Annotated in this window: 50 protein-coding genes (2 of these 50 cut by a window edge); 34 read left to right on the forward strand and 16 right to left on the reverse strand. The window is 61.2% G+C overall.

Annotation, left to right across the window (positions count from 1 at the left end; all coding sequences use genetic code 11):
* On the forward strand, nt 1–504 hold the 3' portion of the coding sequence (locus JKA62_RS13845; protein ID WP_007955123.1) for a Bax inhibitor-1/YccA family protein. Its footprint begins 168 nt before the window's first position; 504 of the gene's 672 nt are visible here — the last part of the coding sequence; the start codon falls outside the window, past its left edge; its stop codon occupies nt 502–504.
* Between the two features lie 72 nt (nt 505–576).
* On the opposite strand, the gene JKA62_RS13850 is transcribed toward JKA62_RS13845, so the two are convergent.
* Together JKA62_RS13850 and JKA62_RS13855 are read right to left on the reverse strand one after the other, a co-directional pair.
* Nucleotides 577–903 carry a YceK/YidQ family lipoprotein gene (locus JKA62_RS13850; RefSeq protein WP_064381848.1) on the reverse strand — a complete coding sequence of 109 codons (327 nt, stop codon included), beginning with the start codon at nt 901–903 and terminating at the stop codon, nt 577–579.
* Between the two features lie 39 nt (nt 904–942).
* Nucleotides 943–1,380: an Lrp/AsnC family transcriptional regulator gene (locus JKA62_RS13855; protein WP_064381847.1), complete on the reverse strand. Its 438-nt coding sequence runs from the start codon at nt 1,378–1,380 to the stop codon at nt 943–945.
* A 139-nt stretch (nt 1,381–1,519) separates the two neighbouring features.
* On the opposite strand from JKA62_RS13855, the gene JKA62_RS13860 reads away from it, so the two are divergent.
* Nucleotides 1,520–2,413: a DMT family transporter gene (locus JKA62_RS13860; RefSeq protein ID WP_041475250.1), complete on the forward strand. Its 894-nt coding sequence runs from the start codon at nt 1,520–1,522 to the stop codon at nt 2,411–2,413.
* A gap of 3 nt (nt 2,414–2,416) precedes the next feature.
* Here the strand turns inward: JKA62_RS13860 and JKA62_RS13865 are convergent, their stop codons facing one another.
* Entirely contained in the window at nt 2,417–3,457 is a 1,041-nt protein-coding gene (locus tag JKA62_RS13865) for an FUSC family protein (protein WP_181457862.1), read from the reverse strand.
* Nucleotides 3,458–3,503: 46 nt separating this feature from the next.
* The gene (locus JKA62_RS13870; protein WP_011333912.1) at nt 3,504–5,129 is read right to left on the reverse strand and encodes an NADP-dependent glyceraldehyde-3-phosphate dehydrogenase; all 1,626 of its coding nucleotides are present in this window, start codon (nt 5,127–5,129) and stop codon (nt 3,504–3,506) included.
* A gap of 275 nt (nt 5,130–5,404) precedes the next feature.
* Between JKA62_RS13870 and JKA62_RS13875 the strand changes: the two genes are divergently transcribed.
* The 13 genes from JKA62_RS13875 to JKA62_RS13935 all read left to right on the forward strand — a co-directional run bounded on the left by JKA62_RS13875 (nt 5,405) and on the right by JKA62_RS13935 (nt 18,704).
* Complete coding sequence (locus JKA62_RS13875) at nt 5,405–5,767, forward strand: c-type cytochrome (protein WP_011333913.1); 363 nt, start codon at nt 5,405–5,407, stop codon at nt 5,765–5,767.
* Between the two features lie 76 nt (nt 5,768–5,843).
* Entirely contained in the window at nt 5,844–7,172 is a 1,329-nt protein-coding gene (locus JKA62_RS13880; protein ID WP_181457863.1) for a D-arabinono-1,4-lactone oxidase, read from the forward strand.
* Nucleotides 7,172–8,455 (forward strand): DSD1 family PLP-dependent enzyme, encoded by a 1,284-nt coding sequence (locus tag JKA62_RS13885; protein ID WP_011333915.1) that lies wholly within the window; start codon nt 7,172–7,174, stop codon nt 8,453–8,455. Before JKA62_RS13880 ends, JKA62_RS13885 begins: the two co-directional genes overlap by 1 nt.
* Before the next feature lie 169 nt (nt 8,456–8,624).
* Entirely contained in the window at nt 8,625–9,236 is a 612-nt protein-coding gene (locus JKA62_RS13890) for a transposase (RefSeq protein ID WP_080511013.1), read from the forward strand.
* Between the two features lie 71 nt (nt 9,237–9,307).
* Nucleotides 9,308–10,903 carry a ShlB/FhaC/HecB family hemolysin secretion/activation protein gene (locus JKA62_RS13895; protein WP_011333917.1) on the forward strand — a complete coding sequence of 532 codons (1,596 nt, stop codon included), beginning with the start codon at nt 9,308–9,310 and terminating at the stop codon, nt 10,901–10,903.
* Nucleotides 10,904–10,917: 14 nt separating this feature from the next.
* Entirely contained in the window at nt 10,918–12,717 is a 1,800-nt protein-coding gene (locus JKA62_RS13900) for a DUF2341 domain-containing protein (protein ID WP_201818284.1), read from the forward strand.
* Nucleotides 12,718–12,728: 11 nt separating this feature from the next.
* A complete protein-coding gene (locus JKA62_RS13905; protein ID WP_007955109.1) occupies nt 12,729–13,154 on the forward strand; it encodes an ExbD/TolR family protein in 426 nt (141 codons plus the stop codon).
* Nucleotides 13,155–13,157: 3 nt separating this feature from the next.
* Complete coding sequence (locus JKA62_RS13910; protein WP_011333919.1) at nt 13,158–13,862, forward strand: energy transducer TonB family protein; 705 nt, start codon at nt 13,158–13,160, stop codon at nt 13,860–13,862.
* A 39-nt stretch (nt 13,863–13,901) separates the two neighbouring features.
* On the forward strand, nt 13,902–15,599 hold the full coding sequence (locus tag JKA62_RS13915) for a putative porin (protein ID WP_011333920.1): 1,698 nt from the start codon (nt 13,902–13,904) through the stop codon (nt 15,597–15,599).
* 17 nt (nt 15,600–15,616) lie between these two features.
* The gene (locus JKA62_RS13920; protein WP_201818287.1) at nt 15,617–16,246 is read left to right on the forward strand and encodes a DNA repair protein; all 630 of its coding nucleotides are present in this window, start codon (nt 15,617–15,619) and stop codon (nt 16,244–16,246) included.
* A 29-nt stretch (nt 16,247–16,275) separates the two neighbouring features.
* Nucleotides 16,276–16,743 carry a YbjN domain-containing protein gene (locus JKA62_RS13925; RefSeq protein WP_201818290.1) on the forward strand — a complete coding sequence of 156 codons (468 nt, stop codon included), beginning with the start codon at nt 16,276–16,278 and terminating at the stop codon, nt 16,741–16,743.
* On the forward strand, nt 16,740–17,687 hold the full coding sequence (locus JKA62_RS13930; protein ID WP_041475253.1) for a peptidylprolyl isomerase: 948 nt from the start codon (nt 16,740–16,742) through the stop codon (nt 17,685–17,687). Before JKA62_RS13925 ends, JKA62_RS13930 begins: the two co-directional genes overlap by 4 nt.
* Nucleotides 17,688–17,726: 39 nt before the next feature.
* Nucleotides 17,727–18,704, forward strand: coding sequence for a LysR family transcriptional regulator (locus JKA62_RS13935; protein WP_011333924.1), 978 nt, complete (start codon nt 17,727–17,729; stop codon nt 18,702–18,704).
* Nucleotides 18,705–18,859: 155 nt separating this feature from the next.
* Here the strand turns inward: JKA62_RS13935 and JKA62_RS13940 are convergent, their stop codons facing one another.
* Nucleotides 18,860–19,231 (reverse strand): DUF6124 family protein, encoded by a 372-nt coding sequence (locus JKA62_RS13940; RefSeq protein ID WP_039772362.1) that lies wholly within the window; start codon nt 19,229–19,231, stop codon nt 18,860–18,862.
* Nucleotides 19,232–19,618: 387 nt separating this feature from the next.
* Between JKA62_RS13940 and JKA62_RS13945 the strand changes: the two genes are divergently transcribed.
* The gene (locus tag JKA62_RS13945; RefSeq protein WP_011333925.1) at nt 19,619–20,134 is read left to right on the forward strand and encodes a GNAT family N-acetyltransferase; all 516 of its coding nucleotides are present in this window, start codon (nt 19,619–19,621) and stop codon (nt 20,132–20,134) included.
* Here the strand turns inward: JKA62_RS13945 and JKA62_RS13950 are convergent.
* Nucleotides 20,124–21,080 (reverse strand): halovibrin HvnC, encoded by a 957-nt coding sequence (locus tag JKA62_RS13950; protein WP_236676532.1) that lies wholly within the window; start codon nt 21,078–21,080, stop codon nt 20,124–20,126. The two genes, JKA62_RS13945 and JKA62_RS13950, sit on opposite strands and share 11 nt — an antisense overlap.
* Before the next feature lie 17 nt (nt 21,081–21,097).
* Entirely contained in the window at nt 21,098–21,523 is a 426-nt protein-coding gene (locus JKA62_RS13955; RefSeq protein ID WP_011333927.1) for a DUF2599 domain-containing protein, read from the reverse strand.
* Nucleotides 21,524–21,984: 461 nt separating this feature from the next.
* Between JKA62_RS13955 and JKA62_RS13960 the strand changes: the two genes are divergently transcribed.
* Nucleotides 21,985–22,476 carry a hypothetical protein gene (locus JKA62_RS13960; RefSeq protein ID WP_011333929.1) on the forward strand — a complete coding sequence of 164 codons (492 nt, stop codon included), beginning with the start codon at nt 21,985–21,987 and terminating at the stop codon, nt 22,474–22,476.
* Nucleotides 22,477–22,725: 249 nt separating this feature from the next.
* Here the strand turns inward: JKA62_RS13960 and JKA62_RS13965 are convergent, their stop codons facing one another.
* Both JKA62_RS13965 and ccoN read right to left on the reverse strand, forming a co-directional pair.
* Nucleotides 22,726–22,947 (reverse strand): hypothetical protein, encoded by a 222-nt coding sequence (locus tag JKA62_RS13965; RefSeq protein ID WP_011333930.1) that lies wholly within the window; start codon nt 22,945–22,947, stop codon nt 22,726–22,728.
* Between the two features lie 15 nt (nt 22,948–22,962).
* Entirely contained in the window at nt 22,963–24,390 is a 1,428-nt protein-coding gene (gene ccoN, locus JKA62_RS13970) for a cytochrome-c oxidase, cbb3-type subunit I (RefSeq protein ID WP_201818293.1), read from the reverse strand.
* A 329-nt stretch (nt 24,391–24,719) separates the two neighbouring features.
* Here ccoN and JKA62_RS13975 point away from each other — a divergent pair, with 329 nt between their 5' ends.
* From JKA62_RS13975 to JKA62_RS13990, 4 genes are all read left to right on the forward strand, one after another.
* The gene (locus JKA62_RS13975; protein WP_201818295.1) at nt 24,720–26,393 is read left to right on the forward strand and encodes a nitrite/sulfite reductase; all 1,674 of its coding nucleotides are present in this window, start codon (nt 24,720–24,722) and stop codon (nt 26,391–26,393) included.
* Entirely contained in the window at nt 26,390–26,869 is a 480-nt protein-coding gene (locus JKA62_RS13980; protein ID WP_201818298.1) for a DUF934 domain-containing protein, read from the forward strand. Before JKA62_RS13975 ends, JKA62_RS13980 begins: the two co-directional genes overlap by 4 nt.
* Before the next feature lie 129 nt (nt 26,870–26,998).
* The gene (locus JKA62_RS13985) at nt 26,999–27,973 is read left to right on the forward strand and encodes a hypothetical protein (RefSeq protein WP_011333934.1); all 975 of its coding nucleotides are present in this window, start codon (nt 26,999–27,001) and stop codon (nt 27,971–27,973) included.
* Nucleotides 27,974–28,129: 156 nt separating this feature from the next.
* Nucleotides 28,130–28,801: a DUF3313 domain-containing protein gene (locus JKA62_RS13990; RefSeq protein ID WP_011333935.1), complete on the forward strand. Its 672-nt coding sequence runs from the start codon at nt 28,130–28,132 to the stop codon at nt 28,799–28,801.
* A 46-nt stretch (nt 28,802–28,847) separates the two neighbouring features.
* Here JKA62_RS13990 and JKA62_RS13995 read toward each other — a convergent pair whose 3' ends face one another.
* The 3 genes from JKA62_RS13995 to JKA62_RS14005 form a co-directional block, all read right to left on the reverse strand.
* Nucleotides 28,848–29,843 (reverse strand): DUF3829 domain-containing protein, encoded by a 996-nt coding sequence (locus tag JKA62_RS13995; RefSeq protein ID WP_011333936.1) that lies wholly within the window; start codon nt 29,841–29,843, stop codon nt 28,848–28,850.
* The gene (locus tag JKA62_RS14000) at nt 29,840–31,486 is read right to left on the reverse strand and encodes a J domain-containing protein (protein ID WP_011333937.1); all 1,647 of its coding nucleotides are present in this window, start codon (nt 31,484–31,486) and stop codon (nt 29,840–29,842) included. The genes JKA62_RS13995 and JKA62_RS14000 overlap by 4 nt, the downstream gene beginning before the upstream one ends.
* Nucleotides 31,487–31,635: 149 nt before the next feature.
* Nucleotides 31,636–32,061 carry a YciI family protein gene (locus JKA62_RS14005; protein ID WP_011333938.1) on the reverse strand — a complete coding sequence of 142 codons (426 nt, stop codon included), beginning with the start codon at nt 32,059–32,061 and terminating at the stop codon, nt 31,636–31,638.
* A 272-nt stretch (nt 32,062–32,333) separates the two neighbouring features.
* Here JKA62_RS14005 and tpx point away from each other — a divergent pair, with 272 nt between their 5' ends.
* The 9 genes from tpx to JKA62_RS14050 all read left to right on the forward strand — a co-directional run bounded on the left by tpx (nt 32,334) and on the right by JKA62_RS14050 (nt 46,372).
* The gene (gene tpx, locus JKA62_RS14010; RefSeq protein ID WP_011333939.1) at nt 32,334–32,834 is read left to right on the forward strand and encodes a thiol peroxidase; all 501 of its coding nucleotides are present in this window, start codon (nt 32,334–32,336) and stop codon (nt 32,832–32,834) included.
* Nucleotides 32,835–33,009: 175 nt separating this feature from the next.
* Nucleotides 33,010–34,317 (forward strand): MdtA/MuxA family multidrug efflux RND transporter periplasmic adaptor subunit, encoded by a 1,308-nt coding sequence (locus JKA62_RS14015; protein ID WP_011333940.1) that lies wholly within the window; start codon nt 33,010–33,012, stop codon nt 34,315–34,317.
* Nucleotides 34,314–37,418 (forward strand): MdtB/MuxB family multidrug efflux RND transporter permease subunit, encoded by a 3,105-nt coding sequence (locus JKA62_RS14020; RefSeq protein ID WP_201818300.1) that lies wholly within the window; start codon nt 34,314–34,316, stop codon nt 37,416–37,418. The genes JKA62_RS14015 and JKA62_RS14020 overlap by 4 nt, the downstream gene beginning before the upstream one ends.
* Nucleotides 37,415–40,522 (forward strand): efflux RND transporter permease subunit, encoded by a 3,108-nt coding sequence (locus JKA62_RS14025; protein ID WP_201818301.1) that lies wholly within the window; start codon nt 37,415–37,417, stop codon nt 40,520–40,522. The genes JKA62_RS14020 and JKA62_RS14025 overlap by 4 nt, the downstream gene beginning before the upstream one ends.
* Entirely contained in the window at nt 40,519–41,988 is a 1,470-nt protein-coding gene (locus tag JKA62_RS14030) for an efflux transporter outer membrane subunit (protein WP_011333943.1), read from the forward strand. The genes JKA62_RS14025 and JKA62_RS14030 overlap by 4 nt, the downstream gene beginning before the upstream one ends.
* Before the next feature lie 189 nt (nt 41,989–42,177).
* Entirely contained in the window at nt 42,178–44,259 is a 2,082-nt protein-coding gene (locus JKA62_RS14035) for a putative bifunctional diguanylate cyclase/phosphodiesterase (RefSeq protein ID WP_201818302.1), read from the forward strand.
* An 85-nt stretch (nt 44,260–44,344) separates the two neighbouring features.
* Complete coding sequence (locus JKA62_RS14040) at nt 44,345–45,091, forward strand: SDR family oxidoreductase (protein WP_007955033.1); 747 nt, start codon at nt 44,345–44,347, stop codon at nt 45,089–45,091.
* 154 nt (nt 45,092–45,245) lie between these two features.
* The gene (locus tag JKA62_RS14045; protein ID WP_201818303.1) at nt 45,246–45,707 is read left to right on the forward strand and encodes a kelch repeat-containing protein; all 462 of its coding nucleotides are present in this window, start codon (nt 45,246–45,248) and stop codon (nt 45,705–45,707) included.
* Nucleotides 45,708–45,739: 32 nt separating this feature from the next.
* The gene (locus JKA62_RS14050; protein WP_201818304.1) at nt 45,740–46,372 is read left to right on the forward strand and encodes a Kelch repeat-containing protein; all 633 of its coding nucleotides are present in this window, start codon (nt 45,740–45,742) and stop codon (nt 46,370–46,372) included.
* Nucleotides 46,373–46,380: 8 nt separating this feature from the next.
* Here the strand turns inward: JKA62_RS14050 and mapR are convergent, their stop codons facing one another.
* The 3 genes from mapR to JKA62_RS14065 all read right to left on the reverse strand — a co-directional run bounded on the left by mapR (nt 46,381) and on the right by JKA62_RS14065 (nt 49,887).
* A complete protein-coding gene (mapR, locus tag JKA62_RS14055; protein WP_039772397.1) occupies nt 46,381–47,790 on the reverse strand; it encodes a GntR family transcriptional regulator MpaR in 1,410 nt (469 codons plus the stop codon).
* A gap of 222 nt (nt 47,791–48,012) precedes the next feature.
* Entirely contained in the window at nt 48,013–49,443 is a 1,431-nt protein-coding gene (gene ccoG / locus JKA62_RS14060; protein ID WP_041475256.1) for a cytochrome c oxidase accessory protein CcoG, read from the reverse strand.
* 195 nt (nt 49,444–49,638) lie between these two features.
* The gene (locus JKA62_RS14065; RefSeq protein ID WP_011333950.1) at nt 49,639–49,887 is read right to left on the reverse strand and encodes a DUF3203 family protein; all 249 of its coding nucleotides are present in this window, start codon (nt 49,885–49,887) and stop codon (nt 49,639–49,641) included.
* Between the two features lie 122 nt (nt 49,888–50,009).
* On the opposite strand from JKA62_RS14065, the gene JKA62_RS14070 reads away from it, so the two are divergent.
* Nucleotides 50,010–50,546 carry an MgtC/SapB family protein gene (locus JKA62_RS14070; RefSeq protein WP_041475257.1) on the forward strand — a complete coding sequence of 179 codons (537 nt, stop codon included), beginning with the start codon at nt 50,010–50,012 and terminating at the stop codon, nt 50,544–50,546.
* Here the strand turns inward: JKA62_RS14070 and JKA62_RS14075 are convergent, their stop codons facing one another.
* Nucleotides 50,547–50,705 (reverse strand): hypothetical protein, encoded by a 159-nt coding sequence (locus JKA62_RS14075; RefSeq protein WP_007952133.1) that lies wholly within the window; start codon nt 50,703–50,705, stop codon nt 50,547–50,549. It lies immediately after the preceding gene.
* Nucleotides 50,706–50,923: 218 nt separating this feature from the next.
* On the opposite strand from JKA62_RS14075, the gene JKA62_RS14080 reads away from it, so the two are divergent.
* The 3 genes from JKA62_RS14080 to glgB form a co-directional block, all read left to right on the forward strand.
* Nucleotides 50,924–52,918 (forward strand): alpha-1,4-glucan--maltose-1-phosphate maltosyltransferase, encoded by a 1,995-nt coding sequence (locus JKA62_RS14080; RefSeq protein WP_201818305.1) that lies wholly within the window; start codon nt 50,924–50,926, stop codon nt 52,916–52,918.
* 81 nt (nt 52,919–52,999) lie between these two features.
* Nucleotides 53,000–56,341, forward strand: a complete 3,342-nt coding sequence (gene treS / locus JKA62_RS14085; protein ID WP_011333954.1) for a maltose alpha-D-glucosyltransferase — start codon at nt 53,000–53,002, stop codon at nt 56,339–56,341.
* Between the two features lie 2 nt (nt 56,342–56,343).
* A protein-coding gene (gene glgB / locus JKA62_RS14090; protein WP_201818308.1) for a 1,4-alpha-glucan branching protein GlgB crosses the window boundary here: on the forward strand, nt 56,344–57,671 show its 5' portion. 904 nt of this gene lie beyond the right edge of the window; 1,328 of the gene's 2,232 nt are visible here — the first part of the coding sequence; the start codon lies at nt 56,344–56,346; its stop codon lies off the right edge, out of view.

Raw genomic sequence — 57,671 nt, forward strand, 5'->3', positions numbered from 1 at the left:
GTACTGATCGGTTTTTACGGGCTGTTCTTCCTCACCAACAAGCTTCGTGACTCTGCCTGGGGCCTGGTGTCGGCGTTTGCCCTGACCGGTTTCATGGGTTTCCTCCTCGGCCCGATCCTCAACCGTTACCTGGGCATGCAGGGCGGCGCTGAAGTGGTCAGCTCCGCGTTTGCGATGACTGCACTGGTGTTCGGTGGTCTGTCGGCCTACGTGCTGATCACCCGTAAGGACATGAGCTTCCTCGGTGGCTTCATCACCGCCGGTTTCTTCGTCCTGCTGGGCGCGACGCTGGCAAGCATGTTCTTCCAGATCAGCGGCCTGCAACTGGCGATCAGCGCAGGTTTCGTGCTGTTCTCGTCGGTCTGCATCCTGTTCCAGACCAGCGCCATCATCCACGGCGGCGAGCGCAACTACATCATGGCGACCATCAGCCTGTATGTATCGATCTACAACCTGTTCGTCAGCCTGTTGCAGATCTTCGGCATCATGAGCCGCGACGACTGATCGCTTTACCGCTACAAACAAGAAACCCGCGAAAGCGGGTTTTTTGTTGCCTGCGATAAAGAGAGCAGACGATCAATTGATCTCGATGCTGCCATCAGCCTGTTGCTTGTAGATCGTGTAGGGCAGCAGCAACGTATCGAGCACTCCCGACACGGCCGCATCGACCAGCAGACCCGGTGTCGCGTTCTTGTAGTTGAACGCATCGACGTCATCCGGCTTTTCGGCGTGCAGCATGCAGAAGTCGTACGTCACGCCACTGTAGATGCGCGGTACAGCGCCGCAGTAGGATTTTTTAGCCTTCAACTGGTCGGTGGAAAACTTATCGCTGAACGCCACGGTCTGCACCGTCCCGCACCCGGCCAGCATCAACACAGCCAGCATCATTGCCTGAATTTTCATACCGCCAATCCTTCGCCGGAAAAAATCAATCTACGCCGCTCAGGCCATTGGCGGCAACCGCCGTTTTACCGGGGTCTTCTTGACGATCGCCGTATTGGTTTCCGCCAGCGTATTCAGCCGGTCGAGCAAGGTGTCAAGTTGCTCCATCGAACGCACATGCAGGCGGGCGATAAAGCAGTCCTCGCCGGTGACCTTGTCGCACTCGGTAAACTCGGGAATCGACAGAATCTGCCGCTCGACTTCCTGCAATTGCCCCGGCAATGGCCGCACTCGGACGATGGCCTGCAACTGGTAGCCGAAGCATTTCGGGTCAATTTCAACGGTGTAACCCTTGAGCACACCGCGTTCCTCCAGCCGCCGCAGGCGCTCGGCCACGCTCGGCGATGACAACCCGCTGATTTGCGCCAGGGCCTTGAGCGAGCGCCGCGAATCCTCCATCAGGGCTCCGATCAGGATCTGGTCGATATCGTCGGTCATACAAGAAACTCCCGCATTAGGCGAATGGCACAAACTACCCTTGATAAAAAAGGCAGAAACCGAGTTTAGCCTGCTTTTTCCGCTGGAGAGGCCCCGATCTCGCTTGGCATACTTTTGCCACACATTAAGGAGATAGATGATGGACAAAACAATCCGTCGCGGCTCATTCGAAATGACCGCTGCCATGCTGATATCCGGGACGATCGGCTGGTTCGTACTGGTGTCCGGGCAACCGGTGATGGACGTGGTGTTCTGGCGCTGCGTGTTCGGCGCCGGGACCTTGTTGCTGATCTGCGCTGCGTTCGGCTTTCTGCGCCCAGGCATCTTGACCCGCACCACATTCTTGCTGGCGGTGCTCAGCGGGGTGGCAATCGTCGGCAACTGGGTGCTGCTGTTCGCCTCCTACTCAAGGGCCTCGATTGCCATCGGCACGGCGGTGTACAACGTGCAGCCGTTCATGCTGGTGGGTTTGGCGGCGCTGTTTCTCGGCGAGAGGATCACCCTGCAGAAGATGTTCTGGCTGGCGATTTCTTTCATGGGAATGCTGGCCATCGTCAGTGCCCACGGCGGGCAGGGCGAGGGTGGCAATGATTACCTGATGGGGATTGCGCTGGCGCTGGGGGCGGCGTTTCTGTACGCCATCGCCGCGTTGATCATCAAGCGCCTGACCGGCACGCCGCCGCATCTGATTGCGCTGATCCAGGTCTGCACCGGCGTGCTGTTGCTCGCGCCATTCGCCCATTTTTCAGCGATGCCCGAGGCACCGAGTGCCTGGGCCAGTTTAGTGACACTGGGCATCGTCCACACCGGTCTGATGTACGTGTTGCTCTACGGCGCGATCCAGAAACTGCCGACCGCATTGACCGGCGCGCTGTCATTCATCTACCCGATCGCGGCGATTTTCGTTGACTGGTTTGCCTTCGGTCATCAACTGCAAACCCTGCAATGGATTGGCGTGGCGGCGATTCTATTGGCCGCTGCGGGCATGCAACAGGGTTGGGGATTGAAGGCGCGGCGCCTGGCCGCGCAGTAAACCTCAGATGTTCCAGCGCGGTGCGGTCTTCGCCAGGCGCTGACGCATTTCGCCGATGTTGGCCGCCAGTTGCCGGGTCAACAAACGGTAGCCATCCAGCGGGCTGTAGACAGGCGTATCGAGGCTGGCGTCCGGCAATTCCACCGGGCGCCCCAGCCTCTGGGCCGCACCAGTTTTCAACGCTCGGGCCATGCCGATCAATTGCACGCGAATATGCCGGTGCTCGGCCTTGAGCGCCGCTTGCAGGTGCGTCATGGCGTCGGGGTCGTTGGCATCCGGGCGAATGTTGCCGAGGATTTCCAGGGTGCTGATGCACATACGCAGGTTGCGCTGAATGGCGTCCAGTTCGGTCATCGAGACTTTGACTTCCTTGGACACCGACGGCATCAGCGAGCGCAGTTGCACCATCACCGCGTTCAGCCGGCTCATCAACTTCAAGTGTTCGTCGGCCGTCACCGGTTGGCCGCCGATGATCCGCCCGTACACCGTGGCGCAGTCACGCAGCGCGTCGGCCAGGTTGTAGCGCCACGAGTACACCGCGTACAGCGGCAGAGCGAAGGAAAAGGCCAGGGCCAGGGCGATACCGATCAGGATATCGACCCCGCGCCACAGCCCGTCGGTGATCGGGTTGTCGCCATGCCCGGCGACAATGAACACGGTAATGGCCGAGAGCAGGGCGGTGTAGCCGCCCTTGCCGATGGCGTGATACGAGAAAAATCCGCAGACCACTGCCATCGCAAAATAGGTCAGCCACGGCATGCCCAGCCACGCCTGTTGCGCCACGATCAACAAACCGACGCCGGCACCGATCAAGGTGCCGGTGGCACGCTCGGCGGCTTTCTTGCCGATGTTGCCGTGGTGCTGCAGGCCGCCAATCACCACCAGCATGGTCACCGACGCCCATTCGCCGTGGGGCAGATTGATGCCGGTGGTCAGCAGGATTGTCGCCAGCAACCCCAACGCGACCCGCACCGCGTGAATCGTTCGAGCATGGCGATAACGTCGATACGGGTCGAGCAACGGCCGCAGGATCCGCCGCAACAGCGGCGGCCAGCGGTGGGGGCTGAAAGTGCTCAGCGCTGATTCCTCCTCAGAAGATGTAGTCGGTGGCGATGAAGTTCGAATCCCGTCCGCGAATGATTTCGCTGATCAGATCCTTGTTGGGTTCCTGGAACTTGGTCGCCACCAGGGTGCGGATCGAAAACACCCGCAGTGCATCGTGTACCGACAGCGTGCCTTCGGCGGAGTTCTTGCGACCGTTGAACGGGTAGGTGTCCGGGCCGCGCTGGCACTGGGCGTTGAGGTTGATCCGCCCGACCTGGTTGGCGAAGGTGTCGACCAGTCGGCCGACGGCCACCGGGTTGGTGCCGAAGATGCTCAGTTGCTGGCCGAAGTCCGATTCCAGCACGTAGTCGATCACGGTATCGAGGTGACGGTACGGCACAATCGGCACCACCGGCCCGAACTGCTCTTCCTGATAAACGCGCATCTGCGGCGTCACCGGGTACAGCACCGCCGGATAGAAGAACGATTCCCGCGACTCGCCACCATTCGGATTGACCACCTGGGCGCCTTTGCTCTGCGCGTCGGCCACCAGCCCATGCAGATAATCGACCTTGCCTGACTCTGGCAGCGGCGTCAGCGAAACCCCGCTGTCCCACGGCATGCCCGGTTTGAGGCTGGCCAGTTTGGCGTTGAATTTCTCGATGAAGCTGTCCACCACATCTTCATGCACGAACAGAATCTTCAACGCGGTGCAGCGCTGGCCGTTGAACGACAGCGAGCCGGTGACCGCTTCGCTGACCGCATTGTCCAGATCGACTTCCGGCAGGACGATGCCGGGGTTCTTCGCATCCAGGCCCAATGCTGCGCGCAAGCGGTGTGGTTTCGGGTGCAGTTTCTTCAGGTCGCTGGCGGCCTTGTTGGTGCCGATGAAGGCGAAGATGTCGATCTTGCCGCTGGCCATCAGCGCACTGACGGTCTCGCGGCCGCTGCCGTAGATGACGTTGATCACGCCGGTGGGGAAGCTGTCGCGGAAGGCTTCAAGCAAAGGACGGATCAGCAGTACGCCGAGCTTGGCCGGTTTGAATACCACGGTGTTACCCATGATCAGCGCCGGAATCAGCGTGGTGAAGGTTTCGTTCAGCGGATAGTTGTAAGGCCCCATGCACAGCGCCACCCCGAGCGGAACGCGGCGGATCTGGCCGAGGGTGTCCTGTTCCAGCTCGAAACGGCTGGAGCGGCGGTCGAGTTCTTTCAGCGCATTGATGGTGTCGACGATGTAGTCGCAGGTGCGGTCGAACTCTTTTTCCGAGTCCTTGAGGTTCTTGCCGATCTCCCACATCAGCAGTTTCACCACGGCGTCGCGTTGCTGGCGCATGCGCCCGAGGAAAGCTTCGACGTGTTGGATGCGTTCGGCCACGCGCAGGGTTGGCCACAGGCCCTGGCCTCGATCGTAAGCGCGCACGGCCGCATCCAAAGCGGTGAGGGCGGTGTCGGCGTCCAGCAGCGGTGTGCTGCCGAGGATCACTTGTTCGTCGCCGTTATCGCCGTGCAGATAGACCGGGCTGCGCACGGTGGCGAGCGGGCCGTCCCAGCGGCGCAACTGGCCATCGACCAGGTATTCGCGTTGCTCGACCTGACCGTCGAGGCGGTATTTTTCCGGGATGTCGCTGACAGAAGGGAACAGGTTGCCAAGGATGTTTGCTGTGGTCATGTCGCTACCCCGCGTCATTGAAAAAGTCTGTAACGGTTATACGCCTGAATGCGCCGAAATTTAAACCCGCAAATGTCACGCGAATGTCACCCAAAGGCGCAGGGCAGAGGGGATGACACCGCGGCTCCCACAGGTTTTCAGGAATACCCGATTCTTCAGGGAACCCGACTGGCCCCGGATGCCCCCCTCACTGTCCCGCAATGCCCTCAACCCGCCGCCGTTGCTGCCTTAAGGTGGGATCACAACAATAAGCGGCACCTCACGCGAGGATCTTTATGCGGGCATCCCGATTCACCTGGCTGCTGATGCTGGCCGTTGCACTGGCCGGTTGCGGCGAAGACGCCAAACCCCCGACCTCATCCGGCATCGCCCCTGGTGCCATGCCCTCCGACCCGGCGCTGGCGCAGATCTACGCCAACAGCTGCCAGCTCTGCCACGCCAACCCCGCCGCCAATGCGCCGCTGACCGGCGACCGCAAGGCCTGGGAACCGCGCATCCAGCAGGGCGCCGACACGCTGCTCGACCACGCCATCAATGGCTACAACGGCATGCCGCCGATGGGCCAGTGCGTCGAGTGCTCGGAAGAACAATTCCTTCAGCTGATCGGCTTCATGGCCGATCAGCCGCTCCCAAAATAAGGATCCTGGCATGCCGATAGATCTGACACGCCGGCAGTTATTGCAACGGGCAAGCATCGTCGGCGCGTTCAGCGCGCTGGCCTGCAATCCGGCGCTGGGCCAGTTGATGCGCGCACCTCGGCTGATTCCCTGGCGCAACTGGTCGGGCGGGCAGAGTTGCCTGCCGGCGGCGCGAGTGGCACCGAAAAATCTGGATGAACTGACCGCAGTGATTCAGCAGGCACCGGGCAAGATTCGCCCGGTCGGTTCGGCGCATTCCTTCAGTGCTTTGGTGCCCACCGACGGCACGTTGCTGTCGCTGAGCTACTTCAACGGTCTGCTCGATCACGACCCGAAAACCCTGCAAGCCGAATTCGCTGCCGGCACGCCGATGTCACGCATGGGCACGCCGCTCAAGGACGTCGGCCAGGCCCTGCAGAACATGGCCGACATCGATTACCAGACCCTCGCCGGGGCCATTTCCACCTCCACCCATGGCACCGGCAAAACCTTCCAGTCCTACTCGGCCCACGTCTGCGGGATGCAACTGGTGACCGCCCGTGGCGAGGTGCTGGATTGCGACAGCCAGCGACATCCCGAAGTATTCAACGCCGCCCGGGTATCCCTCGGCGCGTTGGGCGTAGCCACCAAAATCCGCCTGCAAAACCGTCCGGCCTATCGCCTGCGGGAGCGCCAGTGGATCGCCAAAACCGAAGAACTGCTGGAAGACCTGGACAAGAACACCCGCGAAAACCAGCACTGGGAGATGCTCGTCGTCACCCATTCCGACTACGCCTTGTCGATTGCCCTCAACGAAACCACCGACCCGCCCACGCTGCCGATTCCGCCCGAAGAGGAGGGCGGCAACGAGTTCGTGACCCTGATCGAGAAGATCGACAAGTACGGCAGCGATTTCCCGAACCTGCGCAGTTCGCTGCTCAACAGCCTGCGGCATCTGGCGAGTTTCGACGACCGGGTCGGCGACTCGTTCGAGATCTACGCCAACGTGCGCACCGTGCGTTTCAACGAAATGGAATATTCGGTGCCCGCCGAACACGGCCCGGCCTGCCTGCGGGAGATTCTCAAACTGATTCGCGACAAGGACCTGCGCACCTGGTTTCCCATCGAGTACCGCTACGTCAAGGCCGACGACATTCCGCTGAGCATGTTCGAAGGCCGTGACAGCTGTTCGATCTCGGTCCACCAGCATTACCAGATGGACCACCACAACTTCTTCGCCGCCGTCGAGCCGATCTTCTGGAAGTACAACGGCCGCCCGCACTGGGGCAAATTGCACACGCTCAATGCCCGTACGTTGCAAACGCTCTATCCGCGCTGGCAGGAATTCATTCAGGTACGCCAGGCGGTGGACCCGAGCGGCAAGTTTCTCAACGGGCATCTGTCGTCGATTCTGGGGGTGAGCTGATGGCGGTCAATCGACGTAATTTCGTGCTCGGAACTTTGGGTGTTGGCGCTTTGCTGGTGGGCGTGGGTGCGTTGTTAAGGCCGGGGGATCGCGGCGGGCCTTACAGTGACTATTTTCGGGCGCTGAACAACGAACTCAAGACCAAAGGCCCGATGCGCCCGGTGTTGCTGATCGATCTGGATCGGCTGGATCACAACATCGACGTGGTGATGCGCTCGGTCAAACGCGCGGGCAAGCAGTTGCGGCTGGTAGAGAAGTCATTGCCATCGCCGGGCTTGCTCCGCTACATCGGCCAACGGGCGGGGACGCAGCGGCTGATGTCGTTCCATCAGCCGTTTCTCAATCACGATGCGGTGACGTTTCCGCAGTCCGACATTCTGCTCGGCAAACCGCTGCCGGTGCGCTCGGCCGAGATTTTCTACCAGACTCACAAAGGCCCCTTCGACCCGACGAAACAACTGCAATGGCTGATCGACAACCCCGAACGCTTGCAGCAATACCTCGCACTGGCCCAGGGATTTGGCACGCGGATGCGGATCAACATCGAGCTGGACGTCGGCCTGCATCGAGGCGGCGTCAGTGACGTGAACGTGCTCGGGCAGATGCTCGCGCTGATCGCCGCCAACCCGCAGCATCTGGCGTTCGCCGGCTTCATGGGCTACGACCCGTTCGTGGGCATGGGCGTGCCGGGGATTCTCGGTTCGCCCGAGGAACTGTTCGCCAAGGTGATGGTGATTTATCAGCGCTGCGTCGACTTCACCCGGCAGCAATATCCGGCGCTGTGGCATGACGGCTTGTGCCTGAATACGGCCGGCAGCCCGAGTTATCGCATGCATGAAAACGAACACCTGAGCAGTGAGGTGTCGGTGGGGACGGCGATGCTCAAGCCGACTCATTACGATCTGCCGTCGCTGGTCGAACATGAACCTGCCGCGTACATCGCCACGCCGGTGTTGAAAAGCACGGGTGCGGTGAACATCCCGGCGCTGGATGACAAGTCGAAACTGTTTTCGTGGTGGGACACCAACCAGCGCCAGACCTTCTTCATCTACGGTGGCAACTGGATGGCCGAATTCGAATCGCCGCCCGGATTGCAGAGCAATGGTGTTTACGGCCGTAGCTCGAATCAGGAGATGGTCAATGGCTCGAATGCCGTGGGGCTGACGGTGGAGGATCAGGTGTTCTTGCGCCCGACCCAGACCGAAGCCGTCCTTCTGCAATTCGGCGACTTGCTGGCGGTGCGTGGCGGCAAGATCGTCGATACCTGGCCGGTGTATACCTGATCTGCTGACTTCTTCAACACAACGCAAAACCTTCAGCAATTTCCGTAATGAAGCTTTTATGACAAAAGTTCGGTAGCACATCGCCAGTCCGGTCATGCCTATGTAACGCGCTTGAGGGGCCCTGAGGGGCGCTTTTCACAAGCCGAGGCGGGACGCCGGGAGTGAGGCAATGGGGACTATGGAACGCTACTCGAAAGTGGGCATGCAGGAACTCGATCAACGCCTGTCGAAGATCGTCGAAGCCGCGCGCAAGAAGCCGGTTTCGGTGTATCGCTACGGCGCGCCGTGGGTCTGGATCGTCTCGCAGGATGACTGGCAGGGCGCCTTGAAGGAGGTCTCCAGCTACATTCCGCCGGGGCATTCGCTGGTGCTGCTGCGCCCGCAGATCGATGACTTGCTCGACGCCCACCGCGATCTCCTGCACGACCTCAATGCCCAACCCGGCATGCTGATCGCCCCGCAGACGGTCATGCACATCCTGCTGCTGCAACTGCTGTATTCGGTGCCCAGCGAGCAGCAGCTCTACGAACAGCTCAATTACAACCTGCTGTTTCGCTGGTTCGTCGGCCTTGGCCTGAACCAGAAAGTCTGGAGCTTCAACGTCCTCAGTCGCGACATCGCCACGCTGCTCAACGAGCCGCGTGCGGTGCAGCTCATCCAGAAAATCATCGGTGAAGTGTTCTGCGGCGCGCTGCTGCAAATGCCCGAGTTCTCGCTGAACTTCGCGCTGCTGCACACCTGGCTGGGCAAGCACACCGGGGCCTCGCACGTCAGCAATTAACAACGCCAGTCATTGACGCACACGCAAGGCGCAAAAGCGCCAACAGGTCATCGCGAATTTCAGGGGGTAGTGTGGAGCAGATTTTCACGTCACGGCTGGCGCTGTGGGGCTGGCTGCTGGTGACGGCCGGCGCGCAGCCGGCGTTCGCCGAAGAGGCCGAGAACGCAGCGGCGCAGCGTCTGGTGGACGTCAACGAATACTTCGTGCGCGGCAACACCGTGCTCGATGCGCGGGCGATCGAAGAAGCGGTGTACCCGTTCCTCGGCCCGCAAAAAGCCTTGAGCGATATCGAAGGCGCGCGGGATGCCCTGCAAAAGGCCTATCAGGAGCGCGGTTATCAATCGGTGTTCGTCGAACTGCCGGAGCAGGCGGTGGCCGACGGCATCGTCTACCTGCAAGTCAGCGAAACCAAGGTCGGCCGGGTGCGTGTGGTTGGCGCCAAACACTATTCGCCGCTGGATATCCGCGACAACGTCCCGGCGCTGAAGGAAGGCGAGGTGCCGGACTTCGCCAAGGTCCAGGGCGAACTGGCCCAACTCAACAAGACCCCGGGCCGCCAGGTGATGCCGCTGGTGCGCGAAGGCCAGCGCCCCGGCACCATGGACGTGGACTTGCAGGTCGAAGACCAGAACCCGTGGACCGCCAGCGTCGGGCTGAACAACGACTACAGCGCCGACACCGAAAAACTGCGCACCGTCACCAGCCTCGGCTACAACAATCTTTGGCAGTTGGGGCACAGCGTCAACCTGACGTTCTTCACCGCCCCGCAAGAGACCGACAACGCCAAGGTCTGGTCCGGCTCGTACACCGCGCCATTGACCGAGCGCTGGAGCGTGCAGTTCTCCGGTTACCAGTCCGACAGCAACGTCGCCACCCTCGGCGGCAGCAACGTGCTCGGCAAGGGCCATTCCTACGGCGTAGCGGCGATCTACACGATCCCGTCCAGCGGCAACTGGTCGAACTCGCTGTCGGCCGGCATCGACTTCAAGGACTTCGACGAGCGCCTGACCCTGTCCGGTGAGAGCGACAAGGTGCCGCTCAAGTACGCGCCGTTCACCTTCGCCTACAACGGCTATCGCTACACCGAAAAGAGCCAGCTCGGCCTCGGCCTGAGCCTGGTCGCGGCCACTCGCAGCATCTTCGGCTACGGCAGTTCCGACGAAGACTTCGACTACAAACGCTACCGCGCCAACCCGAGCTTCGCCGTGCTCAAGGGCGATACCAATTTCACCTGGACCTTCGACAGCGACTGGCAGAGCGCAAGCAAAGCCGCGTTCCAGCTGGCATCGGGACCGCTGGTTTCCAACGAGCAATTCTCCGCCGGCGGCGCGACTTCGGTGCGCGGTTATCTGGCCGCCGAACGCACCGCCGATGACGGCTTCCTGCTGAGCGAAGAACTGCGCACACCGTCACTGGCCAAGTACGCCGGCACCTGGATGCAGGACTGGCGCTTCTACGCCTTCGCCGAAGGTGCGCAACTCTATCTGCGCGACGAACTGCCGGACCAGGACGCCAATTACGCCCTGGCCAGCGTCGGCCTCGGCACCCGCGCCAGCCTGAGCAAATGGCTGTCCGGCAGCCTCGACTGGGGCTACCCGCTACTCGAAGGGCCGAACACCTCGAAACAGGAATCGCGCCTGCACTTCAACCTTCAGGCCACTTTCTAACAGGAGCACTTTTCATGCAGCGCCTATTCCTTTCGTTGTTGATCTGCCTGGGCTTCGTGCTCCCGGCCACGGCTCAAGCCTGGTGGCAGGACGACTGGCATTACCGCAAACAGATCGCCGTCGACACCACGCCGCAAGGCGCCGCGATCAATCAGGCCCTGGGCCGCACCGCGCTGCTGGTGCGCCTGCACACCGGCAACTTCACCTTCGACGGCGTGAAAGAGGACGGCTCGGACCTGCGCTTCGTCGCCGCGGATGACAAGACCGTGCTCAACCATCAGATCGAAAGCTTCGACGCGCTGATGGGCATGGCGCAGATCTGGGTCGATGTGCCGAATGTCGAGGGCGGTCAGCGTCAGGACATCTGGATGTACTACGGCAACCAGAAGGCCCCGGCGACCGGCAACGGCCAACTGACGTTCGATCCGAATTACACCGCGCTCTATCACTTCGACGGCGCCACCGGTACTCCGGCCAAAGACACCACCGCTTACGGCAACACCGCGCAGAGCGCGACCGGCGCCGCGATTGACGGCGTAGTCGGGCGTGCCTTGCAGTTCAGCGGCCAGCCGCTGCTGCTACCGGCCAGTCCGTCGTTGCAGCACAACGCTGGCAGCGCGTTCACCTTCAGTGCCTGGCTGCGACTGGACCAGGCCAACGGCGAGCAACTGATCCTGGCCCGCCGCGAAGGCGCCAACAGCCTGCTGGTCGGGGTAAATCAGGGCGTGCCGTTCGTGGACATCGACGGCCAGCGCGCCGTTGCCACGCAGCCGCTGAATCCGGGCCAATGGCAGCACGTCGCACTGACCGCCGAAGGCGCAAAAGTGACGCTGTACATCAACGGTCGCGAAAGTGCGGCACTGGCTCAGGCAATGCCGGCGTTCAACTCGGTCATGGCTATTGGCGCCGATCTGCACGAAGGTCCTTTCCAACCGTTCGTGGGCGCCATCGATGAACTGCGCCTGTCGAAAGTCGCCCGTCCGGCGCCGCTGTTGCTGGCTGACGCCACCTCCCAGGGCGCTGAATCGAAACTGGTAGCCTACGGCGTTGATGAAGAACAGTCCGGCTTCGGTTTCGGCAGCCTCGGCTTCCTGCTCAACGCGGTGCCGGTGGACGCTTGGGTGATCATCGCGGTGCTGGTGCTGATGATGTTCCAGTCGTGGATCATCATGCTGCGCAAGAACCGCACCCTCAGCCGTGTCACCGCCGCCAACGAAGACTTCCGCGTGCAGTTCGCCAAGGTCGGTACTCGCCTGGAAATGTTCGCCGACGACACCCAACTCGCCCAGCGATTGCAGCACTCGTCGCTGTGGCGCCTGTATCTGGTGGCCGTGAAAGAAATCCGCACCCGCCGCGAGCAGGGCGCCGATACCTCGTCGGTTTCCGCCGCAACCATCGAAGCGATCCGCTGCTCGATGGACGGCGTGCGCACCCGTGAAAACCAGCAACTGAGCTCGAAACTCTCGACCCTGTCCAACGCCATCGCCGGCGGCCCGTACATCGGCCTGCTCGGCACGGTGCTGGGGATCATGGTGGTGTTCCTCGGCACCGCCATGGCCGGCGACGTCAACATCAACGCCATCGCGCCGGGCATGGCGGCCGCGTTGCTGGCCACGGCCATGGGTCTGTTCGTCGCGATCCCGGCGCTGTTTGGCTACAACCGCCTGATCACCCGCAACAAGGAAGTCAGCGCCGACATGCGCGTGTTCGTCGACGAGTTCATCACCCGTCTGGCGGAGATGCACGGCGAAGGCCAGTCCAGTGAAGCGGCGCATCAGCGCGGCCATCACGCCAACCAATCCGTACCGGCCTGAGGAGCACTGACATGGCGTCCGTAAATGCCTCCCACGACGATGACGAAGATGCCGCAGTGGACAGCATCAACATCACGCCTCTGGTGGACGTGCTGATGGTGGTGCTGGTGATGTTCATCCTCACCGCCACCGCGCAGGTCTCCGGGATCCAGATCAACCTGCCCAAGGCCAGCGCCGCGGTGTCGTTGTCCGAAGCCAAGACCAAGGCGATTTCGGTCAACGACGGCGGCCAGGTGTTCCTCGACGCCTATCCGGTCACGTTGCCTGAACTGGAAGAGCGCCTGCGGATCGAGAAGGCGCAGAACCCGGACTTCCCGGTGATCGTGCGCGGCGACGCCACGGTGCAGTACCAGAAAGTCATCGAAGTGCTGGATCTGCTGCGCCGGCTCGAACTGTCCCAGGTCGGTCTCGTTACCGGCAAACCGACGCAGGGCTGAGTGATGACTGCACAACTGCCAATCGAGCCTTTGCCGGTGAAGAAGTCGCCACTGCGTTACGTGAAGTGGGGCGCCGGGCTGCTGCTGGGTGCCGTCGCGGCATTCCTGTTGTGGCAGTGGGCCAACGACATGAGCGGCATCCGCCGGGAAGCGCCGAAGGTGCCGACGATCATTCCGTTGCCGCCACCGCCACCTCCGCCGCCGGAAAAACCGCCGGAGCCGGAAACCCCGGTGGAAGAAAAAATCGTCGAGCCCGAGCCGACGCCCGAGCCGCAGGAAGTGAAACCCGAGGAAGAGGCGCCGCCATCGCCGGCGGACGATCTGGCCAACCCGATGCAAATCGACGGCGACGCCCAGAGCGGCAGCGACGCGTTCAACATCGGCGCGGGCAAGGGCGGCGGCATGGCCGGATCCGGCGGTGGGCGACTGGGCAACGGCACCTATAGCCAGTTCCTCGCGTTCACTTTCCAGAAGCTGCTGCGCGAGAACCCCGATCTGCGCAACCTCGCGTTTTCGCTGCAGGCCGATGTGTGGCTGAGCAGCGTCGGCGAGATCACCCGGGTCGAGCTGATCAAGTCCAGCGGCAACCCCGAAATCGATACGCAAGTGCTCGCCGCGCTGCGCAATGCGCCGGCGTTAAGCGAACGGCCACCGGCCTCCATCACCTTGCCTGTGCGCATGTCCCTGCAAGGGCGGCGTCCGGGTTAACCGAATTCATAAAGCTGTATGAAAAGGAGTTGTGTGCAGATGATTTCCAACGTGAATCGATTGTCCCTGGCGGTCGGCATGGTCATCGCGACCCTGGTCGGTCAGGCCGCGGCAGCGCCTGCGCCCTCGGAGAACGCCACGATCAATCTGATCCGCTTGCTGGTCGAGCAGGGCATTCTGAAACAGGACAAGGCCGACGCACTGATCGCCCAGGCCCAGAACGAAGCGGCCCAGGCCAAGCAGGCTGCGGCGTCCACCGCTGTGGCCGCCGGGCCGGTCGCCGCACCGGGCGATGTGCGGGTGCAATACGTGCCGGCGGCGGTGCGCGACCAGATCCGCGATCAGGTCAAGGCTGAAGTCATGGCCACCGCCAAGCAGGAAAACTGGGCCGCGCCCAACACCTTCCCGGACTGGGCGTCGCGCATCAGCTTCGACGGCGACATCCGTCTGCGTGACGAATCACGCTACTACTCGGGCAGCAACAGCAACGAAATCGTCGACTTCGCCAAACTCAACAACAACGGCCCGTACGACGTGAACCCCAACAGCAGCACCGCGTTGCCGCCGTTGCTCAACACCCGCGAAGACCGCGAAAACCTGTTCCGCCTGCGCGCCCGCCTGGGCATGAAAGCGGAGATTTCGCCGCAATGGACCGCCGGCATCCGCATCGGCACCGGCTCGGACAACAACCCGGTGTCGACCACCCAGAACCTCGGCGGCGGTTTCTCGAAAAAGGACATCTGGCTCGATCAGGGTTACCTGACCTGGAAGCCGTCGGAGGAGCTGACGCTGACCGGTGGCCGCTTCGCCAACCCGTTCATGTCCACCGACATGCTGTATTCCAACGACCTGAACTTCGACGGCGTGGCGGCGATTTTCGACCACAAGCTCAGCCGCGACTGGGGCGTGTTCGGCACCGTCGGCGCGTTCCCGGTGGACTACACCAACGACACCACCACCAGCAACGGCTTCGACAAGGAAGAAAGCGATAACAAATGGCTGTACGGCGCGCAGATCGGCGCCAAATGGGCGATCAACAGCAACAACCGCTTGAAAGGCGCGCTGGCCTATTACCGTTTCGACGACATCGAAGGTCAGCGTTCCAGCCCCTGCGAACCGTGGGCCGGCGCGCCGGGCTGCGACAGCGACGGCACCCGCGCAGCATTCATGCAGAAGGGCAACAGCGTGTTCCTGCTGCGTGACATCACGCCGAACCCGCTCAACCCGACCACCACGCCGCAACCGCAATTCGTTGGCCTGGCGTCCGAATTCAACCTGTTGGACCTCAACGTGGTGTGGGACGCCGACCTGCCGGAAGACTTCAAACTGCGCAGCCAGGGCAACTACATCCACAACCTCGGTTACGACGAAGGCGACATGCGCAAGCGTTCGGCCGGACAACTGGTCAACAACCTCGACAGCAACGGCAACATCGAAAGCGGCGCCAATGCGTGGATGGTCCAGTTCACCCTCGGCAACGCGCTGGAGCTGAAGAAGCAGGGCGACTGGAACCTGTTCGCCGGCTACAAGTACATCCAGCCGGATGCCTTGCCGGACGGCTTCAACGATTCGTCGTTCCACCTCGGCGGCACCAACGCCAAGGGTTACTTTCTGGGGGGCAATTACGGTCTTGCGAAGAACGTCTACGCCACCGGCCGCTGGCTGAGTTCGGAGGCGGTGTATGGCGCGCCGTTCGACATCGACGTCATGCAGCTTGAGATCAACACGCGCTTCTAAGGCGCCGGGAGAGGGTTATGAAAATCCGCTGTTTATGGCTTGGGCTCGGCATGTTGATCGCCACCGGGGCGAGCGCCGAAGGCATGGAGGAACGCCTGCGCACCCAGTTGCGCAGCACCACCCAGCAACTGCAAACCCTGCAAAGCCAGCAGGCCCAGGCCAGCGCCGCGCAACTGGCGGCGCAGAACGAAGCCAAGGCTGCGCAGGCACAAATCAAGCAATTGACCGCCGAACTGGCCAAGGCCAAAGGCCTCGCCGAGCAACTGGCCGGGCAGCAGCAAGCCCTGCACAGCCAGGCCCAGGCGCAAGTCGCGGCCAGCAACGAGCAGACCGGCAAATACAAGAAAGCCTATGACGAGTTGTTGGTCATGGCCCGTGCCAAAGAGGCAGAACGGTCTAAGCTTCAAGCGCAATTGACTGAACGTGACACACAAGTGCAGCAATGTTCGGTCAAGAATCAGCAGATGTACGGCGTGGCCAAGCAGATTCTCACCGCCTACGAAAACATCGATGTGGCCGAGGTGATGAAAATCCGCCAGCCCTTCGCCGGCAGTGCCCGGGTCAAGTTCGATGAACTGGCTCAGGGCTTTGGCGACGAACTGTACAAGACTCAATTCGATGCGCCGCAAGCTGCGATCGCGCACTGATTAAAAGACTCATGGACAAGGAAGAAGTAATGACTCAATTGATCTCCCACGTATCTCCGCAATCCCTGACCGACGTTCTGCAAGCCGCCGGTTACCGCGTCAACCAGACCGAACAGAACGGCATCGTCCAGTTGCTCAGCGCCAGCCAGGGCATCGGTTATGCCGTGCGTTTCGGCAACCCGGCGGTGGCGGAGCAGGGCAGCTACGTCGACTTCACCTTCAGCTGCGCCTTGCGCGTGCAGGGCGAGTTGCCGGCCGGTGTGGCCGAGCAGTGGAACGCAACCCGCCGGTTTGCCCGGTTGTCGTTGCAGGGCGAATTTCTGGTGATGGAAATGGACGTGGTGGTGGCCGCTGGCGTGAGCAGCGATTACCTGCGCGGCAACCTGGAGCTGTGGGATCGCCTGCTTCAGGAATTCATCGTGTACCTGCGTGATTTCACCCAGAACGCTGCTGCCGCTCAGGCACCAAAAATTGAGCAAGAGGAAGTCGCGCTGTGACAAAACCTGCCATGGTAATCAGCGCCGCTGCGGTGGCGCTGTTGGTGGTGGCCGTGGCGCTGGTGGTGCGGCCGGGCAATGACCCGGTCGCCGCCCAGCAACCGGCGCCGGTCATTGCGGCGAACAGTGGGCCTGCGGTGGCGCGGTTGGGCAATCAGCAGGTTTCACCGGAGGAGTTGCAGGCGTTGCTGGCGGCTGTTCCACCGCAAACCCGCGAGCAACTGCGCGGTAATCGTGAGGCGCTGGAGCGCTGGATTCGTTCACGCCTGGCTGAAAAAGCCGTGTTGGAGCAGGCCGACGCCCAGGGTTGGGCGCAGCGTCCGGACGTGGTTCGGCAAACCCGTGCCGCCACCGAACAGATCGTGTTCCGCGACTATTTGCAGTCGGTGAGCCAAGTGCCGGCCGATTATCCGAGCGCTGCAGAGTTGCAGCAGGCGTATGACGCGGGCAAGGCCAATTGGCAGACGCCGGCGCTGTATCGGGTCAGTCAGATTTTCCTCGGGGTCAACGAACCACAGAATCTTGAGGCGGTGCGCAAGCAGGCGACGGAGTTGAGCAAGAAAGCCCAGGCAACCTCGGCGGACTTTGCAGGCCTGGCCAAAGAGTTTTCCCAGGATCGGCTCACCGCTGAGCGCGGCGGCGACACCGGCCTGCAACCGTTGCAGCAACTGGTGCCGGAAGTGCGTGGTGTCGTGGCGCGGCTCAAGGTTGGCGCGGTTTCCGATCCCGTTCAAAGCAGCGGCGGCTTCCACGTGATCAAACTCACTGAGCAACAACCGGCCCGCACCGCGACCCTCGACGAATTGCGTGACCAACTGACCCAGGCCTTGCGGGCACAGCGTCAGGAACAGATCGCCCAGGCCTATCTGGACGGCATGCTCAACACCGCAACGCTGAGTATCGACGGGGCCGAGCTCAATAAGGTGCTGGAGACCAAACCCTAAGCGCGGCACACCAAAACAAAGATCGACAGGGAGTCATCGATGTCATTCACCGAACCCGCAGCACGACCGAGCAGCGCCGATTTCCGCTGGCCCCGGGACAAGGAAGAATCCTGGCTGGCGCAAGCGGCGACCCTCGACGGCGACGTCGCGCAATATTTTCTGGTCAGCGCCCGTTGCGGCTGCTTCATGCAAGCCGCCCGCAGCCTCAACGTGCGCTCGACCCTGCTGCGCAAACAACTGGCGCAACTCGAACAGCAACTGCAATGTGCGCTGTTCAGCTTTCAGGGCAGCGCCTTGAGCCTGACCCGTGAAGGCCAGCAATTGCAGGCGCAACTGATCGCCCTGGCTCACGAGCGCAAACTCCCGGTGATCGAGCAACCCCTGATAAGGCTGGCCGTCGCCGAATCGATCCTGCATGACATCCTCGGACGCGACCTCATCGCACTGTTGCGCCGCAACGCCAGCGTGCGCCTCGAGATCATCGCCCTCGACAGCGAACTGGCCCTGCGCGCCGTCAGCGCCGACATCGTGCTGTGGCTCGCCCACGGCGATACCCCGCACCCCGGCCCGACCTTCGCCACCAGCGAACCGCAACGCCTCGCGCAACTGGAATACCAGCCACACATTGCCAAGCGTTACTCCCGCGTGACTGCACGCCCGGAAAGCCCCGACGACCTCGCCGATTTCATGCTGGTGCAATGGCAGCATGACCGGCAGATCGACAGCTTTCGACCGTGGAATGAACTGGTCGCACAGCGGTTGGCCGGGGTAGTGCAGATGCAGTCTTATGAACTGATGCTGGAGATGATCCGGTGCAGCGCGTGTATTGGTTTGCTGCCGATGTACATGAGCCGGTTTGATCGCGGGTTGGTGGCGTTGCCGGGGTTGTTTGACGAGGCGATGCGGTTGCAGGCCTGGTTGGCGGTGAACAGTGAATCGCAGGAGGCTGGCGAGGTGCGGACGTTGGTTGAGTTGATTCAACGCACTTTCAATGAGCGGCAGGAGTGGTTCGAGTAATTTTTCTTAGATCGTTCCCACGTCGAAAGCGTCCGCGTGGGAATGCCTCAAGGGACGCTCCGCGTTCCAGCTCCGGGAGGGACGCGGAGCGTCCCGGGCTGCATTCCCACGCGGACGGTTCGACGCCTCGACGTGGGAACGATCAGGCGATCAGGCTATAGCGGAGCCTCGGCCTTCAACTCCAGATTATCCAGCGCCCGATTTACCGCCAGTTCACCCAGCATGATCAGTTGCGCAATGCCCAGCAGCACATGCCGATGCGAGCCGTCCACCAGCCCGGCGAAGTCGGTGGCCATGGTTTTGGCCGAAGTCAGGGTTTCGCAGGCGTCGGCCAGCAGTTCTTCGCTGTCGATGCCGGGAGCGATGAGGTAGCGGGTGTTGGGTTTGAGCAGGGGTTTTCTGGGGAGTAGAGGATTGAAGTAGTGATCGAGGGCGCGTTCGGCGGCTTCGTGGAAGGTCTTTGAATCGAGGGATTCGTAGGGCGAGGTGGTGTCGGTTTCGGGTGGGTTGGGTGTTGGTTTGATCATGGTGAAGCTCCTTGAGAAATGGAGCCGTCATCCACCGCTGCTAAACGAATGGGGTGGCGGCTGTACGCGGGTTAGCAGACCAGGCTCAAGGATCCCGGCGCACCGAAGTGCCCCACGCAAGCCGCCATAAAACAGAAATGGCGAAACCAGCGTGCCTTGAGAATTGCCGAGCTGCTAAACCCGATCGCTGATTCATCAGCGACCCGGAAACGATAGAGCCCGCCCTCAAGGCGCACAAGCCGGCGGATTCTGGCGGATGCGTAGGCAATGGCGCAAGCCGTTGTGGCTTGCCGGACGTTTCGGTCAACGGCTTTAAACAGTCATGGCGAATCCGTGAAGAAGCGGTTTACAGTGACCGGCCACGCACTGATCCAGGAGGGATCTTTCATGCCTGAGCACAACCCCGCCATTCACCTCGAACGCTTCAGCGAGTCCCACGTCGAAAGCGTCACCGCGCTTTACAACGACCCGGCCGTGACCCGGCAGGTGCTGCAGATGCCGTTTCAGTCTGCCGAGATCTGGCGCCAGCGGCTGATGCCCGAAAACGAACGGATGGTGAAACTGGTGGCGCTGCATCAAGGTGCGGTGATCGGGCATCTCGGGCTGGAGGCTTTTTCGCGAATTCGCCGTAGCCACGCCGGCAGTGTCGGCATGGCTGTTGCGGTGGCGTGGCAGGGCAAGGGTGTGGGTTCGAAGCTGTTGTCGGCGGCGCTGGACGTCGCCGACAACTGGATGAACCTGCACCGGGTCGAGCTTTCGGTGTATGCCGATAACGAGGCGGCCATCGGTCTTTACCGCAAGTTCGGCTTCGAGACTGAAGGCCTGTTCCGGGATTACGCCGTGCGTGACGGGCAATGGGTCGACACCCTGAGCATGGCGCGGCTGCGTCGGGTTACGGCTTGACCAGTTGGTCCGCATCGACGTACTGGAACGTTGCCTCGGTGGCAGGTGTGGCCGGCGGAAACAGGCGGATCACTGGCACCCAGATCTTCGGGTTTGTGGAGTCGTAAAAATCCTTTTGATTGCCCTGTGCTTCGGCAAGACCAGTATTGGTGCCGCCGGCCACGAAAAAGAACGCCATGAGCGGGAGTGTGTTTTGCAGGTTCTGTGGCCAGGTCTTGATCACGATTTCATTCTGCTCGGAGAAATGCGCGGGCATCTGGCTCAGCATTCCCCTTGCTCGTACAGATTGATAGAAGGGCACTCCCGCCGGTTTGCCGGTGGCTTCGGAAACGTCAAATCCGCATTGTCGAATGTGATGACTGTCGGGTGAGGTGTCCCATACGTTTTTCCATTGTTCGGCGGTGGAAACCCCGGCACTCTGGCAGCGCTGGCTTGTTGCGGGAAACGAGGCATGAGCACCGCAGGGTGTCGTCCGGTTCCAGGTCCAGCCATCAATCGGGAAGGAGCACAGTACATCAAGGTCGATCTTGTCGATGGGAGCGCCAAAGATGGGGTACAGCATGAAGCCGTTGCCTTTTCCCCATGCCAGGCGGCCGAATTTTGAGTCGGCCCTGAGATAGGAAAACGAAACACCGCCGTTTTTCACTGAGGTCGGGCTTGGGTTCCAGACATGGTGCGTGTCGCCGGGGTTCTTGTCAGTGACTCGAAAGATGATCCCGGAACAAAGAAAAGCAGGTCGATTGTTGTTTTGATCGCAGTTCGGAAATTTACGGTTGTAGAGCGTGTTCAACAACTCGATCACCTTAGGTCCGCTCATTTCGGCGTGAGGGTTGTTGCTCACGACCGGCAACGGTGGATTGGTGTCGACTTGAGTACAACCCAGAAGCGTTGCAAACAAAATCCCAAGGAAGATGTTTTTTGTATTCATTGCGCCCTTACTGTTCATGGCCCCGTTGCCTGCGCTCAGGGCGCGTCTTCAAGTAACGGCGTTTCGTGGTTACAGCCTTCTGCCACTGTTTTTGAAAGTCCAACGTCAGGGCGCCAGGGCTCCAGGTACCACTCAGGTTTGTTCCGGGCAACCATCAGATGACAGATCAACTGGTGGCGCAGGCCATGAGTGTTTGTCCAGTAACGGCTGTTGGAATAATCACGGGTGAGTTCATCCCATAAATAGGCCGTGCCTTCCGGTGGCGTTTGTCTGGCGCAGTCGGTCGGCTTGATGGAAAGTGCCCACTCGTAGTTCCGGTAGATCCATTGCGCGCTCGCGATGTAACTCTTACAGCGCTCCACTTTCTGGATGTAGCTGTCTGCGTTTGCGAGCTCGGATGCGCGCACGTCGTCCGGCGGAGTTGCCGCTTGCGCGCAAACAGCCGGCAGAGTCATCAACATTGCGCCAATTATTCTGTGCATGATGTGTACTCAGGTTTTTTACAGGCAAGTTGTGGAATTGTTGTGGCCAACAATGGTGTCCTTAAAAGGGTAAGTCTCAAAAACCAGGGAAAGATGATTTGATCTCCACTGTGCTTGTTGAAGAGAAACCAGAGTCCTTTCGACGCCTCGGTCGCAGTGGGGCCGATCCGGGTGACCTGCACTTTGATTTCATTGGGGCCATTCATTTCAGAACTCCAGAGTTCCATGTCGTGCAACTTGAAAAACGACTGCACTTATCAAAGCTCATGGAGTGGACGCTGCCTACTGTCAGATCTGACAGGTGAATACCGAAAAAAGCAGCCGTTCGTCGTATTTCATGAAGAGTCGTCGGTCAACTCGTCCGAGCTTGGTCGTACGTCCTGAGGCTGAACCTGCCATGATCGTCCTTCGCGGTATCGCTACTCTACGAGGGCAATCAGATGGACGACGTACAGCAACTGGGCGAGATGCTTCGCCACTATGCCGACAGCGAAGCGCACAAGAAGCAATTGTTCGAGACGCAGTCAGCGACCTGGGCCACCCGGATTACCGAGTTGTTCGGACAGATTCAGCAATGGCTGGAACCGGTGCAGGCGCCGGGTTTGCTGGAGGTCAGTCGCGAGGCTTATGTGGCGTTCGGGCCGAGCATTCCGGTTGAGACCTCAACCTTCAAGACTGAAAAATTGAGCATCGTGATTGCCGGCAAACCGGTGGAGTTTGTGCCGGACGTGATGGGCAGTGGCGGGCAGATTTCGCTGGCGGTGATGGGGTTGACGGCGGCGCGGTACGGGAGTGTTTCGTTGGTGGGGCTGCCCGATGGTGATTGGCAGTGGCGCAAGACCAATGGGTTGAAGGATCCGGATACCTTTGCCTTCGATGCGAATTTTCTCGCGCAGCAGTTACAGAGTTTGATTCCGCGTGACCGCACCTAAGATCAAGAGCAACCCCCTCACCCCAGCCCTCTCCCCCAAGGGGGCGAGGGGGAAAGGGAGCAGATTTGTGTCGTTTTCAATATTGAGTTCGACGGAAAGGGAGCAGATCGGGGGCTTTTCAATTTTTGAGTTCGGCTCGATATTTCAGGTCGGCGTAACTCGAAAAAACAACCCGGTCAGTTCCCTCTCCCTATGGGCGGTCCGACGTTTCGGGAGGGCTAGGGTGAGGGGCCGCTCGGCTGACACACCTCACATCTCAAGATTGACCCACCCCGGCTTCGCCACCTCCGGCGCCACCGCTTTCACGGTTTTACCGGTAGCCATCTCAACTCGCCGCGCCACCTCCGGATCATCGGCAAACGGCGTCAGACTCGCCTCATCCAGGCTCTCGCTCGTCTCATGCCGCAAGCAATACTCCACCGCCAGCCACAGAAACACCACACCCAACACATTCAAGAAAATATCGAACATGACCGGCTCCCTGCCTCAGGCGATCTGCGCTTCACGGTGGGCGAGTGCAACGTCGGCAATCCGCACGGTGCGCCACACGTTATAGGCCATCAGCAACATACCGCTGAGGAAGAACACCCCGCCAGCAAACCGCACGACAAACCCCGGATGACTGGCCTGCAGCGCTTCAACGAACGAGTACGTCAGCGTGCCGTCCTCGTTGATCGCCCGCCACATCAGACCCTGAGTAATCCCGTTGACCCACATCGAAGCGATGTACAACACCGTGCCAATGGTCGCCAGCCAGAAGTGCAGGTTGATCAGCGGCGTGCTGTGCATCCGTTCGCGGCCAAAGACCTTGGGCACCATGTGATAGGTCGCGCCGAAGGTGATCATCGCCACCCAGCCGAGGGCACCGGCGTGAACGTGGCCGATGGTCCAGTCGGTGTAGTGGGAGAGGGCGTTGACGGTCTTGATCGCCATCATCGGGCCTTCGAACGTCGACATGCCGTAGAACGCCAGCGACAGGACGAGGAAGCGCAGGATCGGGTCAGTGCGCAATTTATGCCACGCGCCGGACAGGGTCATCATCCCGTTGATCATGCCGCCCCAGCTCGGCGCCAGCAGGATCAGCGACATCGCCATGCCCAGTGACTGCGCCCAGTCCGGCAGCGCGGTGTAGTGCAAATGGTGCGGGCCGGCCCAGATGTACAGGGTGATCAGCGCCCAGAAGTGCACGATCGACAACCGGTACGAGTACACCGGCCGATTCACTTGCTTGGGCACGAAGTAATACATCATCCCGAGGAACCCGGTGGTCAGGAAGAAACCCACCGCGTTGTGCCCGTACCACCACTGCACCATGGCGTCGGTGGCGCCGGAGTACACCGGATAAGACTTGAACCAGTCCACCGGGATCGACAGGTGATTGACCACGTGCAGCATGGCGATCACCAGAATGAACGCGCCGAAGAACCAGTTGCCGACGTAGATGTGCTTGGTTTTGCGCTGCACCACGGTGGTGAAGAACACGATGGCGTACGCGACCCAGACCACCGCCATCCAAACGGCGCCGGAGAATTCGATCTCGGCGTATTCCTTGGTGGTGGTGTAGCCCATCGGCAGGGTGACCAGCATGATCACGATCACCGATTGCCAGCCCCAGAAGGTGAAGGCGGCGAGCTTGTCCGAGTACAGCCGCACCTGGCAGGTACGCTGCACGGCGTAGTAACTGGCGGCGAATTGCGCGCTGCCGGCGAAACCGAAAATCACCAGGCTGGTGTGCAACGGTCGCAAGCGGCCGAAGGTGGTCCACGGCAAGTCCAGATTCATCTCCGGCCATACCAGTTGCGAGGCGATCCATACCCCCATCGCCATGCCCACGACACCCCAGAAAACAGTCGCGATGACGAATTGGCGGACGACCTTGTAGTTATAAGCCTGTCCGATTGTTGCTGTGCTCATGGTCAGTTCATCCACGGTTGCAAAGTCTTGCCAGGCCACCCGGTCTGGCACGAGCTGCACTGTAGAAACCCCACCGGAAACAAAACAGGCTCAGGAATTGTTCATTTATGCGGATCAGATCCAGGCGCTGCCTGCGGCCATCTGCCGCGCCCTGATACGGTTTTTATGCGTTCAGGTGAATCTGTTGTGCACTGCGCCGTTCGTCCATAGTCAGGGAAAATACTGTGGGAACGGGCGAACCCGAGATAGCGCCAGATGCGAACTGGCGCTATCTCGGGTTCGCCCGTTCCCACAGGAATTCATGTAATTCCTGATGAGGTAGTAGGCCGATGTATGAGTACGATGATTACGACCGGGCGCTGGTGTTCGAGCGCGTTGCGCAATTTCGCGATCAGGTCGAGCGCTTCATGGCCGGGGAGTTGAGCGAAGAGGAATTCCTGCCGTTGCGCCTGCAAAACGGCCTGTACATGCAAAAGCACGCGTACATGCTGCGGGTGGCCATTCCTTACGGCACGCTGAGTGCCGAGCAGATGCGCACACTGGCAAGCATCGCCCGGGACTACGACCGTGGTTACGGCCACTTCACCACCCGGCAGAACATGCAGTTCAACTGGATCGAGCTGCACGAGGTGCCGGACATTCTCGAGCGTCTGGCGCAGGTCAACATGCATGCGATCCAGACCTCGGGCAATTGCGTGCGCAACATCACCACCGAAGCCTTCGCCGGGGTCGCGGCGGACGAACTGATCGACCCGCGTCCGCTGGCGGAAATCCTGCGGCAATGGTCGACGATCAACCCGGAATTCCTGTTCCTGCCGCGCAAGTTCAAGATCGCCATCTGCTCGGCGAAGCAGGATCGCGCGGCGATCATGATGCACGACATCGGTCTCTACCTTTACCCCGGTCGTGACGGCCAGATGCTGCTGCGAGTGATCGTCGGCGGCGGTCTGGGGCGCACGCCGATTCTCGGTCTGCAAATTCGCGATGGCCTGCCGTGGCAACACTTGCTGTCCTACGTCGAGGCGGTGCTGCGGGTTTACAACCGCCACGGCCGACGCGACAACAAGTACAAGGCGCGGATCAAGATTCTGGTCAAGGCGCTGGGCATCGAAGCGTTCGCCAAGGAAGTCGAGGAGGAATGGCAACACCTCAAGGACGGCCCGGCGCAATTGACCGAGGATGAATACCAGCGCGTCGCCAGTGCCTTCGTGCCGCCGAGCTATCGCACATTGGCGGGCACCGATCTGGATTTCGGCACGCATCTGGCGGAGAACCCGGCGTTCGCCCGCTGGGTTGCGCGCAACGTTCAGCCGCACAAGGTGCCGGGCTACACCAGCGTGGTGCTGTCGACCAAACCGGGCCTGGCCGCGCCGCCGGGGGACGTGACTGATGCGCAGATGCAGGCCGTGGCCGACTGGTCCGAGCGTTTCGGCTTCGGCGAAATCCGCATCGCCCACGAGCAGAACATCGTCTTGCCGGACGTGCCCAAGTCCGAGCTGTTCGCGTTGTGGCAACTGGCGAAAGAGCAGGGGCTGGGCGCCGCCAACGTCGGTCTGCTGACCGACATCATTGCCTGCCCCGGCGGTGATTTCTGCGCGCTGGCCAACGCCAAATCGATCCCGATTGCCCAGGCGATTCAGGCGCGTTTCGACAACCTCGATTACCTGCACGATCTTGGGGACATCAGCCTGAACATCTCCGGCTGCATGAACGCCTGCGGCCATCACCACATCGGCAACATCGGGATTCTCGGCGTCGATAAAAACGGCAGCGAGTGGTACCAGATCACCCTCGGCGGCGCGCAGGGCAAAAACAGCGCACTGGGCAAGGTCATCGGCCCGTCGTTCAGCGCCGCCGAAGTGCCGCAGGTGATCGAGCGGATCATCGGCACCTTCGTCCGTTATCGCGAGGCCGAAGAACTGTTCGTCGATACCGTGGCGCGCATCGGACTGGAGCCGTTCAAGGAACGGGTCTACCCGAAAGCGCTGGAGGTGTCGGCATGAACAATCTGTTGCGCATTGAGGCGAGTGGGGCGCGGATCGTGCTCGATGATCCGTGGACGCTGATCCGCTCGCCCGAAACGGCTGACAGCACTGAAATGTTGATTCTGCCGCTGGCCCACTGGCTCGAATCACCCTCGACTCACGCGGTCTGGCTGGGCCCGGACGACGGCGTCGAAAGCCTGCTGCCATGGCTGACCTCGCTGCCCCTGATCGCCCTCGACTTCCCGAGCTTTCGCGACGGCCGCGCCTATAGTCAGGCCTATCTGCTGCGCAGTCGTTTCGGCTGGAAAGGCGAGTTGCGCGCCATCGGCGATGTGCTGCGCGACCAGCTCAGCCACATGCGCCAGTGCGGTTTCGACAGCTTCGCCGTACGCGAAGACAAATCCGCCGAGGATGCGCTCAAGGGCCTGGCGGGGATGAGCGTGTTGTACGGGCGCTCGGTGATCGAGCCGCGACCGTTGTTCCGGCGCCGGTGATGCAGGGGAAACCCTTAGAACCCTGATGAATCGGGGATTTTTCCTTGGGTCGATGGTGGCCTTTTGGTAGAGTCCCCGTCGCCAGCGGGTTTTCGGCTGGACGACGGAACGAAGAAGGGAGTCTGATCAGTGAGTCCGGGCAAAAAAATTCTGGGCATCACCGCGTTGCTGTTGATGGTGACGCTGTGGGCCGGTTACATCTATGTGTTCAAAGAAAACCGTGGCGGTCAGCTCGGCGGTGTCGGCGAAAGCACCGCGTGGTGCGGCACGCCGCCGAACACCGAAGCGGCGCTGCTGGGCAAGGATCAGCTGACCCTGCGCATCACCAACAACCTGCGCGGCGAGTTCATGCTCAGCGGCGCGGTAGTGGTCTCCGAACGCACCTTCAACCGCTATGACCTGGGCCGCAACGAACTGCGTCTGCGCCTGGAACCGTTGCAGTGGTCGTTCGGCGTCACGCCGATCTTCCTCGAACAGGTGAAAGTCCTGCCCCTGAGCCGCAACCTCGCCTCGACCGACAAGAGCGCCTTTGCCGAACTTGAATCGCGGCCGATCAGCGTCCAGGGCCGGGTCACCGAATTTCCTTTCGACACCTATCGCTACGGCTACAAGCCAGTCCTGTATTACCTCAAGGGCAGCGAGCGCATCGACCTGCGCTTCAAGAACATCACCACGCTGATGGAGATGTCCAACACCTTCACGCCGATCCAGAAATACAACCGCGCCGACTACATCAACGAGAAAAACTCGATGATCCGCGACGAGGACTACAAGGCCTACGGCCCCCACGAATGTGCATTCAGCGTCGAGCGCAAAGGCTCGTTCAAGGTCGTTGTGCTGTTGATGCTGCTGGTGCTGTGCCTGCCGTTGCTGCTGGTGTTCTACCGCGATGAACCGGGGATCGACTTCCTCGCCACGCTGGTGGGGATCGGGGTGGTGCGCACGGTGCTGGTGGGGCCGGTGCAGGATTTCCAGCTGTACAACATTGATTTTCTGTTCGGTGCGGCGATTCTGCTGGTGGGAACGGTGTCGCTGATCAAGGCGATGCGGGCCAACAGCCGGCGGGAGATGGCGTTGAGAAGTGGTGAGACTTCGAGCTGGTAGAAGAAAGCCTTGAGCACCCGTGATGGTCCGGACCTTTCAAAGGTCCGGACCCGACGTTGTGCAATGTTCGGGTTTCTGATCGCAAACGGCGCGAATTTAGCTATACCTGTAACTCCCCCGACGCAATAAATTCGGCCTTCCGACAGGAGTTACAGCATGAAGCTAGCCGTAATGATGAGCACCCTGTGCATTGCCACGCTGGGCGTGGTGGGTTGCTCCAGCAAAACCGTCGCACCCGACGAGTACTCAGGCTTCCTCAAGGACTACAGCCAACTCAGGGAGGCCAAATCCCCGTCGGGGGCCGAAGTGATGCGCTGGATCGACCCGAAAGTCGACATCGGCAAATTCACCAGCTTTTACGTCGAACCGACCCAGCTCTATCCCAAACCGCAACCCACCGTGAAGATTCCACAGCAGACCCTCAACGGCATCACCAGCTACTACGATCAGGCGCTCAAGCGTGAACTGGGCAAATCCCTGCCGCTGGCCTCAGGCCCCGGGCCGGGCGTGATTGTGGTGCGCGCGGCCATCACTGCCGTCAGCAGCAAGACCGAAGGCCTGCATGCTTATGAGGTGATTCCGGTGGCGTTGGTGGCGGCAGCGGTCAGCACCGCCAGCGGTATTCGCGATCAGGAAACCACGCTGGCGACCGAAGCGGTGTTCCTCGATGGCGGCACCAACAAGGTGGCGGCGCAGGTGGTGCGCAAGGGCACTGGCAAACCGCTGGAAAATGATTCGCAGGTGATGAAGGCCGATGACGTGAAAAGCGTGATCGATGGCTGGGCCTCGGATCTGCATCAGTCCTACCTCAAGCTCAAGGCCAAGTAAGGCTGGCTGCCGGATCGCTCATGGCGGGCGATCCGGCTGGCTGTCATCAGAACTCGGCTCTGGCTCGGCGGTTGTAGTAGCTGAGCAGTCCATCGTAGCGGCGGTTGATGGCGTAGAAATCATCACTCAGCCGTTTTGGCTCGGCGTGATTCCGCCAGTCCTTTTGCAGGGTATACAGCGCGTCGAGGTATTCGGTCCCGGGCTTGCCAATGTACAACCACAGGTCCCGCGCAGCATCGGTCTTGTTCTGGAAACCGCTCGTTTGCGAGCTCAGGAAGGGCTCCCGACGATTCCAGGCCTGTTGCAGCTTCGCGGTAGTGTCCGCCAGCAATTGCGGGGTCAGCGTGCGATTTTTCATGGCCGCTTCGAGCACATCGACAGTTTCCCGGGCCTGGATCATATAGGCCAGCAAATACCAATGAACGTCCCGGCCCTGGCGTGCTTCCAGCAGCCTGAGCTGTTCGGGCCGCTGCGCGGCGTCCAGCGGCAGGAGGGCTTGCCTGAGGCGTGTCGAGGCACTGGCGTAATCCTGCGAGACGCGCTCGATCATTGCCTTTTCTTCAGCGGACGGCTGTTGCGATGAGGAGATGAAGCTCGCTTCCCGGTAAAACCGTTGAGGCGGAAGCGTTGTCGTCACACGATTCAGCGCCAACGCATATTCATTGGCTACTTGCGCCAGCTCGGGTCGATAAGCCAGCAGTTCGAGTTTTTCGGTAAAACCTTGGGAGCAGACATCGCGCTGGATGTCTCGCACGTTGAGCGCGTCACTGTCCTCGAAATCGCTCAGGCTGGCGAACCATCGTTCATCGACCGGTGGACGTGGCTGGGGATGCTTGTAACGGTCGTAGGCCACTCGCCATTGCACGTCGATCCGGTTGATACAGGCAATCACCGGGCTCAGCGCATTGGCCTGGGCGGTGATCGGCGCATCGCGCCCGTCCAGCCAGAGATCGAGCTGCAGGAAAGGGCGGGTCGCGCCCGTCAGCCCCATGATCACCAGCGCGAAGAAGATCCCGACGCAAAACATCACTCTTGTCCTCATGGGCGGGCCTCCTTGCCGTACCACTGTTCGACGGTGGCCGGTGCGCTGCATTCGGCGGTGGTGGCCGGCAAGCGACTGCACAGGCGTTCGGTCCAGGGTTGCAGGCCCTGATTGCGATTGACCGTGCCTTGGCTGGCGACCACTTTGAATACGCCGAGCACGAGGGCCAGCACCAGAATTCCGAGGATCGTCACGCCGACCTTCATGGCCGGACGGCTCTCTTCCCAGGACACCCGGGGCCTGGACTGCCAGCGCCGCACCAGTCCGAAGGTCGCCAGTGTCGCGGCGTACACCACGCCGGCAATCGGGCCGAAAAACCAGCCGAGCCCGGCCACCATCAGCGCGCCGGGCAGGAAGTCGCGCAGCACGCCGAATGGCGGCGAGTCTTTGAGGAAGCGCGGGCAGAGGCCAGTGCTGAGCCGGTCATCCAGCCGCCATACACGATGGGCAACGTTGTGCACCAGCCAATTGAGCCCGGCCACAATCACGCCGAACACCACGGTCGAGATCATGACGATATTGATCAGCCCGCTGAGGCGAATGCCCAGCGGAATGTAATGGGTGAATGCACCGATCAGGCAGGCCAGCACCACGCCCACGTAGGTCGGCCAGTCATTGAAGCTCAGTTCCCAGTCGCGCCAGAAAAACGCTGTGCCGCCGGGCATCTGCGCGCAGATCTTGGGGTGATTGGCGTACAGCTCCGAACTCAACTTGCGGCATTGAGCCCAGTCGTCCTCGCGCAGGCGCCGGGCCAGCGCGCGGCGGGCGCTGAACGAGCCGGTGCCGAGCAGCAGGCGGGCGGCGCGGTGTTCGGAGGTGACGGCGGGCTCCGTAGCCAGTTGTTGCTGGTGAGCCAGGAAAAGCGGCGCATTTTGTCGAGCCAGCAGGCGTTGCCATTCGCCGTCAGGGCAGAGATTCCCCGTGCTGCCGTGCCAGCCTTGACCAGTGCGCACCCGTTCGAAAATCTCGGGAGACCAGACTGGCGCATCCAGCAGCAAATGGCTCAGGGCACGGTTGAACCATTGCCGATGTTGTTCAATCGTCAGCCAATTGAAATCGGCACAACGGGCGTAGGCCTGGAAAAATCCGTCGACGTCTTCCCGTTCGAGGGCATCGCGCATCGGTTGCGCAATGCGCGCGCGTTGCTGATCCAGCAACAGGTCAATCGATATCTCGTCCAGCTCCAGGCGTTGCCAGGCGCTGAACCAGAAGAAGGTCGGTATGGCCCAGTCCACCAGCGTCTGCGAAGTCTCAGGGTGTTCAATGCAATGATGCAGCACCGTGTCTTCGAAGAAATGCGCGCAACCCTGTTTGAGGGTGACGGCATGGCGATGATTCAGCTCTTCAACGCTGAGCCCGTCCAGCGAGCGGGTCGCCAGTTGCAGGGCATCGACCTCAACCACTGTCAGGCCACTCAGATCCCAGGATTCTTCAATGCCCGGATCCTGCGCTTGTTCTTCATCCTGCTCGTGATACTGCTGCCATTCCTTGTACGCCAGCGCCTGCTCATAGGCATCGCGCAGCCGCTGGAAGCCCTCGGGGTCATCGTCGGGGCGGGTTTGTTTGAGCAGGACGGCATATTGGCGTTTGATAGCGCGCACATCGGCGTCGGCCGACAGGCCAAGGACGGTCCAGCAACTCATTGCGATGACAACTCCATGAAAACCGCGACGCGATCCAGTGGTGGCATTGTGATGTTGCGCACCCTACCTGTTTCGCGTCGAAAAGTCCTCGTGTCTCGCTCAGTCGTCACCGGCCTTACGGAAAATGCTGACGTGCTCGATTCGGGGCTTCAGTGTTTTTTGGCTTGCTCGCGTATGCGTTCTTCCTGCTCACGCAGTTCCGGGGTGAACTCGGTGCCGAAATCTTCCGCGCTGAACACCTGGCGAATCTCGATTTCCGATTCAGTGCCCGGCATGGGATTCGGGCAGCGCTTGACCCATTCGATGGCCTCTTCTTTGGATTTCACGTCCCAGATCCAGTAACCGGCGATCAGCTCTTTGGTCTCGGCAAACGGGCCGTCGATCACGCTGCGGTTTTCGCCACTGAAGCGTACGCGGGCGCCTTTGCTGCTGGGATGCAGGCCGTCGGCAGAAACCAGGATGCCGGCCTTGGCCAGTTGTTCGTTGTAGTTACCCATGTCGGTCAGCAACTGTTCGCTGGGCATCACGCCGGCTTCGGAGTCGTGGCTGGCTTTGACAATGATCATGAAGCGCATGGTGTTTCTCCGCAGGTGAGTGAGGGATTCATGGCCTAGTCGAACGGCCGGGATCTGAATCGACAGGTCGTTAAAGAAAAGATGCAGACTCGCGTTTTAACAAGCATCACCCTCTTTTAGAGCGGGGATGTGTGGGGGTACTGGAGAATGTGTATCCAGTTTTGCGTGCCAGCACATGACAATTTCAGTCCAGGCATAGGTCGTCGGACAATTTCGTGGTTAACTTCCGCCTCTTGCATGCTTTCCCAACAACGTTAAGAAGGACTCCGTTCATGGCTCAAGTCACGCTCAAAGGCAACCCGGTTCAAGTCAACGGCCAACTGCCACAAGCCGGTTCCAAGGCGCCAGCCTTTTCCCTGGTAGCCGGCAATCTGTCCGACGTCACCCTGAAAGACTTCGCCGGCAAGCGCAAAGTGCTGAACATCTTCCCAAGCGTCGACACCCCGACCTGCGCCACTTCCGTGCGCAAGTTCAACGCCCAGGCCAACGACATCAGCAACACCGTGGTGCTGTGCATCTCGGCTGACCTGCCGTTCGCCCAGGCTCGCTTCTGCGGCGCCGAAGGCCTGGAAAACGTACAAAACCTGTCGACCCTGCGCGGCACCGAGTTCCTCGAGAACTACGGCGTGGCCATCGCTGACGGCCCGCTGAAAGGCCTGACCGCCCGTGCGGTGGTTGTTCTGGACGAAAACGACAACGTCCTGCACAGCGAACTGGTCAAGGAAATTGCAGAAGAGCCTAACTACGAAGCGGCACTGTCCGTTCTGAAATAAGCGCTTTTACAATTGTTAACGGCCTGGCCCTGTCCAGGCCGTTTTCATTTGTGTATCAGTGTTTTGCCTCACACCTTGAAACGTAAGTGGAAGGTAAATTGCCGGTAAAGCTGCTTTGCTAAATCCCCACCAGTGCTTATCGTTCAGCCTCCCGTAAAAGAAGCCCACGCGCCCAATGGTTAATCAGTCCATGCAATCGTCTTCCCGAAACTCCCGTCGCTGGCTGTTGAGCCTGCTTGTCCTGCTGGTCATTGCCGGTCTGTGCTGGAAATTCTGGCCGTCCGGTTCGACCCACAAGGAGGGCGGCGAGAAGGCGCAGGCCGGCCACACCGGTCGTTCGGGGATGATGCGTCCGGGCTTCGGCGGCGCTGCAGGGCCGATTCCGGTGCGCGTGGCGCCGGCAGTCACCGGGGACTTCCCGCTGTACTACAAGGCCCTGGGCACGGTGACGGCGCTCAACACCATCAATGTGCGCAGTCGGGTTGGTGGCGAACTGGTGAAGATTTATTTCGAGGAAGGGCAAATGGTCAAGGCCGGTGACCTGCTGGCGGAGATCGATCCGCGTCCGTACCAGAACGCCTTGCTGCAGGCGGAAGGCACCTTGCTGCAGAATCAGGCGCAGTTGAAGAACGCCCAGGTCGATGTCGAGCGCTATCGCGGCCTGTACAAGGAAGACAGCATCGCCAAGCAGACGCTGGACACCGCTGAAGCGCTGGTCGGCCAATACCTCGGCACCGTGAAAACCAATCAGGCGGCAGTCAACGACGCCAAGCTCAATCTCGAATTCACCAAGATCCGTGCACCGATCGCCGGTCGCGTCGGCCTGCGTCAGCTCGACGTCGGCAACCTCGTGGCGGCCAACGACACGACCTCCCTGGCGGTGATCACCCAGACCCAACCGATCAGTGTCGCCTTCACCCTGCCGGAAAACAGTCTGGACACCGTGCTCGCCCGCTATCGCAGCGGCGCCAAACTGCCGGCCGAAGCCTGGGATCGCGGCGACACCAAACTGCAGGCCACTGGCGTGCTGCAAAGCCTCGACAACCAGATCGACGTGACCACCGGCACCCTGAAATTCAAGGCGCGCTACGAGAACCGCGATCAGTCGCTGTTCCCCAACCAGTTCGTCAACGTTCACTTGCTGGCTGACACCTTGAAAGGTGTAGTGCTGGCGCCGTCGGCGGCCATTCAGTTCGGCACCAACGGCACCTTCGTTTACGCGCTGGACGGCGACAAGAAAGTCACCATCCGCCAGTTGAAGATCGGTGCCAGCGACGGCGAAAACACGGTGGTCACCGAAGGCCTGGCCGCCGGCGACCGGGTGGTGCTGGAAGGCACCGACCGTCTGAAGGAAGGCAGTGAAGTGGAAGTGGTCAACGACAGCAAGGATGTGCCGACCACCCCGACCGAACACCTGCAAGGCAAGTCCGCCGCCACCGCGCCTGACGCCGCCGTCACCGACAAGGCCAAGAAGGGCGCATGAACATTTCGCGTCTGTTCATCCTCCGTCCGGTCGCCACCACGCTGAGCATGCTGGCCATCGTGTTGGCCGGTCTGATCGCCTATCGCCTGCTGCCGGTTTCGGCGTTGCCGCAGGTCGATTACCCGACCATCCGGGTCATGACCCTGTATCCGGGCGCCAGTCCGGACGTGATGACCAGCGCCGTTACCGCGCCGCTGGAACGCCAGTTCGGGCAGATGCCGGGCCTCACGCAAATGGCCTCGACCAGTTCCGGCGGCGCGTCGGTGCTGACCCTGCGGTTCAGTCTCGACATCAACATGGACGTCGCCGAACAGCAGGTGCAGGCCGCGATCAACGCCGCGACCAACCTGTTGCCGACCGACTTGCCCGCGCCGCCGGTGTACAACAAGGTCAACCCGGCGGACACCCCGGTGCTGACCCTGGCCATCACCTCGAAAACCATGTTGCTGCCCAAACTCAATGATCTGGTCGATACGCGCATGGCGCAGAAAATCGCCCAGATCAGCGGCGTCGGCATGGTCAGCATCGCCGGCGGCCAGCGTCAGGCGGTGAGGATCAAGGTCAATCCGGAGGCGCTTGCGGCCAACGGCCTGAACCTGTCGGACGTGCGCACGCTGATCAGCGCGTCCAACGTCAATCAGCCCAAGGGTAACTTCGACGGCCCGACCCGGGTGTCGATGCTCGACGCCAACGACCAGCTGACGTCGCCCAAGGATTACGCCAACCTGATCCTGGCCTACGCCAACGGCGCGCCGCTGCGGCTCAAGGATGTCGCGCAGATCGTCGACGGCGCCGAGAACGAGCGTCTGGCGGCGTGGGCCAACCAGAATCAGGCCGTGCTGCTGAACATCCAGCGTCAACCGGGCGCCAACGTGATCGAAGTGGTCGACCGGATCAAGGCGCTGCTGCCAAGCATCACCGACAACCTGCCGGCCGGTCTCGACGTGGTCGTGCTGACCGACCGCACCCAGACCATCCGCGCTTCCGTCACCGACGTGCAACATGAACTGTTGATCGCCATCGCGCTGGTGGTGATGGTGACGTTCCTGTTCCTGCGCCGCGCCAGTGCCACGATCATTCCGTCGGTGGCCGTGCCGCTGTCGCTGATCGGTACGTTCGGCGTGATGTACCTCGCCGGCTTCTCGGTCAACAACCTGACGCTGATGGCATTGACCATCGCCACCGGTTTCGTGGTCGACGATGCGATCGTGATGCTGGAGAACATCGCGCGTTTCATCGAGGAGGGTGATAGCCCGATGCAGGCCGCGCTCAAGGGCGCGAAGCAGATCGGTTTCACCCTGATTTCCCTGACCCTGTCGCTGATTGCGGTTCTGATTCCGCTGCTGTTCATGGCCGACGTAGTGGGGCGGTTGTTCCGTGAGTTTGCCATCACCCTGGCGGTGGCGATCCTGATTTCCCTGGTGGTCTCGCTGACCCTGACGCCGATGATGTGCGCGCGTCTGCTCAAGCGTGAACCAGAGCCGCATGAACAGGGCCGCTTCTACCGCGCCAGTGGTGCGTTCATTGACTGGATGATTGCCGCTTACGGGCGCAAGTTGCAGTGGGTGCTCAGGCATCAGCCGCTGACCCTGCTGGTGGCCATCGGCACACTGGCCCTGACCGTGTTCCTTTATATGGTGGTGCCCAAGGGCTTCTTCCCGGTGCAGGACACCGGGGTGATCCAGGGCATTTCCGAAGCGCCGCAGTCGATTTCCTTTGCTGCAATGGGCGAGCGTCAGCAGGCGCTGGCCAAGGTGATTCTGGAAGATCCGGCGGTGGAAAGTCTGTCGTCCTACATCGGGGTCGACGGCGACAACGCCACGCTCAACAGCGGTCGGCTGCTGATCAACCTCAAGCCCCATGGCCAGCGTGACCTGACGGCGACCGAAGTGATTGCTCGCCTGCAACCACAACTGGACAAGCTTGTCGGCATCCGTCTGTTCATGCAGCCGGTGCAGGACTTGACCATCGAAGACCGCGTCAGCCGTACCCAGTACCAGTTCAGCATGTCGTCGCCGGATTCTGAATTGCTCAGCCTGTGGAGTGGCCGACTGGTCGAGGCGCTGGCCCAGCGCCCGGAACTGACCGACGTCGCCAGTGACTTGCAGGACAAGGGCTTGCAGGTGTTCCTGGTGATCGACCGCGACGCCGCTTCACGGCTGGGCGTGTCGGTATCGAACATTACCGATGCGCTGTACGACGCGTTCGGCCAGCGGCAGATCTCGACCATCTACACCCAGGCCAGCCAGTACCGCGTGGTGCTGCAGGCGCAGGCCGGGGAGAAGATCGGCCCGCAGGCGCTGGATCAGATTCACGTCAAGACCACCGATGGCGGTCAGGTGCGGTTGTCGAGTCTGGCCCATGTCGAGGAACGGCAGGCGCAACTGGCGATCACCCACATCGGCCAGTTCCCGGCGGTGATGATGTCGTTCAACCTCGCGCCCGGCGTGGCGCTGGGGCATGCGGTGGACATCATCGAGCAGGTGCAGAAGGACATCGGCATGCCGATCGGCGTGCAGACCCAGTTCCAGGGCGCCGCCGAAGCGTTCCAGGCGTCGCTGTCGAGCACCTTGCTGCTGATTCTGGCGGCGGTGGTGACCATGTACATCGTGCTCGGCGTGCTTTACGAGAGCTACATTCACCCGATTACCATTCTCTCGACCTTGCCGTCGGCGGCGGTCGGGGCCTTGTTGGCGTTGCTGCTCAGTGGCAATGACCTGGGGATGATCGCGATCATCGGCATCATTCTGCTGATCGGTATCGTGAAGAAGAACGCGATCATGATGATCGACTTCGCCCTCGACGCCGAACGCACTCAGGGCATGGCGCCGGAGCAGGCGATCTATCAGGCGGCGCTGTTGCGTTTCCGGCCGATTCTGATGACGACGCTGGCGGCGCTGTTTGGCGCGGTGCCGTTGATGCTGGCCACCGGCTCCGGCGCTGAATTGCGTCAACCGCTGGGTCTGGTGATGGTCGGCGGGTTGCTGGTGAGTCAGGTGCTGACGCTGTTCACCACCCCGGTGATCTACCTTTACTTCGATCGTCTCGGCCGGCGCTGGGGCCGTGCTCCTTCGGCCGTGGAGCCGTTGGAACAGCCATGAACCTGTCCGGTCCTTTCATCAAGCGCCCGGTGGCGACCATGCTCCTGAGCCTGGCGATCATGCTGCTGGGCGGTGTGAGCTTCGGCCTGCTGCCGGTATCGCCGCTGCCGCAAATGGATTTCCCGGTGATCGTGGTGCAGGCCAGCCTGCCCGGCGCCAGTCCGGAAGTCATGGCGTCCACCGTGGCCACTCCGCTGGAGCGCTCGTTCGGCGCCATTGCCGGCGTCAACACCATGAGCAGCCGCTCCAGCCAGGGCTCGACCCGGGTCATCCTGCAATTCGACCTCGACCGCGACATCAACGGCGCGGCGCGGGAAGTGCAGGCGGCGATCAACGCCTCGCGCAACCTGCTGCCGAGCGGGATGCGCAGCATGCCGACCTACAAGAAGGTCAACCCGTCGCAGGCACCGATCATGGTGTTGTCGCTGACCTCGGATGTGCTGGAAAAAGGCCAGCTCTATGACCTGGCCTCGACCATCCTGTCCCAAAGCCTGTCCCAGGTGCAGGGCGTCGGTGAAGTGCAGATCGGCGGCAGCTCGCTGCCGGCGGTGCGTATCGAACTCGAACCTCAGGCGCTGAACCAGTACGGCGTGGCGCTGGACGATGTGCGCAAGACCATCGCCGAAGCCAACGTGCGTCGGCCCAAGGGCTCGGTCGAGGACGACCAGCGACTGTGGCAGATCCAGGCCAACGATCAACTGGAGAAAGCCAAGGATTACGAATCGCTGATCATCCACTACAACGGTGGCGCGGCCCTGCGCCTGAAAGACGTGGCCAAGGTCAGCGACGGCGTGGAAGACCGGTACAACAGTGGTTTTTTCAACGATGATGCGGCGGTGCTGCTGGTGATCAACCGCCAGGCCGGCGCCAACATCATCGAGACGGTCAACGAGATCAAGGCCCAGTTGCCGGCGTTGCAGGCGGTGTTGCCGGCCAGTGTCAAACTGAACCTGGCGATGGATCGCTCGCCGGTGATCAAGGCCACCCTGCACGAAGCGGAAATGACCCTGCTGATCGCCGTGGCGCTGGTGATTCTGGTGGTGTTCCTGTTCCTCGGTAACTTCCGTGCGTCCCTTATTCCGACGTTGGCGGTGCCGGTGTCGCTGGTCGGCACCTTCGCGGTGATGTATCTCTACGGATTCTCGCTGAACAACCTGTCGCTGATGGCGCTGATCCTCGCCACCGGGCTGGTGGTGGACGACGCCATCGTGGTGCTGGAGAACATTTCCCGGCACATCGACGAAGGCGTCAAGCCGATGAAGGCCGCGTACCTCGGGGCCAAGGAAGTCGGGTTTACCCTGCTGTCGATGAACGTCTCGCTGGTGGCGGTGTTCCTGTCGATCCTGTTCATGGGCGGGATCATCGAAAGCCTGTTCCGCGAATTTTCCATCACCCTGGCGGCGGCCATCGTGGTGTCGCTGGTGGTTTCCCTGACGCTGACGCCGATGCTCTGCGCGCGCTGGCTCAAACCCCATAAGCCGGGTGAGGAAAACCGCCTGCAACGTTGGAGCCGCCGCACCAACGACTGGATGATCGGCAAGTACGCCACCAGCCTCGACTGGGTATTGCGCCACCGTCGCCTGACCTTGCTCAGCCTGATCATCACCGTCGGAGTGAACGTCGCCCTCTATGTAGTCGTGCCGAAGACCTTCATGCCGCAACAGGACACCGGCCAGTTGATCGGTTTCGTGCGCGGTGACGACGGCCTGTCGTTCAGTGTGATGCAGCCGAAAATGGAGACGTTTCGCCGTGCCGTGCTCAAGGACGAAGCGGTCGAGAGTGTGGCCGGCTTCATTGGTGGCACCAACGGCACCAACAATGCCTTCATGCTGGTGCGCCTGAAACCGATCAAGGAGCGCAATATCTCGGCACAGAAGGTCATCGAGCGTCTGCGCAAGGAAATGCCCAAGGTGGCCGGCGCTCAACTGATGCTGATGGCCGACCAGGACCTGCAGTTCGGAGGCGGTCGCGAGCAGACCACTTCGCAGTACAGCTACATCCTGCAAAGCGGTGATCTGGGTGAGTTGCGCGAGTGGTATCCGAAAGTGGTCACCGCGCTCAGGGCCTTGCCCGAGCTGACGGCCATCGACGCCCGGGAAGGCGCGGGCGCGCAGCAGGTGACATTGATTGTCGACCGCGATCAGGCCAAACGCCTGGGCGTGGACATGGAAATGGTCACGGCGGTGCTCAACAACGCCTACAGCCAGCGGCAGATTTCCACGATCTACGACAGCCTCAACCAGTATCAGGTGGTGATGGAGGTCAATCCGAAATACGCCCAGGATCCGGTGACGCTCAAGCAGGTTCAGGTGATCACCGCCGACGGTGCGCGGATTCCGCTATCGACCTTCGCTCATTATGAGAACAGCCTGGAAGACGACCGGGTCAGCCATGAAGGCCAGTTTGCTTCCGAGAGCATTTCCTTCGACATGGCCGAAGGCGTGACCGTGGAGCAGGGCAGTGCCGCCATCGAGCGGGCGATTGCCAGGCTTGGTCTGCCGGAAGACGTGATCGTGAAAATGGCCGGCACCGCCGATGCATTCGCCGCCACCCAGAAGAGCCAGCCGTTCATGATCCTCGGTGCGCTGCTGGCGGTGTATCTGGTGCTGGGCGTGCTGTATGAGAGCTACATTCACCCGCTGACGATCCTGTCGACGCTGCCGTCGGCCGGGGTCGGCGCGTTGCTGTCGATCTACGCGCTGGGCGGCGAGTTCAGCCTGATCTCGCTGCTCGGGCTGTTCCTGTTGATCGGGGTGGTGAAGAAGAACGCGATCCTGATGATCGACCTGGCGCTGCAACTGGAACGCCATCAAGGCATGGCGCCGCTGGAATCGATTCGCAGCGCCTGTCTGCAACGCCTGCGGCCGATCCTGATGACCACGCTGGCGGCGATCCTCGGCGCCTTGCCGTTGCTGTTGGGCCGGGCCGAAGGCGCGGAAATGCGCCAGCCGCTGGGCCTGACCATCATCGGCGGTCTGATTTTCAGTCAGGTGCTGACCCTTTACACCACGCCTGTGGTTTACCTCTATCTCGACAAGCTGCGCCATCGTTTCAACAAGTGGCGTGGCGTGCGCACTGATGCCGCTCTGGAAACTCCGCTATGACTGACCGTTCGCTTATCAATCTGGCTACCGTTCGCGGCTCGCGTCTGCTGAGCCTGTCGCTGTGCGTGGCGATGCTCAGTGCCTGCGCCGTCGGCCCGGACTACCAGCGCCCGCAGACCGCCGAAATCGCCCAGTACAAGGAAGCCGAAGGCTGGCGTCAGGCCAATCCGAGCGATTCCCTGGCGCGTGGTGCCTGGTGGGAGCTGTATGGCGATCGTCAGCTCAACCAGCTGATCGAGAAACTCAACAGTTCGAACCAGACCGTCGCCCAGTCCGAGGCACAGTACCGTCAGGCCCAGGCGTTGGTACGCAGTGCACGCGGGGCGTTTTATCCGAGCGTCGATCTGAGTGCCGGCAAGACCCGCTCCAGCCAGGGCACCGGCAGCAGCAGTTCGAGTCTGAGCAGTTCCTCCAGCGGCATTCGTGACACGTACAACGCGCAACTGGGCGTGAGTTGGGAAGCGGATGTCTGGGGCAAGTTGCGTCGGGGCCTGGAAGCCAATGAAGCCAGCGCCCAGGCGAGCTATGCCGATCTGGCGGCGATGCGTCTGAGCCAGCAGTCGGAACTGGTGCAGAACTACCTGCAACTGCGAGTGATTGATCAGCAGAAACGCCTGCTCGAATCCACAGTGGCGGCGTACGAGCGCTCGCTGAAGATGACCATGAACCAGTACAACGCCGGGGTTTCCGGACGTGATGCGGTGGCGCAGGCGCAGACCCAGCTGAAAACCACCCAGGGCGATCTGGTGGACCTGATCTGGCAACGGGCGCAGTTCGAAAACGCCATCGCGGTACTGACCGGCCAGCCGCCCGCTGAATTCAACATTGCCGAAACTCAGGACATTCCCAAGCTGCCGCAGATTCCACTGAGCCTGCCGTCGCAGTTGCTCGAGCGCCGTCCGGACATCGCCTCGGCCGAGCGCTCGGTGATCGCCGCCAACGCCAACATCGGCGTGGCCAAGGCTGCGTATTACCCGGATTTCAGCCTGAGCATGAGCGGCGGTTACAGCAGCAGTACCTCGCAGAACCTGATCAGCCTGCCGAACCGCTTCTGGTCGGTGGGGCCGAAAATGACCCTGCCGCTGTTTGACGGCGGCATTCGTTCGGCCGAAGTCGACCGCACCGAAGCCGTGTACGACCAGACCGTGGCCAAATACCGCCAGACTGTGCTCGATGGTTTCCGCGAAGTGGAAAACTATCTGGTGCAGTTGAAGGTTTACGAAGATGAAGCGGCCGTGCGCCAGGAAGCCCTCGACGCGGCACGGGATTCGTTGCGTCTGACCGAGAACCAGTACAAGGCCGGGGTGATTGCTTATCTCGATGTAGTGACGGTGCAGGCGACGGCGCTGAGCAATGAACGCACGGTGCTGAATATCCTGCAGAGCCGTTTGATTGCCAGTGTGCAGCTGATTGCGGCGCTGGGTGGTGGCTGGGACGGGCAGCTGGAAACCACTGATAACCGCTGAAACAGAGCCGGGAGCGATCTGCTCAAGACACCGAAATTGAGCCTTTTCAGACGATCAAACAAGCGTTTCATCGGCTTGATGGCCATTTGATTACTTTGTCAGTGCGTTCTTCCGCGCAATCAGTACAATCGGCGCCTTTGGCCCCGCTGAGAACGGACGCAGTACGGCGGGGTGGTCACGAGAATCCTCATGCTCATCGGTAGCTATTCCTTCACGCTGGTTTTCATTTCGCTGTGTGTGGCGATCCTCGCTTCCTACACCGCGCTCGATCTCACCGGGCGCATTGCCACTGCCAAGGGCCGCGCCGTGCATTTATGGACGGCCGGCGGCGCGTTTGCCATGGGCATCGGCGTCTGGTCGATGCACTTCATTGGCATGCTGGCGTTCAAGCTGCCGATCAGCCTCGGTTACGACATTTCAATCACCGCGCTCTCATTGCTGATCGCCGTGCTGTCCTGCGGTTTTGCCCTGTGGCTGGTCAGTCAGCCGAAACTGCCGGCCTGGCAACTGGCCTTTGGCGCGTTGATCATGGGCGCCGGCATCAGCGCCATGCATTACACCGGCATGGCCGCGATGCGCATGCAGCCGGGCATCGACTACGATCCGACGCTGTTTGGCGCCTCGCTGTTGATCGCCGTTGGCGCCTCGGCAGCAGCGTTGTGGATTGCCTTCCGTCTGCGTCAGCATTCGCCTTACGTGCGGCTGTTCCGTGCCGGGGCGGCGATTGTCATGGGCGTGGCGATTGTCGGCATGCACTACACCGGGATGGCGGCGGCGCGGTTTCCCGACGGCAGTTTCTGTGGTGCGGCGCTCAGTGGCCTGAACGGCAACGGCCTCGACAATCTGGTGCTGATCACCACGCTGGCGGTGCTGGCCATCGCGCTGCTGACCTCGATTCTCGATGCGCGTCTGGAAGCCCGCACGGCTGATCTGGCCCATTCGTTGACCGTGGCCAACCGCGAACTCACCCAACTGGCCCTGCACGACCCCTTGACCGGCCTGCCGAACCGGATGTTGCTGGACGACCGGATCAATCAGGCGATGAAAAAGGTCAATGAGCAGGGCGGCTGCTTTGCGCTGATGTTTATCGATCTGGACGGCTTCAAACCGGTCAATGACGCTTTCGGTCACCACATGGGGGACCAGTTGCTGCGCGAAGTGGCGGTGCGCTTGCGTGAAGATTTGCGCAGCCTCGACACGCTGGCGCGGATCGGCGGCGACGAGTTTGTCCTGCTGGTGCGCCTGGCCGAACCCAACGATGCACTGGGCCTGGCGGCACGTCAGGTCGGGCTGATCGCACAGTCGTTCCGGGTCGCCGAACATGACCTGCAGATTTCTGCCAGCGTCGGCATCGCCCTGTACCCCGGCAACGGGGAGAGCGCCCAGGAACTGTTGATGAACGCCGACGCCGCGATGTACCACGCCAAGGGCGGCGGCAAGAATGGTTACAGCTTCTTCGACGTTTCGATGAACAGTAACGCGCGCAAGCAATTGCAACTGTTGCAGGACCTGCGGGCAGCACTGGAGCACAGTGAGTTTTGCCTGCATTACCAACCCAAATTCCACGCTGCTGACGGTCACCCGGTCGGTGCCGAAGCGTTGTTGCGCTGGGAGCATCCGGTTCACGGCATGCTGATGCCGGACACGTTCATCGATCTGGCAGAGAAAACCGGTCTGATCATTCCGATTGGCGAGTGGGTGCTCAACGAAGCCTGCCGGCAGATGCGCGAGTGGTATGTACTGGGCCACACCGAATGGCGGATCGCGGTGAACCTGTCAGCGTTGCAGTTCTGCCACGCCGGACTGGTGCGCAGCGTAGCCAAGGCCCTGGCCACCCACCATTTGCCGGCCAACAGCCTGACCCTGGAAATCACCGAAACCACCGCCATGAGCGACGCCGATGCGAGCATGACGGTGTTGCAGGAGCTGTCCGACATGGGCGTCGATCTGTCCATCGACGATTTTGGCACGGGCTATTCCAGCCTGATGTATCTCAAGCGCCTGCCGGCCAACGAGCTGAAGATTGATCGCGGTTTCGTCCGTGATCTGGAACATGACAGCGACGATGCGGCGATCGTTTCGGCAATCGTCGCCCTGGGTCAGGCGCTCGGTCTGCGCATCGTGGCTGAAGGAGTGGAGACCGACTCGCAACAGGACTTCCTCACGCAACTGGGCTGCGATTCGCTGCAAGGTTATCTGCTCGGTCACCCGATGCCGGCGGATCGCTTTCTGCAGGATGTCGCGCGCGGCAAACCATTGGCGGTGAGCTGAGCCGCTAATCGCAGGTCATGCAAAACCCTGCAATGACGGTTATTCTTGCCCCGACTGTTACGTGTGTATCGGGGGAAAGGCCAGCATGGATAAAGTCATTGTGATCACCGGCGGTGGTCGTGGAATTGGCGCCGCCACCGCGCTGTTGGCTGCCGAGCAAGGCTATCGGATCTGCATCAATTACCAGACGGACGAACAGGCCGCTCACCACGTGCTCGACCAGGTCCGTGAACGCGGCGCCACGGCCATCGCCGTGCGCGCCGATGTCAGTATCGAAGATGAAGTGATCGCGCTGTTCAACCGGGTCGACAGCGAGCTGGGCCGCGTCACCGCCCTGGTCAACAACGCCGGCACCGTGGGACAGAAATCCCGGGTCGACGAAATGTCCGAATTCCGCATCCTCAAAATCATGAAAACCAACGTGCTGGCGCCCATCCTTTGCGCCAAGCACGCAATCCTGCGTATGTCGCCCAAACACGGCGGGCAGGGCGGCAGCATCGTCAACGTTTCTTCGGTCGCCGCGCGGCTGGGTTCGCCTAACGAATACGTCGATTACGCGGCCTCAAAAGGCGCGCTGGATACGTTCACCATCGGTCTGTCAAAGGAGGTGGCGGGCGAGGGGATTCGGGTGAACGCGGTGCGTCCGGGCTACATCTATACCGATTTCCACGCCTTGAGCGGCGATCCGGATCGGGTCAGCAAGCTGGAGTCGGCGATCCCGATGGCCCGAGGCGGACGGCCGGATGAGGTGGCGGAGGCAATTGTCTGGTTGCTGTCGGACAAGGCCTCGTATGCCACCGGGACTTTTGTCGATCTCGGCGGCGGACGTTAGACCGGACCACGTGAAACCACCTGTTTTATCGTTGTCAACCTGTTGGTTCTGACAGTTTACGCGGCTTGCCGCCGCGCCTAGATTAGGCGCGGCGGACTTAGGCGACTCAATTCCTGTATCGCGCTGTCCGTTTCTGGCGAAGCGGGGTAGCGTGATGCAAACAATCAAAAGCGGGACCTTCAAACCGACATCGCCGATGATGGCGCCACGTGCATTTCATACGGCGACCTTGCTTGCGAACGGCGATGTGCTGGTGGTCGGTGGCCTTAACGCGGACGTGGCAACTGCAGTGTCCCCTCAGTCTGTACGTGTTGAGGCGTTGCTTCCTGGCGGGATGAGCCTTGATCAGCAAGCGTACGCATCAAGCGTTGAGCGCTATGACCCGAACCAGCAAAAATGGTCATCGGCCGCACCACTTCACGGCGCACGTTGGTCTCACACTGCGCTTCTTCTTCGTTCCGGCCTGGTCATGGTCACGGGTGGCAGCGATGGAACAACGCTGCGAAGCAGCGAGTTATACGACGTCCCGAGCAATCGATGGTTTGCATCCGCTGACCTGAAGATTCCGCGCTTTGGTCATACCGCCACGTTATTGCCGGCGAAGTGTCGGTGGTAGGTGGGAACAATCTGCAGCCGAGTGGCGGTGAGGTGCTTGACAGTGTCGAGAAGTTTGCCCCGGCAACCGGCCAATGGGCTGATATGCCCAGTCTGCCTGTCGCACGAATGAATCACACCGCGACATTGCTCGATACAGGCGAGCTTCTGGTTGCTGGTGGCTACTCGGCAACCGACAACGCCGCATTGCGCAGCGCCTGTATTTTCGACCCCCAGCGCCGCCTGTGGAGAGAAATCAAACCACTGCCGGCGCCTCGAATGCTGCAAACCGCGACGCTGCTGGAAGATGGGCGCGTTCTGCTGGTCGGGGGGGATGACGAACCTTTCGGCTTACCGTTGAACAGTGGCGTACTTTATTGTCCGAATGACGAAACCTGGCAGCCGACGACTGCGCTGCAGGTTACTCGCAGTCGGCATACCGCGACTAGATTGAAGAGTGGTGAGGTGCTTGTGGCGGGGAGTACCGGGATTATCGACATAGGCGATGCGTGGTCTGCCGAAATCTATAATCCCGCCTCCAATGAGTGGGTCCCGGTCGGTGACTTGAGCGACGGGCGGCATTCGCACATCGCTACTCTGCTCAAATCCGGCGCAGTGCTGATTGCAGGAGGACAGATCCCGACACCCGACCCGGGATATACAGATAGCGCTGAACTGTTCAGTTGAGTGGCTGTTCAGAACGATCGCACAATCCGCCCCAGCGTCTCCATGGCCTTTTCCGCATCCTCGGTCCACGGGCTGCCGTAGTTCAACCGGATGCAATTTCTGAAGCGCTGGGTCGGCGAAAAAATCGGCCCCGGCGCGATGCTGATCCCCTGCGCCAGCGCCATCTGAAACAACTTCAACGAATCCATCTGCGGTGGCAGTTCCAGCCACAGGAAGTAGCCGCCGGCCGGTTGGCTCACGCGCGTCTGCGCCGGGAAGTAACGGGCGATGGCCGCGAGCATCGCGCTTTGCTGTTCTTCGAGGGCGTAGCGCAATTTGCGCAGGTGGCGGTCGTAGCCACCGTGTTGCAGGTAGTCGGCGATGGCCGCTTGGGCCGGCATCGAGGCACAGAGTGAGGTCATCAGTTTCAGTCGTTCGATCTTTTGCGCGTAGCGCCCGGCGGCGACCCAGCCGATGCGATAGCCGGGGGCCAGACTCTTGGCGAACGAGCCGCAATGCATCACCAGACCTTCGGTGTCGAAGGCCTTGGCCGGTTTCGGCGCCTGCTGGCCGTAATAGAGTTCGGCGTAGACGTCGTCTTCGATCAATGGCACCTGGTGCTGTTTCAGCAGTTCCACCAGTTCCTGTTTCTTGGCCTCGGGCATGGTCGCGCCCATCGGGTTCTGGAAACTGGTCATGCACCAGCAGGCCTTGATCGGGTGTCGTTCCAGTGTCTGGGCGAGCACGCCGAGGTCGATGCCGTCGCGCGGGTGAACGGGGATTTCCACGGCTTTGAGTTTCAGGCGTTCGAGCACTTGCAGGCTGGCGTAAAACGCCGGGGCTTCGATGGCCACCAGATCGCCGGGTTCGGTCACCGCTTGCAGGCACAGGTTGAGCGCTTCGAGGGCGCCGTTGGTGATCAGCAGTTCTTCCATCGGCAGCATCAGGCCGCCGACCATGTAGCGCAGGGCGATCTGCCGACGCAGTTGCGGGTTGCCCGGCGACATGTCGGTGACCACCATGCGCGGGTCCATCTCCCGTGCGGCGCTGGCCAGCGAGCGGGACAGGCGTTGCAGGGGGAACAGGGTCGGGCTGGGGAATGCCGAGCCGAACGGCACGGTGCTCGGATCTTTGATCGACTCGAGTACCGAGAACACCAGCTCGCTGACGTCGACCTTGGTGGACTCGTTGACCTGACTGCTGATCACCGGCTCCGAGAACGGGCTCGGCGCGTGGGTGTTGACGAAATAGCCGGAACGCGGGCGGGCACGGATCAGGCCGCGACGTTCCAGCAGGTAGTAGGCCTGGAATACCGTGGACGGGCTGACGCCGTAGGTCTGGCTTGCGTAGCGCACCGACGGCACCCGTTGACCGGGGCCGAGGACGCCGGAGCGGATCAGTTCAGCGATGTCGTCGGCGAATTTTTCGTAGCGTTTCATCGGGGGCCTTGGTGCTGGTTGAATGTGTAGAGTGTCAGGGAAAAGCCCCCTCACCCTAGCCCTCTCCCGGAGGGAGAGGGGACTGAACGAGTTGTTTGTTCGAGTTACGCCGACTTGAAAGTCCGGAGTCGAACTCGGGTTTGCAAGCAACTGAGATATGCTCCCTTTCCCCCTCGCCCCCTCGGGGGAGAGGGCTGGGGTGAGGGGGGAGATTCTAACGGCTCACCGATTCATCGGCGCAACAAACCGGCTCTTCGCCACGCTATAAATCTCTGGTTCATCACTGTCGGCAATCTTGAAGCTCAAGGTCTGCGAGCTGCTGGCCGCGCGTTCCGTGGTCATTGCCACCGACACCGGCACATCGACGATCTCACCCGGCGCCAGGCTCAGTTCGGTCTTGCCATGCAACTGGAAGCCGTCGCCGTCCACCAACGTCAGGTTGTAGTTCTGGCGCTGCTGGGTTTTGTTGATGACCTTGAGGGTGTAGATGTTTTCGATCTGGCCCTGACCGTTCTCGCGGAACAGGCCACGGTCCTTGGTCACGTCCAGCGACACCATTGGCCGTTCAACCAGCGCTAAGGCTAGGGCGCCGATCATGACCACCAGCACCGCCACGTAGCCGATCAGACGCGGGCGCAGCAGATGCGTCTTGCCACCCTGCAACTCACGCTCGGAGGTATAGCGAATCAAACCACGGGGGTAATTCATCTTGTCCATGATCGAGTCGCAGGCGTCGATGCACGCCGCGCAGCCGATGCATTCCATTTGCAGGCCGTCGCGGATGTCGATGCCGGTCGGGCAGACCTGCACGCACAACTGGCAATCGATGCAATCGCCGAGTCCGGCTTCGGCCGGTTTCACCTCGCGTTTGCGCGGGCCACGGTTTTCGCCACGGGCCACGTCGTAGGAAATCGCCAGGGTGTCCTTGTCGAACATCACGCTCTGGAACCGCGCATACGGGCACATGTGCATGCACACCGCTTCACGCAGCCAACCGGCATTGATGTAGGTGGCGGCGGTGAAAAACAGCACCCAGAACAAGCTGACGCCGCCGATCTGCAAGGTCAGCAGTTCTTCGGCCAGCGGCCGGATCGGGGTGAAGTAACCGACGAAGGTCAGACCGGTCAGCACGCTGATCGCCAGCCACAGCGTGTGCTTGGCCGCACGCCGCGCCAGTTTGTTCAGGCTCCACGGCGCTGCTTGCAGCTTGATCCGCTGGTTGCGCTCGCCCTCGGTGATCTTCTCGCACCACATGAAGATCCACGTCCACGAACTCTGCGGGCAGGTGTAACCACACCAGACCCGGCCGGCGAACACGGTAATCGCGAACAGGCCGAACGCGGCGATGATCAGTAGCGCCGACAGCAGAATGAAATCCTGCGGCCAGAAGGTCGCGCCAAAGATGTGGAATTTGCTTTCGGAAAGGTCCCAAAGCACCGCCTGACGACCGCCCCAGTTCAGCCACACTGTGCCGAAAAACAGCAGGAACAGAAAACCCGCGCCACTCATGCGCAGGGTGCGGAACAGGCCGGTGAAGCTGCGGGTGAAAATCTGGTTGTCGCTGGTGGCGTGTTTCGCCTTCATTGGGCGCGCCGGTACTTTTTTTATCTGGGGAGATGCTTCTACGGTTCGGACGGGGATTCGTTCGCTCATGGTCGTTCGCTCATCAGCCTCCATCAGGCCAGGGAACTATGAGCGCCGATCTGTTTGCATAACAGACTCAGGTATTTCAATAAAAAGCGTATCAGATGAGTTTTGCAGCCACGCCTGCGACAACTTGAAGCAGCCCGCAGGCCAAGGCGCAGATGCCTATCCCAGACGCCTGCGCCGGTTGTTGACCGAGGTCAGTCAAATCACCGAATCACTGTCGTCGGCCTTCAGGTGTTTGCGTCCGTCCCGGGCGCCTGCGACGGTCAATGCATCAGCTTCGGCTTCGGTGACGTAGATGCGCCGTCCTTCCACTTCGACGAACGACATGGCTTTTTCGCTATCTGTTCTGACTTCCAGCGTGTCACAGATCCGGATTTCCTCACCGTTTTCAACGGTGAAAAAACAGACTTTCGAGTCCGGATTGCTTTCATCGATACGAAGGGGCATGGGGTAGTCCTTTTTCACAGGGGATCTGAACCTTTAGGGCTTGCGCTGCGCCGATCGTTCGACGCAACCGATTAATGGTCGGCGCTGTCCATCCTTTATCAACTCATTACAAGGACTGGACGATGAACGCCTGGTGGCATGAAGTGTGGGAAACCCTGCAAGCGGAATTCGCCGACATCGGCGACGCCTCGCAGCTGACCCGGATCACCGTGCGCCTGCTGATGGCGGCGATATTGGGCGGGATTCTCGGGTTTGAGCGTGAACACAAGGGCAAGGCCGCCGGGGTGCGAACGCACATGCTGGTGGCACTCGGCGCGGCGCTGTTTGTGCTGGTGCCGCAATTGTCCGGTTCCCAGGCCGATGCGATGAGCCGGGTGGTGCAGGGGGTGATTGCCGGGATCGGCTTTCTCGGTGCCGGCACCATCCTCAAAAACCACGAAGGCGACGAAGGCCACGTCAAGGGCCTGACCACCGCCGCCGGTTTGTGGATGACCGCCGCCATTGGCGTCGCGGCCGGGCTGGGCCGCGAGGCGACGGCGCTGCTCAGTACGTTGCTCGCTTTGGGGATCTTCAGTGTCATGCCACGGATCGTCAGAGTCTTCGAAAAGGATCACATTGAGAAAGACCGCATCGAGAAAGACCACAACGACCCGCGTTGATCAGACGATTACCGGCGGCATGGTCGTCGGCGGTTCCTCCTTGGGCGGTGGCGTGGTGCCCGGCGGTTCCTGTTCAGGGATCGGTTGCGGTTCGGTCTCGGGCAAGACCGGTTTGTCGATGTTCGGATCGGGTGTTTCGGCCGGAATCGGGATAGTCATCGGGTGAACCTCCGTGTGGCACTTGGCGTGGGAAGTGCTTAAGTGGATTGACCACTTCACTGCGAAATCGATCCGATTTTGTGGCGGGGCAAATCCCTGTGAACTTTTCCCGGCGTCAGTCGCTCGGAACCTGAGAGAGTTCATCATCGGGCGCAGGCCCGGCCGTGACCGCCAAACAGGCAAACGAGCGTCCTTGGGGCGTTAAGGAGAGATGCTCAATGACTGCTGAAAAACCCTCGGAACAGAGCTACAACCCGCATATACCGCTGTCGCAGGCCCTGCTGCTGCCGCGCATCGTCATAGAAAACACTGCGCCGACCCTCGACGGCGGACAGTTTGCCGTCAAGGCAATCGCAGGCCGGGAGATCGTGGTCACCAGCAAGGTGTTCGCTGACGGTCACGACAAACTGGCGGTGCGCATCCGCTGGCGCGAAGAGGGCGATGAGACCTGGCAGACCGAAGTCATGAGCGATCAGGGCAACAACGGCTGGCGCGGTGTGTTTCAGCCACAGCGCATGGGCCGCTACCTGTTCCTGATCGAGGCGTGGATCGACCAGTTCGCCAGTTTTCAGTACGAACTGGAGAAAAAGCACACCGCCGCCGTCCCGGTCAGCCTCGAGCTGCAAGAAGGACGCAACATGGTGCAGCAAGCTGCCGAGCGCAGCGAAGGTCAGCTGAGCGAACAACTGGCAGCCTTGCACCACGAATTGTCCGGCCTGCTCGAAACCGAGCAGGTCGCGTTGTTCCTGCACTCGCGCAGTGCGCAACTGATGGCCGAGGCCGATCACCGCGCCTACCTGAGCATCAGTGCGGAATTCCCGGTGGATGTCGAGCGCGAACTGGCGGAATTCGCCAGTTGGTATGAATTGTTTCCCCGCTCGATCACCGACGATCCCGCCCGCCACGGCACCTTCAATGACGTGCACGCGCGCCTGCCGATGATTCAGGACATGGGCTTCGACGTGTTGTACTTCACGCCGATCCACCCGATTGGTCGCAGCCATCGCAAGGGTCGCAACAATTCCCTGACCGCCGGCCCGGACGATCCCGGCAGCCCGTATGCGATCGGCAGCGAGGAGGGTGGGCACGAAGCGATTCACTCGCAACTCGGCACCCGTGAGGACTTCCGCCGGCTGGTGGCCGCAGCCGCTGACCATGGGCTGGAAATCGCCCTCGACTTCGCCATCCAGTGTTCCCAGGATCACCCGTGGCTCAAGCAGCATCCGGGCTGGTTCAACTGGCGGCCGGACGGCACGATCAAATACGCGGAGAACCCGCCGAAGAAATACCAGGACATCGTCAACGTCGACTTCTACGCGCCGGAAGCGATTCCGAGCCTGTGGGTCGAGTTGCGCGACATCGTGGTCGGCTGGGTGCAGGAGGGCGTGAAGATCTTTCGCGTCGACAACCCGCACACCAAGCCGCTGCCGTTCTGGCAATGGTTGATCGCCGATGTCCGTACGTTGTACCCGGAAGTGATCTTCCTCGCTGAAGCTTTCACTACGCCGGCGATGATGGCGCGGCTGGGCAAGGTCGGTTACACCCAGAGCTACACCTATTTCACCTGGCGCAACACCAAGGCCGAACTGGCGACCTACTTCAGCGAACTCAATGAATCACCGTGGCGCGAATGCTACCGGCCGAATTTCTTCGTCAACACCCCGGACATCAACCCGGCGTTCCTGCATGAATCGGGACGTCCCGGATTTCTCATCCGCGCCGCGCTGGCGACCATGGGCTCGGGCCTGTGGGGCATGTATTCGGGATTCGAGCTGTGTGAATCGGCGCCGGTGCCGGGCAAGGAGGAATATCTTGATTCGGAGAAGTACGAGATCCGCGTCCGCGACTTCAACCAGCCCGGCAACATCATTGCCGAGATCGCCCAGCTCAACCGCATTCGCCGCCAGAACCCGGCGCTGCACAGTCATCTTGGCCTGAAGATCTACAACGCCTGGAACGACAACATTCTGTATTTCGGCAAGCGCAGCGCAGACGGCAGCAACTTCATTCTGGTGGCCGTCAGCCTCGATCCGCATAACGTTCAGGAAGCGAATTTCGAGCTGCCGCTGTGGGAAATGGGCCTGCCGGACGATGCCACGACCCACGGCGAAGACCTGATGAACGGCCATCGCTGGGACTGGCACGGCAAGTACCAGTTCATGCGGATCGACCCGGCTTACCAGCCGTTCGGAATCTGGCGGATCACCGCCTGAACACAGATCCCACAGGTTGCTCATCGTTTGCGAGCCAAGTGATCGGCTCACCGTGTCTATAGAATTCAACAGGAGTTTCACATGGCGAAGAAACCCAAGGCAGCCACCTTCATCAAGGACCCGCTCTGGTACAAGGACGCGGTCATCTATCAAGTTCACGTCAAATCCTTTTTCGATTCGAATAACGACGGAATCGGCGACTTTCCCGGCCTGATCGCCAAACTCGATTACATAGCCGATCTTGGCGTCAACACCATCTGGCTGTTGCCGTTCTACCCCTCGCCACGCCGCGACGACGGTTACGACATCGCCGAGTACCGAGGCGTGCACAGCGATTACGGAACGATGGCCGACGCCAAGCGTTTCATTGCCGAGGCGCATAAACGCGGGTTGAGGGTTATCACCGAGCTGGTCATCAACCACACGTCCGATCAGCACCCGTGGTTTCAGCGCGCGCGCAAGGCCAAGCCCGGTTCGGCCGCGCGGGACTTCTATGTGTGGTCGGATGACGACCAGAAATACGACGGCACCCGGATCATTTTTCTCGACACCGAAAAGTCCAACTGGACCTGGGATCCGGTGGCCGGTCAGTACTTCTGGCACCGCTTCTATTCGCACCAGCCGGATCTCAACTTCGATAACCCGCAAGTCATGAAAGCCGTGCTGTCGGTCATGCGCTACTGGCTGGACATGGGCATCGACGGCCTGCGACTGGATGCGATTCCGTACCTGATCGAACGCGACGGCACCAACAACGAAAACCTCCCGGAAACCCACGACGTCCTCAAGCAGATCCGTGCCGAGATCGACGCCAACTACCCCGATCGCATGCTGCTGGCCGAAGCCAATCAATGGCCGGAAGACACCCAGCTGTACTTCGGCGACACCGACGCCGAGGGCGTGAATGGTGACGAGTGTCACATGGCGTTCCACTTCCCGTTGATGCCGCGCATGTACATGGCGCTGGCCCAGGAAGATCGCTTCCCGATCACCGACATCCTGCGTCAGACCCCGGAAATCCCGGCCAACTGCCAATGGGCGATTTTCCTGCGCAACCACGATGAGCTGACGCTGGAGATGGTGACCGACAAGGAGCGCGACTACCTGTGGAACTACTACGCCGCTGACCGTCGTGCGCGGATCAACCTTGGCATCCGCCGCCGTCTGGCGCCGTTGATGGAGCGTGACCGCCGCCGCATCGAGCTGCTGAACAGTCTGCTGTTGTCGATGCCCGGCACGCCGACCCTGTATTACGGCGATGAAATCGGCATGGGCGACAACATCTACCTCGGCGACCGCGACGGTGTACGCACGCCGATGCAATGGTCGATCGACCGCAACGGCGGTTTCTCCCGCGCCGATCCAGCCAGTCTGGTACTGCCGCCGATCATGGACCCGCAATACGGTTATCAATCGGTCAACGTCGAAACCCAGGCCGGTGACCCGCATTCGCTGCTGAACTGGACTCGCCGCCTGCTGGCGGTGCGCAAGCAATCCAAGGCATTCGGGCGCGGCACGCTGAAAATGCTTTCGCCAGCCAACCGCCGGGTGCTGGCCTACACCCGTGAATACACCGGGCCGGACGGCAAGCACGAAATCATTCTGTGCGTGGCCAACGTGTCACGCAGTGCTCAGGCAGTGGAGCTCGACCTGTCGGCCTACGTTGGCATGGTGCCGGTGGAGATGCTCGGCGGTAACGCCTTCCCGCCCATCGGCCAGTTGAGTTTCCTGCTGACCCTGCCGCCTTACGGTTTTTACTGGTTCGGCCTGGCGGCGGAAAACCAGATGCCGAGCTGGCACGTCGAACCGGCGCAGAGCCTGCCGGACTTCACCACGCTGGTACTGAAAAAACGCATGGAAGAGCTGCTCGAAGCGCCGTCCCGGGCCACCCTCGAGCAGGCGATTCTGCCGAGCTGGCTGCAGAACCGCCGCTGGTTCGCCGGCAAGGATGCTGATATCGAACAGGTGAAACTGGCCTACGGCGTGCGCTTCGGCGATGCACAGCATCCGGTGCTGTTCAGCGAAATCGAAGTGCAGAGCGGCGGGCAGACCAGTCGTTATCAATTGCCGTTCGGCTTTATTTCGGAAGATCAGGTCGGGCCGGCGTTGCCGCAACAACTGGCTTTGGCGCGGGTACGCCGGGTGCGTCAGGTCGGGTTGATTACCGATGCCTTCAGTCTTGAAGCGTTTATTCGCGCTGTGCTGCAAGGCATGCAGGGCGGCACGGTGCTCGAATCCATTGAGGGCGAGATCCGTTTCGAGGCAACGCCGCAACTGGAAAAACTTGGCCTGGGCGCAGAGTCCGAAGTGCGCTATCTGTCCGCCGAGCAATCCAACAGTTCGGTGGTGATCGGCAACAGTCTGGTGCTCAAGCTGATCCGCAAAGTCGCTTCTGGCGTACACCCGGAACTGGAGATGAGCGCTTACCTGACCGCTGCTGGATTTGCCAATATCTCTCCGCTGCTGGGCTCGGTGATTCGCCGCGACGGGAAGGGCGAGGACAACTTGCTGATGATTGCGCAGGGCTATCTGAGCAATCAGGGCGACGCCTGGGAATGGACGCAGAACAACCTCGAACGGGCGCTGCGCGACGAGCTGGCCGACGCCGTGTCCGAGCAGGCGCAGCACTACAACGCCTTGGGTGAACTGAAGGATTTCGCCGGGATGCTCGGCCAGCGTCTGGGGGAAATGCATCAGGTGCTGGCAGCGCCGAGCGACAACCAGGACTTCGCGCCGCAAGTCAGTTCGGCCAAGGATGCGCAGGCGACGGGTAAGGATGTCGCGGCGCAGGTCGAGCATGCCCTGAAGCTGCTCAAACAGCATCAGGGCGAGCTCGATGCGGCGGATCAGAAGCTGGTCGGTCGGCTACTCGACCACAAGAAAGCCATCCTTGCCCACGTGCAGGAACTGGCCAAGCAATCCGCCGGCGGTCTACGGATTCGTGTGCACGGCGACCTGCATTTGGGACAGGTGCTGGTAATCAAGGGCGATGCCTACCTGATCGACTTCGAGGGCGAACCGGCGCGGCCACTGGCCGAGCGCCGTGGCAAGCACAGTCCGTACAAGGACGTCAGCGGAGTGCTGCGCTCCTTCGACTATGCCGCCGCGATGGCGCTGAATGTACACAACGTCGACAACAGCCCCGAGGCCGAAGCCGCGCGTCGGCGGGTCACGGAGCGTTACCTGCGTGAAGCCCGGGAAGCATTTCTCCAGGCATATCGCCAAGCGGCAGCTAGTCTTGATCATGCCTGGCAAGATCCTGAAGGTGCCGACGCCGCACTGGCGTTGTTCGGTCTGGAGAAAGCGGCCTACGAAGTGGCCTATGAAGCCGAAAATCGCCCCACCTGGCTGCCCGTGCCGCTGCACGGTCTGTATGGGTTATTGACGGGGCTCAAACCCTTTTCCGATCTTGGTGGAGAGTAGTCATGAGTTTCTCGAACAGGGAACAGGGTCACGCTAAAGAAAGATTGCTGCCCACTGCAAAAGACATTGATGCTTTAGTGCGCGCAGAACACCACGACCCGTTTTCCATTCTTGGCCCCCACGGCGATGGTGCCGGCGGGCAATTTATCCGGGCGTATCTGCCCGGCGCATTGAGTGTTTCTGTCGTCGATAAAAACAGTGGCGAAGAGCTCGGTCCGCTGGAGGCCACCGAAAGGCCGGGGCTGTTTGTCGGGCATTTCGAAGGCTCACGGCCGTACCTGTTGCGCACCCGCTGGGCCGGTGGTGAACAGGTCGCGGAAGATCCTTACAGCTTTGGTCAGTTGCTCGGTGAAATGGATTTGTATCTGTTCGCCGAAGGCAACCATCGCGATCTCAGCAGTTGCCTTGGCGCGCAGCTGAAAACCGTCGATGGCGTCGACGGTGTGCGCTTTGCCGTGTGGGCACCGAATGCCCGGCGGGTGTCGGTGGTCGGCGATTTCAACGTCTGGGACGGGCGGCGGCATCCGATGCGCTTGCGGCATCCATCCGGGGTCTGGGAGCTGTTCATTCCACGCTTGCAGGCGGGCGAGCTGTACAAATACGAAATCCTCGGCGCCCACGGCATCCTCCCGCTCAAAGCCGACCCGATGGCGCTGGCCACCAGCCTGCCGCCGGACACGGCCTCGAAAGTCGCCTCGCCGTTGCAGATCGACTGGCAGGATCAGGACTGGATGAGCGGCCGTCGCGAACGCCAGCAACACAACGCGCCGTTGTCGATCTATGAATTGCACGCCGGATCCTGGCAATGCGAACTCGACGATCTGGGCGAAGTGGCGCGCCAGTACACCTGGCCGGAGCTCGCCGAGCGGCTGATTCCCTACGTGAAGGAACTGGGTTTCACCCACATCGAACTGATGCCGATCATGGAGCACCCGTTCGGCGGTTCATGGGGCTATCAGTTGCTGTCGCAGTTCGCTCCGAGTGCGCGATACGGCACACCCGAGCAGTTCGGCGAGTTCGTCAATGCCTGTCACCAGGCCGGCATCGGTGTGATTCTCGACTGGGTGCCGGCGCATTTCCCGACCGATACCCATGGCCTTGCGCAATTCGACGGCACCGCGCTCTACGAATACGGTAATCCACTGGAAGGCTTCCACCAGGATTGGGACACGCTGATCTACAACCTGGGCCGCACCGAAGTGCACGGCTACATGCTGGCGTCGGCGTTGCACTGGCTCAAGCATTTCCATATCGACGGGCTGCGGGTCGATGCGGTGGCGTCGATGCTCTATCGTGATTATTCGCGCAAGGCCGGCGAGTGGGTGCCGAA

This window comes from Pseudomonas sp. B7 (assembly GCF_016735645.1).
Lineage (GTDB): Bacteria > Pseudomonadota > Gammaproteobacteria > Pseudomonadales > Pseudomonadaceae > Aquipseudomonas > Aquipseudomonas glycinae.

What these genes read in the sequence shown, in the direction of transcription:
- JKA62_RS13890 (WP_080511013.1), top strand. Translation starts at nt 8,625, where the DNA reads ATGGGGACTATGGAACGCTACTCGAAAGTGGGCATGCAGGAACTCGAT.
- JKA62_RS13860 (WP_041475250.1), top strand. Translation starts at nt 1,520, where the DNA reads ATGGACAAAACAATCCGTCGCGGCTCATTCGAAATGACCGCTGCCATG.
- mapR (WP_039772397.1), bottom strand. Translation starts at nt 47,790, where the DNA reads ATGAAACGCTACGAAAAATTCGCCGACGACATCGCTGAACTGATCCGC.
- JKA62_RS13910 (WP_011333919.1), top strand. Translation starts at nt 13,158, where the DNA reads ATGACTGCACAACTGCCAATCGAGCCTTTGCCGGTGAAGAAGTCGCCA.
- JKA62_RS14080 (WP_201818305.1), top strand. Translation starts at nt 50,924, where the DNA reads ATGACTGCTGAAAAACCCTCGGAACAGAGCTACAACCCGCATATACCG.
- JKA62_RS14015 (WP_011333940.1), top strand. Translation starts at nt 33,010, where the DNA reads ATGGTTAATCAGTCCATGCAATCGTCTTCCCGAAACTCCCGTCGCTGG.
- JKA62_RS14030 (WP_011333943.1), top strand. Translation starts at nt 40,519, where the DNA reads ATGACTGACCGTTCGCTTATCAATCTGGCTACCGTTCGCGGCTCGCGT.
- JKA62_RS14000 (WP_011333937.1), bottom strand. Translation starts at nt 31,486, where the DNA reads ATGAGTTGCTGGACCGTCCTTGGCCTGTCGGCCGACGCCGATGTGCGC.
- JKA62_RS13990 (WP_011333935.1), top strand. Translation starts at nt 28,130, where the DNA reads ATGAAGCTAGCCGTAATGATGAGCACCCTGTGCATTGCCACGCTGGGC.
- JKA62_RS13940 (WP_039772362.1), bottom strand. Translation starts at nt 19,231, where the DNA reads ATGATCAAACCAACACCCAACCCACCCGAAACCGACACCACCTCGCCC.
- JKA62_RS14020 (WP_201818300.1), top strand. Translation starts at nt 34,314, where the DNA reads ATGAACATTTCGCGTCTGTTCATCCTCCGTCCGGTCGCCACCACGCTG.
- JKA62_RS13945 (WP_011333925.1), top strand. Translation starts at nt 19,619, where the DNA reads ATGCCTGAGCACAACCCCGCCATTCACCTCGAACGCTTCAGCGAGTCC.
- tpx (WP_011333939.1), top strand. Translation starts at nt 32,334, where the DNA reads ATGGCTCAAGTCACGCTCAAAGGCAACCCGGTTCAAGTCAACGGCCAA.
- ccoN (WP_201818293.1), bottom strand. Translation starts at nt 24,390, where the DNA reads ATGAGCACAGCAACAATCGGACAGGCTTATAACTACAAGGTCGTCCGC.
- JKA62_RS13855 (WP_064381847.1), bottom strand. Translation starts at nt 1,380, where the DNA reads ATGACCGACGATATCGACCAGATCCTGATCGGAGCCCTGATGGAGGAT.
- JKA62_RS14045 (WP_201818303.1), top strand. Translation starts at nt 45,246, where the DNA reads ATGCAAACAATCAAAAGCGGGACCTTCAAACCGACATCGCCGATGATG.
- JKA62_RS14005 (WP_011333938.1), bottom strand. Translation starts at nt 32,061, where the DNA reads ATGCGCTTCATGATCATTGTCAAAGCCAGCCACGACTCCGAAGCCGGC.
- JKA62_RS13850 (WP_064381848.1), bottom strand. Translation starts at nt 903, where the DNA reads ATGAAAATTCAGGCAATGATGCTGGCTGTGTTGATGCTGGCCGGGTGC.
- JKA62_RS14035 (WP_201818302.1), top strand. Translation starts at nt 42,178, where the DNA reads ATGCTCATCGGTAGCTATTCCTTCACGCTGGTTTTCATTTCGCTGTGT.
- JKA62_RS13975 (WP_201818295.1), top strand. Translation starts at nt 24,720, where the DNA reads ATGTATGAGTACGATGATTACGACCGGGCGCTGGTGTTCGAGCGCGTT.
- JKA62_RS13950 (WP_236676532.1), bottom strand. Translation starts at nt 21,080, where the DNA reads ATGAACAGTAAGGGCGCAATGAATACAAAAAACATCTTCCTTGGGATT.
- ccoG (WP_041475256.1), bottom strand. Translation starts at nt 49,443, where the DNA reads ATGAGCGAACGAATCCCCGTCCGAACCGTAGAAGCATCTCCCCAGATA.
- JKA62_RS13935 (WP_011333924.1), top strand. Translation starts at nt 17,727, where the DNA reads ATGTCATTCACCGAACCCGCAGCACGACCGAGCAGCGCCGATTTCCGC.
- JKA62_RS13960 (WP_011333929.1), top strand. Translation starts at nt 21,985, where the DNA reads ATGGACGACGTACAGCAACTGGGCGAGATGCTTCGCCACTATGCCGAC.
- JKA62_RS13905 (WP_007955109.1), top strand. Translation starts at nt 12,729, where the DNA reads ATGGCGTCCGTAAATGCCTCCCACGACGATGACGAAGATGCCGCAGTG.
- JKA62_RS13915 (WP_011333920.1), top strand. Translation starts at nt 13,902, where the DNA reads ATGATTTCCAACGTGAATCGATTGTCCCTGGCGGTCGGCATGGTCATC.
- JKA62_RS13900 (WP_201818284.1), top strand. Translation starts at nt 10,918, where the DNA reads ATGCAGCGCCTATTCCTTTCGTTGTTGATCTGCCTGGGCTTCGTGCTC.
- JKA62_RS13995 (WP_011333936.1), bottom strand. Translation starts at nt 29,843, where the DNA reads ATGAGGACAAGAGTGATGTTTTGCGTCGGGATCTTCTTCGCGCTGGTG.
- JKA62_RS14065 (WP_011333950.1), bottom strand. Translation starts at nt 49,887, where the DNA reads ATGCCCCTTCGTATCGATGAAAGCAATCCGGACTCGAAAGTCTGTTTT.
- JKA62_RS13980 (WP_201818298.1), top strand. Translation starts at nt 26,390, where the DNA reads ATGAACAATCTGTTGCGCATTGAGGCGAGTGGGGCGCGGATCGTGCTC.
- JKA62_RS13955 (WP_011333927.1), bottom strand. Translation starts at nt 21,523, where the DNA reads ATGTTGATGACTCTGCCGGCTGTTTGCGCGCAAGCGGCAACTCCGCCG.
- JKA62_RS13925 (WP_201818290.1), top strand. Translation starts at nt 16,276, where the DNA reads ATGACTCAATTGATCTCCCACGTATCTCCGCAATCCCTGACCGACGTT.
- JKA62_RS13875 (WP_011333913.1), top strand. Translation starts at nt 5,405, where the DNA reads ATGCGGGCATCCCGATTCACCTGGCTGCTGATGCTGGCCGTTGCACTG.
- JKA62_RS14040 (WP_007955033.1), top strand. Translation starts at nt 44,345, where the DNA reads ATGGATAAAGTCATTGTGATCACCGGCGGTGGTCGTGGAATTGGCGCC.
- treS (WP_011333954.1), top strand. Translation starts at nt 53,000, where the DNA reads ATGGCGAAGAAACCCAAGGCAGCCACCTTCATCAAGGACCCGCTCTGG.
- JKA62_RS13920 (WP_201818287.1), top strand. Translation starts at nt 15,617, where the DNA reads ATGAAAATCCGCTGTTTATGGCTTGGGCTCGGCATGTTGATCGCCACC.
- JKA62_RS14075 (WP_007952133.1), bottom strand. Translation starts at nt 50,705, where the DNA reads ATGACTATCCCGATTCCGGCCGAAACACCCGATCCGAACATCGACAAA.
- JKA62_RS14070 (WP_041475257.1), top strand. Translation starts at nt 50,010, where the DNA reads ATGAACGCCTGGTGGCATGAAGTGTGGGAAACCCTGCAAGCGGAATTC.
- JKA62_RS13965 (WP_011333930.1), bottom strand. Translation starts at nt 22,947, where the DNA reads ATGTTCGATATTTTCTTGAATGTGTTGGGTGTGGTGTTTCTGTGGCTG.
- JKA62_RS13870 (WP_011333912.1), bottom strand. Translation starts at nt 5,129, where the DNA reads ATGACCACAGCAAACATCCTTGGCAACCTGTTCCCTTCTGTCAGCGAC.
- JKA62_RS14025 (WP_201818301.1), top strand. Translation starts at nt 37,415, where the DNA reads ATGAACCTGTCCGGTCCTTTCATCAAGCGCCCGGTGGCGACCATGCTC.
- JKA62_RS13885 (WP_011333915.1), top strand. Translation starts at nt 7,172, where the DNA reads ATGGCGGTCAATCGACGTAATTTCGTGCTCGGAACTTTGGGTGTTGGC.